57 protein-coding genes and 1 pseudogene (1 of these 58 running past the window's edge) are annotated in these 54,532 nt (G+C 71.3%); 31 read left to right on the top strand and 27 right to left on the bottom strand.

Translation table 11 applies throughout. The features are described from left to right. Nucleotides 1–206: the 5' portion of a hypothetical protein gene (locus AQJ46_RS55645; protein ID WP_159064099.1), read on the bottom strand. 94 nt of this gene lie to the left of the window's left edge; 206 of the gene's 300 nt are visible here — the first part of the coding sequence; it begins with the start codon at nt 204–206; the stop codon falls past the left edge of the window. 222 nt (nt 207–428) lie between these two features. On the opposite strand from AQJ46_RS55645, the gene AQJ46_RS37190 reads away from it, so the two are divergent. Both AQJ46_RS37190 and AQJ46_RS37185 read left to right on the top strand, forming a co-directional pair. Further along, nucleotides 429–1,049, top strand: coding sequence for an L-threonylcarbamoyladenylate synthase (locus AQJ46_RS37190; protein WP_037712834.1), 621 nt, complete (start codon nt 429–431; stop codon nt 1,047–1,049). 122 nt (nt 1,050–1,171) lie between these two features. After that, entirely contained in the window at nt 1,172–1,927 is a 756-nt protein-coding gene (locus AQJ46_RS37185) for a dienelactone hydrolase family protein (protein ID WP_059209762.1), read from the top strand. Here the strand turns inward: AQJ46_RS37185 and AQJ46_RS37180 are convergent. Next, a complete protein-coding gene (locus AQJ46_RS37180; RefSeq protein ID WP_059209761.1) occupies nt 1,924–3,999 on the bottom strand; it encodes a S9 family peptidase in 2,076 nt (691 codons plus the stop codon). The two genes, AQJ46_RS37185 and AQJ46_RS37180, sit on opposite strands and share 4 nt — an antisense overlap. Before the next feature lie 158 nt (nt 4,000–4,157). Here AQJ46_RS37180 and AQJ46_RS37175 point away from each other — a divergent pair, with 158 nt between their 5' ends. After that, complete coding sequence (locus AQJ46_RS37175) at nt 4,158–5,519, top strand: DEAD/DEAH box helicase (RefSeq protein ID WP_059209760.1); 1,362 nt, start codon at nt 4,158–4,160, stop codon at nt 5,517–5,519. Nucleotides 5,520–5,688: 169 nt separating this feature from the next. Here the strand turns inward: AQJ46_RS37175 and AQJ46_RS37170 are convergent, their stop codons facing one another. Next, entirely contained in the window at nt 5,689–6,552 is an 864-nt protein-coding gene (locus AQJ46_RS37170) for a helix-turn-helix transcriptional regulator (RefSeq protein WP_059209759.1), read from the bottom strand. Nucleotides 6,553–6,735: 183 nt separating this feature from the next. On the opposite strand from AQJ46_RS37170, the gene AQJ46_RS37165 reads away from it, so the two are divergent. Further along, complete coding sequence (locus AQJ46_RS37165; RefSeq protein ID WP_057612582.1) at nt 6,736–6,951, top strand: 4-oxalocrotonate tautomerase family protein; 216 nt, start codon at nt 6,736–6,738, stop codon at nt 6,949–6,951. Nucleotides 6,952–6,955: 4 nt separating this feature from the next. Here the strand turns inward: AQJ46_RS37165 and AQJ46_RS37160 are convergent, their stop codons facing one another. Then, the gene (locus AQJ46_RS37160) at nt 6,956–7,651 is read right to left on the bottom strand and encodes a TetR/AcrR family transcriptional regulator (RefSeq protein WP_079072576.1); all 696 of its coding nucleotides are present in this window, start codon (nt 7,649–7,651) and stop codon (nt 6,956–6,958) included. A gap of 45 nt (nt 7,652–7,696) precedes the next feature. Here AQJ46_RS37160 and AQJ46_RS37155 point away from each other — a divergent pair, with 45 nt between their 5' ends. The 4 genes from AQJ46_RS37155 (at nt 7,697) to AQJ46_RS37140 (ending at nt 11,068) form a co-directional block, all read left to right on the top strand. Next, nucleotides 7,697–8,575, top strand: a complete 879-nt coding sequence (locus AQJ46_RS37155) for an ABC transporter ATP-binding protein (protein ID WP_059209758.1) — start codon at nt 7,697–7,699, stop codon at nt 8,573–8,575. After that, nucleotides 8,559–9,323, top strand: coding sequence for an ABC transporter permease (locus tag AQJ46_RS37150; RefSeq protein ID WP_059209757.1), 765 nt, complete (start codon nt 8,559–8,561; stop codon nt 9,321–9,323). The genes AQJ46_RS37155 and AQJ46_RS37150 overlap by 17 nt, the downstream gene beginning before the upstream one ends. A gap of 83 nt (nt 9,324–9,406) precedes the next feature. Next, nucleotides 9,407–10,228, top strand: coding sequence for a DUF899 domain-containing protein (locus tag AQJ46_RS37145; protein WP_318656731.1), 822 nt, complete (start codon nt 9,407–9,409; stop codon nt 10,226–10,228). 69 nt (nt 10,229–10,297) lie between these two features. Then, nucleotides 10,298–11,068, top strand: a complete 771-nt coding sequence (locus AQJ46_RS37140; RefSeq protein WP_059209755.1) for an alpha/beta fold hydrolase — start codon at nt 10,298–10,300, stop codon at nt 11,066–11,068. Nucleotides 11,069–11,131: 63 nt separating this feature from the next. On the opposite strand, the gene AQJ46_RS37135 is transcribed toward AQJ46_RS37140, so the two are convergent. Further along, nucleotides 11,132–11,905: an SDR family oxidoreductase gene (locus tag AQJ46_RS37135; protein WP_059209754.1), complete on the bottom strand. Its 774-nt coding sequence runs from the start codon at nt 11,903–11,905 to the stop codon at nt 11,132–11,134. Nucleotides 11,906–12,180: 275 nt separating this feature from the next. Between AQJ46_RS37135 and AQJ46_RS37130 the strand changes: the two genes are divergently transcribed. The 3 genes from AQJ46_RS37130 (at nt 12,181) to AQJ46_RS37120 (ending at nt 15,737) form a co-directional block, all read left to right on the top strand. Continuing rightward, nucleotides 12,181–13,059, top strand: coding sequence for an MHYT domain-containing protein (locus AQJ46_RS37130; protein WP_059209753.1), 879 nt, complete (start codon nt 12,181–12,183; stop codon nt 13,057–13,059). Nucleotides 13,060–13,108: 49 nt separating this feature from the next. Then, nucleotides 13,109–14,617, top strand: a complete 1,509-nt coding sequence (locus AQJ46_RS37125; protein WP_059209752.1) for a metallophosphoesterase family protein — start codon at nt 13,109–13,111, stop codon at nt 14,615–14,617. A gap of 91 nt (nt 14,618–14,708) precedes the next feature. Beyond that, complete coding sequence (locus AQJ46_RS37120) at nt 14,709–15,737, top strand: LLM class flavin-dependent oxidoreductase (protein WP_059209751.1); 1,029 nt, start codon at nt 14,709–14,711, stop codon at nt 15,735–15,737. Nucleotides 15,738–15,794: 57 nt separating this feature from the next. On the opposite strand, the gene AQJ46_RS37115 is transcribed toward AQJ46_RS37120, so the two are convergent. Continuing rightward, the gene (locus tag AQJ46_RS37115) at nt 15,795–16,760 is read right to left on the bottom strand and encodes a TauD/TfdA dioxygenase family protein (RefSeq protein WP_059209750.1); all 966 of its coding nucleotides are present in this window, start codon (nt 16,758–16,760) and stop codon (nt 15,795–15,797) included. A 77-nt stretch (nt 16,761–16,837) separates the two neighbouring features. Here AQJ46_RS37115 and AQJ46_RS37110 point away from each other — a divergent pair, with 77 nt between their 5' ends. From AQJ46_RS37110 to AQJ46_RS37095, 4 genes are all read left to right on the top strand, one after another. Next, nucleotides 16,838–17,461 (top strand): HIT family protein, encoded by a 624-nt coding sequence (locus tag AQJ46_RS37110; RefSeq protein WP_079072575.1) that lies wholly within the window; start codon nt 16,838–16,840, stop codon nt 17,459–17,461. A gap of 97 nt (nt 17,462–17,558) precedes the next feature. Then, nucleotides 17,559–18,389: an aldo/keto reductase gene (locus AQJ46_RS37105; protein WP_059209749.1), complete on the top strand. Its 831-nt coding sequence runs from the start codon at nt 17,559–17,561 to the stop codon at nt 18,387–18,389. Nucleotides 18,390–18,414: 25 nt separating this feature from the next. Beyond that, the gene (locus tag AQJ46_RS37100) at nt 18,415–18,996 is read left to right on the top strand and encodes a DNA polymerase ligase N-terminal domain-containing protein (protein WP_059209748.1); all 582 of its coding nucleotides are present in this window, start codon (nt 18,415–18,417) and stop codon (nt 18,994–18,996) included. A 111-nt stretch (nt 18,997–19,107) separates the two neighbouring features. After that, nucleotides 19,108–19,542 (top strand): cupin domain-containing protein, encoded by a 435-nt coding sequence (locus AQJ46_RS37095; protein ID WP_059209747.1) that lies wholly within the window; start codon nt 19,108–19,110, stop codon nt 19,540–19,542. A gap of 9 nt (nt 19,543–19,551) precedes the next feature. Here the strand turns inward: AQJ46_RS37095 and AQJ46_RS37090 are convergent, their stop codons facing one another. The 4 genes from AQJ46_RS37090 to AQJ46_RS37075 form a co-directional block, all read right to left on the bottom strand. Then, nucleotides 19,552–21,909 carry a SpoIIE family protein phosphatase gene (locus tag AQJ46_RS37090; RefSeq protein ID WP_059209746.1) on the bottom strand — a complete coding sequence of 786 codons (2,358 nt, stop codon included), beginning with the start codon at nt 21,907–21,909 and terminating at the stop codon, nt 19,552–19,554. A gap of 64 nt (nt 21,910–21,973) precedes the next feature. Then, entirely contained in the window at nt 21,974–22,441 is a 468-nt protein-coding gene (locus AQJ46_RS37085; RefSeq protein WP_057612595.1) for a peroxiredoxin, read from the bottom strand. After that, nucleotides 22,438–22,818, bottom strand: coding sequence for a DoxX family protein (locus AQJ46_RS37080; RefSeq protein ID WP_059209745.1), 381 nt, complete (start codon nt 22,816–22,818; stop codon nt 22,438–22,440). The genes AQJ46_RS37085 and AQJ46_RS37080 overlap by 4 nt, the downstream gene beginning before the upstream one ends. A gap of 71 nt (nt 22,819–22,889) precedes the next feature. Further along, nucleotides 22,890–23,657 (bottom strand): AraC family transcriptional regulator, encoded by a 768-nt coding sequence (locus tag AQJ46_RS37075; protein ID WP_404828501.1) that lies wholly within the window; start codon nt 23,655–23,657, stop codon nt 22,890–22,892. A gap of 78 nt (nt 23,658–23,735) precedes the next feature. Here AQJ46_RS37075 and AQJ46_RS37070 point away from each other — a divergent pair, with 78 nt between their 5' ends. After that, entirely contained in the window at nt 23,736–24,875 is a 1,140-nt protein-coding gene (locus AQJ46_RS37070; protein ID WP_059209744.1) for an MFS transporter, read from the top strand. 3 nt (nt 24,876–24,878) lie between these two features. On the opposite strand, the gene AQJ46_RS37065 is transcribed toward AQJ46_RS37070, so the two are convergent. The 3 genes from AQJ46_RS37065 to AQJ46_RS37055 all read right to left on the bottom strand — a co-directional run bounded on the left by AQJ46_RS37065 (nt 24,879) and on the right by AQJ46_RS37055 (nt 28,613). Continuing rightward, a complete protein-coding gene (locus AQJ46_RS37065; protein ID WP_059209743.1) occupies nt 24,879–25,394 on the bottom strand; it encodes a MarR family winged helix-turn-helix transcriptional regulator in 516 nt (171 codons plus the stop codon). Between the two features lie 345 nt (nt 25,395–25,739). After that, nucleotides 25,740–26,852: an alkene reductase gene (locus tag AQJ46_RS37060; RefSeq protein ID WP_059209742.1), complete on the bottom strand. Its 1,113-nt coding sequence runs from the start codon at nt 26,850–26,852 to the stop codon at nt 25,740–25,742. A 411-nt stretch (nt 26,853–27,263) separates the two neighbouring features. Beyond that, nucleotides 27,264–28,613 (bottom strand): aldehyde dehydrogenase family protein, encoded by a 1,350-nt coding sequence (locus AQJ46_RS37055; protein WP_059209741.1) that lies wholly within the window; start codon nt 28,611–28,613, stop codon nt 27,264–27,266. 173 nt (nt 28,614–28,786) lie between these two features. Between AQJ46_RS37055 and AQJ46_RS37050 the strand changes: the two genes are divergently transcribed. After that, entirely contained in the window at nt 28,787–29,704 is a 918-nt protein-coding gene (locus AQJ46_RS37050; protein ID WP_059209740.1) for a helix-turn-helix domain-containing protein, read from the top strand. Nucleotides 29,705–29,918: 214 nt separating this feature from the next. On the opposite strand, the gene AQJ46_RS37045 is transcribed toward AQJ46_RS37050, so the two are convergent. After that, nucleotides 29,919–30,527 carry a TetR/AcrR family transcriptional regulator gene (locus tag AQJ46_RS37045; protein WP_059209739.1) on the bottom strand — a complete coding sequence of 203 codons (609 nt, stop codon included), beginning with the start codon at nt 30,525–30,527 and terminating at the stop codon, nt 29,919–29,921. Nucleotides 30,528–30,616: 89 nt separating this feature from the next. Here AQJ46_RS37045 and AQJ46_RS37040 point away from each other — a divergent pair, with 89 nt between their 5' ends. Then, on the top strand, nt 30,617–31,336 hold the full coding sequence (locus AQJ46_RS37040) for an SDR family NAD(P)-dependent oxidoreductase (protein ID WP_059209738.1): 720 nt from the start codon (nt 30,617–30,619) through the stop codon (nt 31,334–31,336). Here the strand turns inward: AQJ46_RS37040 and AQJ46_RS59135 are convergent. The 6 genes from AQJ46_RS59135 to AQJ46_RS37010 form a co-directional block, all read right to left on the bottom strand. After that, entirely contained in the window at nt 31,275–31,634 is a 360-nt protein-coding gene (locus tag AQJ46_RS59135; RefSeq protein WP_079072597.1) for a transposase, read from the bottom strand. The two genes, AQJ46_RS37040 and AQJ46_RS59135, sit on opposite strands and share 62 nt — an antisense overlap. An 813-nt stretch (nt 31,635–32,447) precedes the next feature. Further along, nucleotides 32,448–33,635 (bottom strand): NAD(P)/FAD-dependent oxidoreductase, encoded by a 1,188-nt coding sequence (locus tag AQJ46_RS37030; protein ID WP_059209736.1) that lies wholly within the window; start codon nt 33,633–33,635, stop codon nt 32,448–32,450. Further along, nucleotides 33,632–33,826: a ferredoxin gene (locus AQJ46_RS37025; RefSeq protein WP_059209735.1), complete on the bottom strand. Its 195-nt coding sequence runs from the start codon at nt 33,824–33,826 to the stop codon at nt 33,632–33,634. The genes AQJ46_RS37030 and AQJ46_RS37025 overlap by 4 nt, the downstream gene beginning before the upstream one ends. A 48-nt stretch (nt 33,827–33,874) precedes the next feature. After that, nucleotides 33,875–35,107: a cytochrome P450 gene (locus AQJ46_RS37020; RefSeq protein ID WP_059209734.1), complete on the bottom strand. Its 1,233-nt coding sequence runs from the start codon at nt 35,105–35,107 to the stop codon at nt 33,875–33,877. Nucleotides 35,108–35,348: 241 nt separating this feature from the next. Then, nucleotides 35,349–36,071 (bottom strand): response regulator transcription factor, encoded by a 723-nt coding sequence (locus AQJ46_RS37015; RefSeq protein WP_059209733.1) that lies wholly within the window; start codon nt 36,069–36,071, stop codon nt 35,349–35,351. Between the two features lie 89 nt (nt 36,072–36,160). Beyond that, complete coding sequence (locus AQJ46_RS37010) at nt 36,161–36,811, bottom strand: TetR/AcrR family transcriptional regulator (RefSeq protein ID WP_059209732.1); 651 nt, start codon at nt 36,809–36,811, stop codon at nt 36,161–36,163. Nucleotides 36,812–37,055: 244 nt separating this feature from the next. On the opposite strand from AQJ46_RS37010, the gene AQJ46_RS37005 reads away from it, so the two are divergent. Both AQJ46_RS37005 and AQJ46_RS37000 read left to right on the top strand, forming a co-directional pair. Further along, nucleotides 37,056–38,540 carry an MFS transporter gene (locus AQJ46_RS37005; protein WP_059209731.1) on the top strand — a complete coding sequence of 495 codons (1,485 nt, stop codon included), beginning with the start codon at nt 37,056–37,058 and terminating at the stop codon, nt 38,538–38,540. 344 nt (nt 38,541–38,884) lie between these two features. After that, nucleotides 38,885–39,568, top strand: a complete 684-nt coding sequence (locus AQJ46_RS37000) for a response regulator (protein ID WP_057612606.1) — start codon at nt 38,885–38,887, stop codon at nt 39,566–39,568. Between the two features lie 4 nt (nt 39,569–39,572). Here AQJ46_RS37000 and AQJ46_RS36995 read toward each other — a convergent pair whose 3' ends face one another. Continuing rightward, nucleotides 39,573–40,262 carry a TetR/AcrR family transcriptional regulator gene (locus tag AQJ46_RS36995; RefSeq protein WP_059209730.1) on the bottom strand — a complete coding sequence of 230 codons (690 nt, stop codon included), beginning with the start codon at nt 40,260–40,262 and terminating at the stop codon, nt 39,573–39,575. Between the two features lie 118 nt (nt 40,263–40,380). Between AQJ46_RS36995 and AQJ46_RS36990 the strand changes: the two genes are divergently transcribed. The 5 genes from AQJ46_RS36990 (at nt 40,381) to AQJ46_RS36970 (ending at nt 44,683) form a co-directional block, all read left to right on the top strand. Further along, complete coding sequence (locus AQJ46_RS36990; RefSeq protein ID WP_059209729.1) at nt 40,381–41,130, top strand: SDR family oxidoreductase; 750 nt, start codon at nt 40,381–40,383, stop codon at nt 41,128–41,130. Between the two features lie 83 nt (nt 41,131–41,213). Then, a complete protein-coding gene (locus AQJ46_RS36985; protein ID WP_059209728.1) occupies nt 41,214–41,585 on the top strand; it encodes a VOC family protein in 372 nt (123 codons plus the stop codon). Nucleotides 41,586–41,667: 82 nt separating this feature from the next. Then, complete coding sequence (locus AQJ46_RS36980; RefSeq protein ID WP_059209942.1) at nt 41,668–42,648, top strand: ATP-dependent DNA ligase; 981 nt, start codon at nt 41,668–41,670, stop codon at nt 42,646–42,648. Nucleotides 42,649–42,779: 131 nt separating this feature from the next. Further along, complete coding sequence (locus tag AQJ46_RS36975) at nt 42,780–43,556, top strand: NPP1 family protein (protein ID WP_059209727.1); 777 nt, start codon at nt 42,780–42,782, stop codon at nt 43,554–43,556. Between the two features lie 101 nt (nt 43,557–43,657). After that, nucleotides 43,658–44,683: a questin oxidase family protein gene (locus AQJ46_RS36970; protein WP_059209726.1), complete on the top strand. Its 1,026-nt coding sequence runs from the start codon at nt 43,658–43,660 to the stop codon at nt 44,681–44,683. Between the two features lie 448 nt (nt 44,684–45,131). Here the strand turns inward: AQJ46_RS36970 and AQJ46_RS36965 are convergent, their stop codons facing one another. Further along, entirely contained in the window at nt 45,132–46,121 is a 990-nt protein-coding gene (locus AQJ46_RS36965; protein ID WP_059209725.1) for a DUF5937 family protein, read from the bottom strand. A gap of 113 nt (nt 46,122–46,234) precedes the next feature. Here AQJ46_RS36965 and AQJ46_RS36960 point away from each other — a divergent pair. The 4 genes and pseudogenes from AQJ46_RS36960 (at nt 46,235) to hemC (ending at nt 49,402) form a co-directional block, all read left to right on the top strand. Beyond that, nucleotides 46,235–47,435: pseudogene (locus AQJ46_RS36960) on the top strand (MFS transporter). A gap of 7 nt (nt 47,436–47,442) precedes the next feature. Then, nucleotides 47,443–47,961: a hypothetical protein gene (locus AQJ46_RS36955; RefSeq protein WP_059209724.1), complete on the top strand. Its 519-nt coding sequence runs from the start codon at nt 47,443–47,445 to the stop codon at nt 47,959–47,961. After that, complete coding sequence (locus AQJ46_RS36950; protein ID WP_059209723.1) at nt 47,958–48,425, top strand: GNAT family N-acetyltransferase; 468 nt, start codon at nt 47,958–47,960, stop codon at nt 48,423–48,425. The genes AQJ46_RS36955 and AQJ46_RS36950 overlap by 4 nt, the downstream gene beginning before the upstream one ends. Nucleotides 48,426–48,466: 41 nt before the next feature. Further along, nucleotides 48,467–49,402, top strand: a complete 936-nt coding sequence (gene hemC / locus AQJ46_RS36945) for a hydroxymethylbilane synthase (protein ID WP_059209722.1) — start codon at nt 48,467–48,469, stop codon at nt 49,400–49,402. A 13-nt stretch (nt 49,403–49,415) separates the two neighbouring features. On the opposite strand, the gene AQJ46_RS36940 is transcribed toward hemC, so the two are convergent. The 4 genes from AQJ46_RS36940 to AQJ46_RS36925 form a co-directional block, all read right to left on the bottom strand. Next, nucleotides 49,416–49,931 (bottom strand): hypothetical protein, encoded by a 516-nt coding sequence (locus AQJ46_RS36940; protein ID WP_057612613.1) that lies wholly within the window; start codon nt 49,929–49,931, stop codon nt 49,416–49,418. Between the two features lie 192 nt (nt 49,932–50,123). Beyond that, nucleotides 50,124–50,975 (bottom strand): ABC transporter permease, encoded by an 852-nt coding sequence (locus AQJ46_RS36935; RefSeq protein ID WP_057612614.1) that lies wholly within the window; start codon nt 50,973–50,975, stop codon nt 50,124–50,126. Then, complete coding sequence (locus AQJ46_RS36930) at nt 50,935–51,756, bottom strand: ABC transporter ATP-binding protein (RefSeq protein WP_059209721.1); 822 nt, start codon at nt 51,754–51,756, stop codon at nt 50,935–50,937. Before AQJ46_RS36930 ends, AQJ46_RS36935 begins: the two co-directional genes overlap by 41 nt. Further along, the gene (locus AQJ46_RS36925) at nt 51,753–52,208 is read right to left on the bottom strand and encodes a MarR family winged helix-turn-helix transcriptional regulator (protein WP_059209720.1); all 456 of its coding nucleotides are present in this window, start codon (nt 52,206–52,208) and stop codon (nt 51,753–51,755) included. The genes AQJ46_RS36930 and AQJ46_RS36925 overlap by 4 nt, the downstream gene beginning before the upstream one ends. Nucleotides 52,209–52,446: 238 nt before the next feature. Between AQJ46_RS36925 and AQJ46_RS36920 the strand changes: the two genes are divergently transcribed. Then, nucleotides 52,447–53,238 carry a SigB/SigF/SigG family RNA polymerase sigma factor gene (locus AQJ46_RS36920; protein ID WP_059209719.1) on the top strand — a complete coding sequence of 264 codons (792 nt, stop codon included), beginning with the start codon at nt 52,447–52,449 and terminating at the stop codon, nt 53,236–53,238. Nucleotides 53,239–53,253: 15 nt separating this feature from the next. Here AQJ46_RS36920 and AQJ46_RS36915 read toward each other — a convergent pair whose 3' ends face one another. Next, nucleotides 53,254–53,586, bottom strand: coding sequence for an ANTAR domain-containing protein (locus AQJ46_RS36915; protein WP_057612618.1), 333 nt, complete (start codon nt 53,584–53,586; stop codon nt 53,254–53,256). Nucleotides 53,587–53,756: 170 nt separating this feature from the next. Here AQJ46_RS36915 and AQJ46_RS36910 point away from each other — a divergent pair. Continuing rightward, on the top strand, nt 53,757–54,532 hold a 776-nt coding region (locus AQJ46_RS36910), incomplete at its 3' end, for a VOC family protein (RefSeq protein ID WP_059209718.1).

Raw genomic sequence — 54,532 nt, 5'->3', positions numbered from 1 at the left:
CGACGGCGAAGGCGCACCGGTCCCCCTCCCGCCCCCGCTGCTGCGCCCGCCTCGTCGTCCACGACGGACCCGATCCAGCGGCCCAGAGCCTCGTCCCGGTGAAGGACGGCCGGTTCCGGGGCGTCCGCGGACCGCCACGGGCGCAGCGTCAGGGCAGGGGCGGAGGCGCCGGCGGGCGCGTGCCGTCGTACGGCGGTACGGTCCATGGCGGGAGCGCGGGTGGCCGGCACGAGCGGCTTCGCCGGGAGCGGGAGACACGGCCGTGTCGCCGAACGGTCCCGGTGCGCAAGGCGGTCACGACCTCACCGGGTCGTCGGCGCGTGCCGCACGGTCATGGACCTTCGGTCGTCCGGGCGCACATGGGGCGGCCGGCGACGGCACTCATGTGCCTGCGTCGCGGCCGTCCGGCGACGGCATAAGCTCGACGGATGGCGAAGTACTTCGACGTGCACCCCGACAACCCGCAACCCCGCACCATCTCCCAGATCGCCGAGAGCATCCGCTCGGACGCGCTGATCGCGTATCCGACGGACTCCTGCTACGCGCTCGGGTGCCGGCTGGGCAGCCGTGACGGCATCGACCGGATCCGGACCATCCGGCATCTGGACGACCGGCACCACTTCACCCTGGTCTGCCAGGACTTCGCGCAGCTCGGCCAGTTCGTACGGGTCGACAAGGACGTGTTCCGTGCGATCAAGGCGTCCACACCCGGCAGCTACACCTTCATCCTCCCGGCGACGAAGGAGGTGCCGCGTATGCTCCAGCACCCGAAGAAGAAGACGGTCGGCGTGCGCATCCCGGACCACGTCGTCACCCAGGCGCTGCTCACCGAGCTCGGAGAGCCGCTGCTGTCGAGCACCCTGCTCCTGCCCGACGAGGAGGAGCCGATGACGCAGGGCTGGGAGATCAAGGACCGTCTCGACCATGTGCTGGACGCGGTCGTCGACTCCGGGGACTGCGGCACCGAACCGACGACGGTGATCGACTTCTCCGGCGGCGAGGCCGAGATCGTGCGGCATGGTGCGGGGGACACCAGCCGGTTCGAGTAAAGCGGCCCTCAAGGGGGAGGGGGCCGCGACGGCCGGTTGAGTGGTGCGTGCAACCATGTGCCCGGCCCGGTTCCGTCGGGCCGGCGACCTGCTCACCGTCGCATGCACAGAGAGGCTCCCCCATGACCTCCCTCCAGGGAACCGCCGTCGATATCCCCACCGAGGACGGCATCGCCGACGCCTATCTGGCCCACACGGGCGACGGCGTGCCCAGGCCGGCCGTCCTGCTCTTCCAGGACGCCTTCGGGCTGCGCCCTCAACTGAAGTCGATGGCCGACCGGCTCGCCGGGGCCGGCTACACGGTTCTCGTGCCGAACCTGTTCTACCGTCGCGGGCGCGCGCCGGTCTTCGAACTGCCCGAGTTCATCGACCCGGGCGCGCGGCCCGAGCTCTTCAAGAAGATCATGCCGGTGGTGCAGGCGCTCACGCCCGAGCTCGCGATGCGGGACGCCGGGGCGTATCTGCGCTGGCTGGCCGACCGCCCCGAGGTCGCCGACGGCCCGGTCGCCCTCACCGGCTACTGCATGGGCGCACGACTGTCCCTGCTCACCGCCGGTACCTACCCGGACCGGGTGGCCGCGGCGGCCGGCTTCCACGGCGGGCGTCTGGCGACCGAAGCTCCGGACAGCCCGCACCTGGTGGCCGAACGCATCACCGCCGAACTGTACTTCGGCCACGCGGACGAGGACCCCTCGCTGCCTCCCGAGCAGATCGAGCGCCTCGCCGCCGCGCTGACCCGGGCCGGAGTCCGCCACCGGTGCGAGGTCTACGACGGCGCCCCGCACGGTTTCACCCAGGCCGACACCGCCTCGTACCACCGCGAGGGCGACGAGCGGCACTGGGCGGCGCTGCTCGACCTGCTCAAGCGCACGTTCTAGGACGGACGCCGCACGGGGTGGCCGGTCTGCTCGTGCGTCGGTCCGATGCCCAAGTGGCGCCGCAGGAAGCGCACTTGGCGGTCCAGCAGCTGCCCCGTGAGCGCCGAGCCGATCGGCTGGTGGCCGCTGCCCGGCAGGAGCAGGAGTTCGTGCGGGACTCTCGCGGCCCGTAACGCCTCGGAGAGGCGCAGTGTGTTGACCGCCGGGACATTGGTGTCGGTCAGGCCGTGGATCAGCAGCAGCGGACGTGTCAGGCGGGGCGCGTCGAGGAGCAGGTTGCAGGCGTCGTACCGCTGCGGGAACGCGTCGGGGTGGCCGAGGAACCGCTCGCGCCAATGGGCGTTGTAGAGCCGCTGGTCGGCGACGCCCGCACCGGCCACGGCAGCGTGGAAGACGTCGGGGCGGCGCAGCACTGCCAGGGCGGCGAGTGCCCCGCCGAAGGACCAGCCACGGACGGCGACCCGGCCGAGATCGAGGTCGGGATGCCGGCGCGCGGCCTCGTGCAGGGCGGTGACCTGGTCGTCGAGGACGGGCCCGAACAGGTCGCCGTGCACCTCGCGCTCCCAGTCGGGTCCCCGCCCCGGTGTGCCGCGGCCGTCGGTCGTGAGTACCGCGAATCCCTGCTCGGCGAACCACTGCGACAGCAGGACCCGCCAGTCCAGCTCCGCGGTGACGCGCTGGAGGGCCGCCCCGCCGTACGAGTCGACGAGCACCGGCAGCGGGCCACTGCCCCGCCGGTACCAGGAGGGGAAGTGGAGCCGGGCGGCCAACCCTCGTGGCCCGAGGGCGAGACGCTGTGCGTGGAGGTCGAGAACCGGGCGTTCGGCGTACGACAGGACAGCGACCGCCGGTGCGCCCGCGCGGAGCACCTCGGCCCGCCCGCCGGGCCGCTCGGCGTCACGGGTGACCCGGACCAGGGTGCCGCCGCGGGAGGTGCCGGAGTGGACGCCGGGCCCGGAACTCAGCTGTCGGAGACCGAAGTTGGGACCGTAGCTCCACAGGTGGGTCTCCATGGGGTCGCCGGAGGCCGTGAACAGGATCTCGTCGCCGTCGGTGCCGAGCACGGCTCGCAGCTGAAGTCCCGTGGGTGTCACGGGAGTTCCGTCCAGCGTGAGGTGTCTCGTGCCCCGCAGGTCCCGGTGGGCGAGGAGAGCTCCGGAGCCCGTACGCGCGGGCAGCCCGGGCACGAGCTGCACCCAGCACGGGTCGCGCTGCTCGTCCAGGACGGTCGTCCGCCCGTCGTCCGGATCGATAGCGAGGAACCGGACGGCGTGCTGGTCTCGGGACTGTACGACGGCCCAGGGTCCGTGTGCGTCCCAGCCGGCGCCCACGACGTACTCGAAGGCCGTGCGGTTCCACCTCACCGGTACCGGTGGGCCGTCGAGCGCGGCGAGCCACAGGGTGACGTCCGGGTTGGGGGTTCCGGCCAGGGCGGTGCGGGTCACCGGCGGTCCGGCCGGCTCGGCTGTCGGCCAGGGCCGGACAAGCGTGAAGTCGGTTCGGGCGAACAGCAGTTGGCCGCCGTGGGGGGACCACCAGTGCCCGCGGGTGCCGTCGAGGGATGTGGCGCCCGTGTGCACGGCGGTTCCGAACTCCACGCGAGGAGTGTCCGGTTCGGCCACCGGGCGATCACCGGAGCCGTTCGCCTCCACCACGCGCAGGGCGCCGTGCGACACATAGGCGAGGTGACAGCCGGTCGGATCGGGCCGGGGGTCCGCGACCGGGCCGACCACGGGCAGTCGGCGAGGCTCCCCCTTGCCCACGTCCAGCTTCCAGAGCCCGCCGGCCAGGGCGAAGGCGACGACACCGGTCGCCGCGTCGGTGCCGTACGCCTCGATGCCGGCGGTTCGCGGCGAGCGCCCGTTCGCGAGCAGCCGGACGGGGTCGGCCAGCAGCCTCTCCTTCCCCGAGCCGACGTCCAGCGACCAGAGACAGGCCGCCGGATCGTCGCCCGTGCGCCCACGAAGGAACAGGACGGTTCCGCCGTCGGACGAGACGGTGAACCGCTCGGGGACACCTCGGGTGAAGCGGCAAGTGCGGACGAGTTGTCCGGGGAGGGTGGTGGGCGCCATGCGGTGGTTCCTTCCACCGTCCGCAGGATTAAAACGCGTGTTCGATAGAACCACGACACACTACCCCAACCATCACTTTGTGTTACCGTCTAACGTTTGCGCGCTCATGACTTCCTGCCGGGCCTTCCTCGGTACGTCTCCTCTGCGGAAGGCTCTGCATGAACCACCCCGACGACCACGGCACCGCGTCCTTCTCCGAGATGGCACTGCCCCCGCAGGTGCTGCGCACCCTCACCGAACTCGGCGTGCGCGAGCCCTTCCCGATCCAGGCGGCCACCCTGCCCGACGCCCTCACGGGACGTGACGTCCTGGGGCGCGGGCGCACCGGATCGGGCAAGACGCTCGCCTTCGGCCTGCCGCTGCTGGTGCGGACGGCCGGGCAGCGCGCGGAGGCGAAGCAGCCCCTCGCGCTGATCCTGGTGCCCACCCGGGAGCTGGCCCAGCAGGTCACCGAGGCGCTCGCGCCGTACGCCGACGCACTCCGGCTGCGGATGGCCGCGGTCGTCGGCGGCATGTCGATCGGCCGGCAGACCGCCGCGCTGCGGGAGGGGGCCGAAGTCGTCGTCGCCACCCCCGGACGGCTGCACGACCTCATCGGGCGCAAGGCCTGCCGCCTGGATCGGGTGCGGATCACCGTCCTCGACGAGGCCGACCAGATGTGCGACATGGGCTTCCTGCCGCAGGTCACCGAGGTGCTCGACCAGGTGCGTCCCGAGGGCCAGCGGATGCTCTTCTCGGCCACCCTGGACCGTGACGTCGACCAGTTGGTCAGCCGCTATCTCAACGAGCCCGTGGTGCACTCGGTCGACCCGTCCGCAGGCGCCGTCTCGACGAGCGATCACCATGTCCTGGTCGTCCACGGCCCCGACCGGTACGCCGTCACCACGGAGATCGCCGCCCGTGACGGCCGCGTGCTGTTGTTCCTCGACACCAAGCACGCCGTCGACCAGCTCACCCGGCATCTGCGGGCCGGCGGAGTGCACGCCGCGGCCCTGCACAGCGGCAAGTCCCAGCCGCAGCGCACCCGTACCCTCGCGCAGTTCAAGGACGGCCAGGTCACCGTCCTGGTCGCCACCAATGTCGCGGCCCGGGGCCTGCACATCGACGACCTCGACCTCGTCGTCAACGTCGATCCGCCCACCGACCCCAAGGACTATCTGCACCGCGCGGGGCGTACCGCCCGGGCGGGTGAGTCCGGAAAGGTCGTCACCCTGGTGCTGTCGGGCCAGCGCCGCGAGACGAGCCGGGTGATGGCCGAGGCCGGCATCGAGCCGACCGTCACCAAGGTGCGCTCGGGCGAGGCGGAGCTGAGCCGGATCACCGGGGCCAAGGCCCCGTCGGGCACCCCGCTCGACCGGGGATCCGCCGTGCCGCGGCCCAAGAACACCAACGCCCCCTTCCGCGGTCTTGGCACCAGCAAGGACGCCTCCCGCGGCACCGGCGGCAAGTCCCGCAAGGCCGGTGAGGCCCGCAAGCTCGCCGAGGCCCGGAGGGCGGCCCAGGTGCGTCGCGGCGGCTGAGTGCCGTGGCCCGGCGGCGGTACGTCTCTGCTCCAACGGCGGCTCCGAACCGGCATGCGAAGACTCGGTGCCGGAGGAACGGCCGAGCTTGAACCCGGCGCCGCCGAGAAGTCGCTCTTGCGTCTGAGGGCGGCGAGGATACGGCCGCTCTCCTCGTCAGGGCGCCCGCCTACCGCAATGTGGTCTCGTCGTCGGCGGACATGTCCTGAGTGCCGATGACGGAGAGCAGTTCCAGCTGGGCGGCACCCTCGGTGCCGGGCGGGGCGCTGAACCACAGCAGGCGCTGGCGTCCGTCCTCGCTGAACAGGGTGTGGCAGTCGACTTCGACGACTCCCAGCGTGGGGTGGACGATCCGTTTGTGGTCGGCCCGCCGCAGGGCGACGTCATGGATGTCCCACAGGGTGGCGAACTCCTCGCTGCGCCGCCGCAGATCGGACACCATCCCGGCGACTTCCGTGTCGCGGCCGCGCCGGGCGGCGACGGCCCGGAGGTCGGCGACGAAGGCCCGGGAGTGCTGCGGGTGGTCCTCGGTGGGATAGACGGCGCGGGAGCCGGGGTCGGTGAACCAGCGGTGGACGAAGCTTCCGGCCGCTCCCCGGCGCGTGGGAGCGCGGCCGACCAGCGCGGCGGCGAGTTCGTTCTGGACGAGGGTCTCGTGCAGGTCGGTGATGATCTGCGCGGGCGTCGTGGTGAGCCGGTCGAGCAGGCCGAGCAGGGCCGTCTGGGCATGGGTGTTCGAGCCGCGGGCCGCGGTGGGGACGGGCCGGTCGGCGAGGAGGAAGAGGTGGTCGCGTTCGTCGCCGCCGAGTCGCAGCGCCCGTGCGAGCGCGGCCAGCACCTGCGCGGAGGGCTGCACGTCGCCTCCGCGCTCGAGTTCGGTGTAGTAGTCCGCCGACAGGCCGGCCAGCTGCGCGACCTCCTCACGCCGCAGGCCGGGGACCCGGCGCCGGGGTCCGGTGGGCAGTCCTACGTCGGAGGGCCGCACGCGGTCGCGCCGGGACCTCAAAAACGCGGCGAGCTCGGCAAGGTTCATCCGCCCATCATCACGCGGGGAGCGGAGGCGGAGCCAGGGGATGCCGACCCCAGGGTGGACGCAGACCTGGCTGTGCGTGCGGCAGCGGGCGAGGGTGGTGCGCAGCGGCGGGCCGGCCCCGACGGCTTCGGTCCGCATATTCGCCACCGCAGACACACCCCGAAGACACAGATGGAGCAGCGCATGCCGTTCGCGAACTTCAAGGTCCCCGCCGGCACCCTCACCGAGGAGCAGAAGGAACAGATCATCACCCGCACCACCGAGCTCTACGTGGACATCTACGGCGAACGCGCCCGCGCCACCACTCTCGTCCTCGTCGAGGAGGTCACCGACGGCGGCTGGGGCATCGGCGGCCACGTACTGACTCTCGCCGAACTCCGGCGAACAGCAGGAAGTTGACCGCTCAGCGGGGAGGGGCGGAGTGGTCGACGGCCCCGGTGGTGGTCCTGCCACCGGCCGTACCCACCTCACCCCTCCCCCGCGCAGCCCCCACCACCAGTCGCCGGATGTCCGACAGATCGGCCTCGAACTCCGCGGTGAGGTCGACGGGAAGGTCCAGCCACGGCCCGAGCCTGGTGTGGCCGGGGAGTTCGCTGTCCGGGAGTTGGCCGCGGCGGCTTCGTGGGTCGAGGACTCCGGGGGCGAAGCGGCCCGAGGCTTCCGAGGTGGCGAAGCCGATCACGAAGGTGCTGATCAGCCGCTCCAGTCGGGGCACCTCCGGGTCCGGGACCCCGGCCTCGATCAGGGCCAGGTAGATGATGTCCACCGCGCGCACGGCGTCCGGTGTGACGGCGGGGCGTGAGAAGAGCAGGTGCGCGGCCCAGGGATGACGCTGGGTCACCTTCCGGCAGGCGTGCGCGAGGGCGTTCAGCCGTTCGTCCCAGGCCTGTTCCGCCGCCGTGTCCGACGGCAACAGCGCGGACAGCAGGCGTCCGACCATGCCGTCCAGCAGTGCCGCCTTGTCCTTGACGTGCCGGTACAACGCCATCGGCGTGACACCGACGCGGTCGGCCAGGGCACGCATCGACAGCGCCTCCAGACCGCGCTCGTCGGCGAGGTCCAGTGCCGCGTCCAGGATCTCTTCCCGCCTGCCACCCATGGGTCTACAGTGTAGACGTATACGCCGTAGACAAGAGGGGGAAGGATGCTCACAGCGGGCGGGTTGGTGAAGTGTCATGGCCGTCATCGCGCGCTCGACGGCTTCGATCTGACGGTCGAGCCCGGCGAGATCGTCGGCCTGATCGGCCACAACGGAGCAGGCAAGACCACCTTCGTGGAGATCGTCGCCGGTCTCCTGCGGCCCGACGCGGGCCGGATCCGCATCGGGCCGTACGACGCGTTGACCGAAGGGCGGGCCGCGCGACGGCTCATCGGGATGGCTCCCCAGGAGCCGGCCCTGTACGGCGGCGTCACGGTGCGGGAGAACCTGCGACTGTTCGCCGGCCTCGCGGGGCTGCGCGGGCGGCACCGCGAGGCGGGGATCGCGCGGGTCCTGGAGGAGCTTGAGCTGTCGGCGCTCGCGGACCGGCAGGTGGGCGTGCTGTCGGGCGGGCAGCGCCGCAGAGTCCAGGCGGCCACCGCGATGGTCGGCTCTCCGCCCCTTCTGCTGCTGGACGAGCCGACCGCCGGGGCCGATCCGGAGACCCGCTCGGCGCTGCTGGACGCCGTCAGGGCCCGCGCCGAGACGGGTGTCGCCGTGGTCTACACGACCCACTACCTCCCCGAACTCGTCGACCTGGACGCCACATTGGCGCTCGCGCGGGCGGGCCGGATCATCGCACGCGGCACCCAGGAGGAGCTCACCCGCCACCTGCCCGGCGAGCTCAGGGTCACCTTCGCCGACCCGGCGGAACCCGAGCTGCGGATGCCGACCACGGATCCCGGCGCCGACCTGGCCGCCCTGCTCGCCTCCGGCCGTACGCCCGCCTCCGTCGACGTACACCGCGCCGGACTGGACGACCTCTACCACTCCCTGGAAACCGCAGCGCTCGAGGGGACGCAGGCCCATGACGCCGCCGCGTGAGTCCGCCACCCGCCTCGGCGTCCTCGTACGCCACAACGCGCTGCTGATGCTGCGCGAACCCGGGCCGCTGCTGAGCCGGATGGTCCTGCCGCTGGTCTTCATGACCCTGCTGCGTCCGCTCTACCTGTCCGCGCAGGGCAGCACGGCCGGTAGGGAACAAGCTGTCGTCGGCACGCTGGTCACCTTCTCGCTGCTCGCGCTCAGCATCTCCGGCAACGCGATCCTCACCGAGCGGCTCGGCCGCACCTGGGACCGGCTGCGCGGGACGCCGCTGCGTCCGGCGGAGCTGCTCCTCGGCAAGGCCGTCCCGGTCCTCACCGCCCTGCTCGCCCAGCAGCTCCTGATCGTCGGCTTCGGGGTGTGCGTGTTCGGGCTGCGGGTCCCGCATCCGTTCCTGCTGCTGGGAGTCCTGCTCAGCTGGAGCTGCACGCTGCTCGCGCTCGGGGCACTGCTCGGCGTGCTGGTGCGCACCATGGGCGAGCTCTCGGCGGCCTACGACATCGGCGGCATGCTCCTCAGCAGCGTCGGCGGCGCACTCGTCCCGCTCGGCGTCCTGCCGGCGTGGGTGGCAGAGGTGGCTCCGGTCTCCCCCGGTTATTGGGCCGCCCACGGCCTGCGCGCCGCTCTCGCGGGTGACACCCGCACCGCGGCGGTGGCCTGCGGCACGCTCCTCGGCGTGGCCGTGGTCTGCGCCGCCCTGGCCTCGGTCCGGCTCCAGGGCCGCAGCGGGCGGGTCGTGGCGCTCTGAGCAGGAACGTTCGCCACGGGTCTACGTCGGGCGCAAGCTGGAGAGGTGGCCCGTGTCCCCCTGCCCGGCAGGCGGCAGGAGCGGTGGGGAGGATCGAGATGACGGCGATGGCGCATCTGCCCGAGGTGGTCTCGCGCGAGGAGTGGCTCCGCGCCCGCAAGGAGCTGCTGGCCGAGGAGAAGGAGGTCACCCGGGCGCGCGACCGGGTCAACGCCGCCCGGCGGCGGCTGCCGATGGTCCGCGTCGAGAAGACGTACGTCTTCGAAGGTCCGCACGGCGAGGTGAGCCTGCTCGAACTCTTCGAGGGACGGGCCCAGTTGGTCGTCCATCACTTCATGTGGACCTTCGATCTCGACGCCGACGGCACCGAGCACCCCCGCGACACCGGCTGCCCCAGCTGTTCCTCCGCGGCCGACCAGATCGGCAACCCGCGGCAACTCCATGTCCGCAACACCGCGCTGGCCGCGGTGACGAGGGCGCCGTACGCGAAACTCGCCGCGTACCGGGAGCGGATGGGCTGGTCGTTCCCCTGGTACTCCTCGGCGGGCGGCGACTTCAACTACGACTTCCACGCGACGGTCGACGAGCGGGTCGCACCGGTGCAGGTCTTCCACCGCTCCGAGGCCGAGCTCGCCGACGCCGGCACGCCCTGGTCGCCGAGCATGCGCGGCGACTGGCCGGGGATCAGCGCCTTCCTGCGGGTCGGCGACGAGGTCTTCCACACCTACTCCACCTTCGGCCGGGGCATCGAGGAGTTCCACAACGGCTATCCCCACCTCGACCTCACCGCCCTCGGCCGTCAGGAGGCATGGGAGGAGCCGAAGGGCCGCGCGACCCCCCTCGGGCTCCAGGTCGGCGGCCCGGCGATGCGGCTTCCCGACGAGTACGGCTCAGCTGACGGGTGACACCCGCAGCGATGACTTCCGTGTCCGCGCAAGGTCTCTCTCCTGTACGGATCCCGCAGAACGGATGTGATGACCGTGCCGAGCAGTTCCGCCCACGCCAAGGTCAACGGCCTGGAGATGTACTACGAGACCCACGGCGACGCCCCTGAGGGGAGCCGTCCGCTGGTGCTGCTGCACGGCGGCGCCCAGACGGTCGGCCTGGCCTTCTCCGCCGTACTGCCCGCCCTGGCCGCCGACCGGCGAGTCGTGGCTCCCGAGCTGCAGGGGCATGGCCACACCGCCGACACCGACCGTGACCTGACGGTGCCGGATCTGGCGTCGGACGTGGTGGCGCTGCTCGACGAACTCGGTGTCCAGCAGGCCGACTTCCTCGGGTTCAGCCTGGGTGGGCTGACCGCGCTGGAGATCGCCGTCAGGCACCCGGAGCGGATCGGACGGCTCGCGCTCGCCGCCACCATGTACACCCAGGACGGTGTCCACGAGGAGGTCCGCGTCCCGGACTACAGCTCGCCCCGGCTGCCCAGCCAGGCCGACTTCCAGGAGATGGCCGACACATACGCGGCCGTCGCACCCGACCCCGAACACTTCCAGGACTTCCTCGCCAAGGTCTCGGCGGGGGCGCACGCCCCGCTGCCCTGGACCGCCGACGACCTGCGGGGACTGCGGGCGCCCACGCTGCTGCTCGTCGGTGACGGCGACTTCGTACGGGTGGAGCACGCGGCGGAGATGCAACGGCTGATCCCCGACGCGCAGTTGGCCGTCCTGCCGGCCACCACCCACATGTCCCTCATGCGGCGGACCTCTCTGCTGCTGCCGCTGCTGGGCGAGTTCTTCGCGTGACCGGACCGGCACCGGGGCCGGGTGGGACAGGGGCCGGGGGCGGTGGGATGCGGCAGAACAGGCTTACTCGAGGCCCCCGTTGCTCTTCAGCAGCTGCCCGTTGATCCACTGCCCCTCCCGTGAGCACAGGAAGTCCACCAGATGAGCGGTGTCCTGCGGGGTCCCGAGGCGGCCGAGCGGAGTGGCGCCGACGCAGTGCGCGCGGACCTCTTCGGTCATCCAACCGGTGTCGACGGGGCCGGGGTTGACGGCGTTGGCGGTCACGCCGAGATGGGCGAGTTCGTGGGCGGCGGCCAGCGTGATGCGGTCCATGGCGCCCTTGCTCGCCCCGTAGGGCAGATTGCCGACGGTGTGGTCGCTGGTGAGGCTGACGATCCGGCCGGTGCCCTTCTCCGCGGTGAAGCGGCGGCCGAACTCCCGGATGAGCAGCCAGGTCGCGCGCGTGTTGACGGCGAAGTGCCGGTCGAAGCTCTCGACGGTGGTGTCGAGCAGGCCCGAGTCGACCGATTCGCAGTGGCTCATCACCAGCGCGGTGACGGGGCCCATCCGCCGCTGCACCTCGTCGAAGACCCGGACCGGTGTGTCGGGGTCGGCGAGGTCCGCCTCGATGGCGGCGGTGGCCGCGCCCCGTTCGGACAGGCTCGCCTCGATCGCCTCGGTCGCGCCGGGCTCGGTGCCCCAGCTCATGCGGGCGTCGTACGGGTTCCAGTAGGTGAAGGCGATGTCCCAACCCGAGCCCGCCAGCCGCTGCGCGATACCGGCGCCGATACCGGCGGTGCGGCCCACGCCGGTGATCAGGGCGAGGGGGCGGGCGGCAGAGAGAGATCGTGTTGTCACGGGACGGGATCGTTCACGAGTGACCCAGGAGCGGCAACTGCTTTTCCGACCGCAGGCGCGTCCCAGCCCCCGACCGAGGACCTGACATTCGCTCAACTCTGGCACAGGGGCAGCCCCTCGGAGGCCGCTTGGCTGAAACACGCCTCATTGTGACTTAAGTTCAACCACGCTATTCGAGAGCTCTCCGCTTACCAGCGGTAATGCCTTGCTTTACCGGATCGCCTGCCGTAACCCTTCGACGACAACCAGCCAAGAACTCTGGGGGGAGTTGGCTTATGGAAGGCACGGTTGACGGGTTCCGCTATGGTGCGGTGACCCCGGTGGCCGCCTACTTAATGGCGTGCCTGGGAGGGGCTCTGGGGCTGCGCTGCATCGTGCGCACCCTGCTCAGCAATCAGTCGTGGAAGGCCGGCTGGCTGGCGCTCGGTGCCGCCTCGATCGGCTGCGGCATCTGGACGATGCACTTCATCGCGATGATCGGTTTCCAGGTCGTGGAGACCCGGATCCGCTACAACGCCGGCCTCACGGTCCTCAGTCTCGTCGTGGCCATCGTCGTCGTGGGCATCGGCGTGTTCATCGTCGGCTATCGGGGCGCCAGCACCCTGAACCTGTCCTTCGCGGGTGTGATCACCGGACTCGGCGTGGCGGCCATGCACTACCTCGGCATGGCGGCGCTGCACCTCAACGGGACGATCCGGTACGACGCCACCGCCGTCGCGCTCTCCGTGGTCATCGCGATCGTCGCGGCGACCGCGGCACTGTGGGCGGCCGTCACGATCCGGGGTTTCATGACGAGCCTCGGGGCCAGCCTGATCATGGGCGTCGCCGTCACGGGGATGCACTACACGGGCATGTCCGCGGTCAGTGTGCATGTGCACGGCAGGACCGGCGGCTCGTGGGCGGGCGATTCGCCCACCTCGCTGCTGCTGCCCATGCTCCTGGGACCGGTGATCTTTCTGCTGCTGGCCGGAGTGGTGGTCATGTTCGACCCGCTCCTGGTGCTCGGCGACGGCGACTGGAACCGCTCGTCCGCCTCGACGGAAAGCACCGCACCACAGCCCGACTCGCTCTTCGAGAACCAGCAGGACAGGGTGGTCCACGCCCGCGCACCGCAGGATCCGCAGTGGGCCGCACCGCACGGCCCGCACAGGTGAAAGTCGCCCCCCTTCCGGGCCGGTTCCAGATCGTTGTTACGGTGCACCGGTGTCTGACTCCTCACGCGATACCGCCGAAGGCGCCGGCTGGGGCTCTGCCCAACTCGGCGAGTACCGGCAGCTGATGCCGTCCAAGGTCGAGAAGATCTCGTGGCTGAACCCGAGGACGCTGTGGGCCGCCCGCAACGGCGTGGTCGCCTCCTGGTTCGGGGACCCGACCGGCCGTACCCGAAGCCGCTGGGTGGCCCAGCGCGCGGCGGCCGGCGCACCCGCCGACAAGGTGATCCGGCGCGAGGACCCCGAACAGTTCTCGTTCATGGTCATCGGCGACACCGGCGAGGGTGACGATCCTCAATACGCCGTCGTGCCTGGGTTTCTGAAGATCAGTCAGGACACCCGGTTCGCGGTCGTCGCCAGTGACGTGATCTATCCGGTGGGCAGCGCGGACGACTACGGCACCAAGTTCTTCCGTCCGTACCAGGACTATCCGGCGCCCATCTACGCGATACCCGGCAACCACGACTGGTACGAGGACCTCGGCGCCTTCATGCGCGTCTTCTGCGACGACGCCCCGCCCCTCGATCCCGAGCCCGCGCCCCGCCCCCTGACCCGCGCCTGGCTGCGCTCCCTGCTGTGGCACCGACCGCGCGCCGACGACGGCCAACATCTGGACGAGGCACGCCAGTTGCGTGCGGCACCGGCCCAACGGACCGCCCAGCCCGGCCCGTACTGGGCCGTCGACGCCGGCCCGCTGCGCATCATCGGCATAGACACCGGGCTGCTCGGCACCATCGACGCCGAACAGGGCGCTTGGCTGCGCGAGGTCTCGCGGGGCCCGCGCCCGAAGATCCTCATCACGGGCTCACCCCTGTACGTGGACGGCGAGCACCACCCCTGCGCCATCGAGGGCGGCGGCACGGTCGACGACATCGTGCGCGCCCCCGAGCACCACTTCGTCGCGGCGATAGGCGGCGACATCCACAACTACCAGCGCTACCCGGTCGACGTGGACGGCCGCACCATCCAGTACGTCGTCTCGGGCGGCGGCGGCGCGTTCATGCACGCCACCCACACCATCCCGCACATCTCGATCGCGAACGTCGCCGAGAAGGACTTCCGCTGCTATCCACTGCGCGGCGACTCCCTGGCCTTCTACAGCAGGCTCTACGGCCGCCGGCTGCACCTGCGCCGCTTCTTCACCCTCACCGAGGCCGAGGCCACCGCGGTGATCGCCGAGCGACTCGGCATCCCGCCCACGCGCCTCCCGGGCGAGCCGGCGCGCGTCACCTTCCGTACTCGCCTGGTCGCCAGTCTCCTGGGCGCGGGCGGCCGCCCGGACCGCACCTCGCGCTTCCGCCTCCCGGTGCGCAAGATCTACACGCAGTTGTTCTCGCCCAGCTCGGCGACGTACAGCCCGCCGTTCTTCAAGTGCTTCCTGCGCCTGGACGTCGCTCCGGACGCGGTGCGTCTGCGCTGCTTCGCGGCCACCGGCAACCTCGCCCAGGAGATCGACCCGCCGGTCGAGGACGAGGTGACCATTCCCTTGCCCCGATCTTGACTCGAACGGCCCGACGAGCGGGAACATCATGCGGGACGGGCGGGTTGGCACTGCCGTACTACTTGATACATCAAACAACCCGGAGGAGCCCGTGCCGTCGTCCCCCCGCCCTCTGCGCAAACTGGGCTTCCTGACCATCGGCCTGTTCGACGAGGCGGATCCGCGGCGCGGCCACGAGTCCACGCTGGAGATCATCGAGTTGGGCGAGCGGCTCGGCTTCGACACCGCGTGGCTGCGCCACCGGCATCTCCAGTACGGCATCTCGTCCCCCGTGGCCGTCATGGCGGCGGCCTCGCAGCGCACCAGCCGCATCGAGCTCGGCACGGCCGTGATCCCGCTCGGCTGGGAGAACCCGCTGCGGCTGGCCGAGGACCTGGCGACGGTGGACATCCTGTCGGGCGGCCGGATCAACCCGGGTGTGAGCGTGGGCCCGCCGATGCACTTCGACGAGGTCAAGGGGGCGCTGTACCCGGACACGGCCGACGCCGAGGACTTCTCCTACGAGCGGGTGCGGCGGCTGCTGGACTTCGTGCGCGGCAAGCCGGCCAGCGACTTCAGCGGGGTGCAGGGCTTCGAGGTGTTCTCCGACCGGGTGCAGCCGCACTCCCCCGGCCTCGGCCGACGGCTCTGGTACGGCGGCGGCAGCCTGAGTTCCGCACGCTGGGCCGGTGAGCACGGCATGAACTTCCTGACCAGCAGCGTCGTCAAGGCGGAGGGTGGCGAGGGCCCGTACGACTTCGCTCAGATCCAGCTCTCGCACATCCGCGCCTTCCGCGCCGCCCACCCGGACGGCGCGGACGCCCGGGTGTCCCAGGGGCTCGTCGTCATCCCCACCGACTCGGCCTCCCCGGAGCAGCGCGCGAAGTACGAGGGGTACGCGGCGAAGCGCACCCCTCGGACCACGTCACCGCAAGGCCCCGCGCGGTTGATGTTCGCGCCGGACATCGTCGGCACGTCGCAGGAGATCGCCGAACGGCTGCACGCGCACGCCGCGTTCCGTGAGGTCGACGAGGTCGCGTTCGCGCTGCCCTTCACCTTCGAGCACGAGGACTATGTGCAGATCCTCACGGACATGGCGACGAAACTGGGGCCGACGCTGGGGTGGCGGCCGGGCGCGTAGGGCCTGCGGGCCAGTCGCCCGGCGCCGCCCTGTAGCGCCCCTCCGGGCCACCTCACCTCACCAGCGCCCCAACTCGGTCCCGGTGATCGCCTCCGACGGCTTCCCGTCCGGCCCCACCGGCACGTCCCCCGCCAGCATCACCCGGTGCATGGTCCGGGGGAAGCCGAGGTGGGCGTTGTCGCCGGGGGCCAGGTGGATGGTGGCGCGGTTGTCCCAGAAGGCCACGCTGCCGGGCTCCCAGCGGAAACGCACCGTGTACTCGGGCCGGACCGCCTGCTCGAGGAGCATGTCGAGGATCGCCCGGCTCTCGGCACGGGAGAGGTCGGAGATCTGCTCGACGTAGTAGCCGTTGACGTAGAGGATCCGCTCCCCCGACTCGGGGTGCACCCGCACCAGCGGGTGCAGCGAGGCGACCTGATGGTCCAGAAGGTGGCGGACGTAGGCGTCGTCGCCCGGGCGGGGCTGGTAGCCGACCCCGAGCCGGTGCTCCACGCGCAGGCCGTCCACGAACTCCCGCACCGGAGCGGACAGTCCGGCGTAGGCGGCCGCGAGGTTGGACCAGGTGGTGTCGCCGCCGTACGGCGGAACGGTCTCGGCGCGCAGGATGGTCGCCGCGGGCGGGTCGATACGGGCGCCGTGGTCGCAGTGCCAGCCGCGCAGCAGCGTGTGCCGCCGACGCTGCAGCCACTCCTCGTGCTCCATGCCGAACTTCCCGCCCAGCTCCAGGCGGTCGGCGGTCGTCTCGATCTCCGCGAAGTCCGCGGGCGAGGCACCGCCGCGCTTACCCAGGACGACGGGCGCACCGAACCTGCGGGCGAAGGCCACATGCCCGGCGTGGTCGAGCTTCTGTCCGCGGAAGAACACCACCTTCCAGCGCAGCACCGCCGCCCGGATCGCGGCGACCACGCAGTCGTCGAGATCGCCGGCCAGGTCGACCCCGGTGATCTCGGCCCCGATGTGCCCGGCCACCGGGTTCACCTCGATGCCCGCGTCCCACTCCGCCGTGCCCTTGTCCGTCGTCATGCGTGCTCCGTTGATCGCCGGCATGTGTCCGAAGTCCGCGCCCTGCGGGGCGCGTCACCCATGGTTGACTGCCCAGCGTGACCGTTCCCTCAACTCCCCAGGAGCCCAGCCCCTTCGTACGGCGCCTCCGGGCGGGTGAACAGCTGCCCCTGCCCGCCGACTCGGTGGCCGCCTGGGAGACCTTCCCCTTCGAAGGCGACCTCCGGGTCAAGCCCTTGCAGTCCCCCGTCCTCCCCGAGCCCGCCCGCTCCGGCGAGGACGGCCCCGAGGACTGCCCCACCTGCCGCAAGCCCGTGACGGAAGCCCTCTGGTCCGACGACCACTGGCGGCTGGACGCGGTCGGCACCGAGTCCCGCCTCCCGGCGGTGGTGATGCTGCAACCGCGCGGCCACTACGACCTGACCGACCTGCCCGCCGAACGCGCGGCCGAGCTCGGCCCCCTGCTCCAGCGGGTGGAGCGGGCGGTGCGCAGCCTCGACGGCGTCGCCCGCGTCCACGTCAACCGGTGGGGTGACGGGGCCGCCCACCTGCACTTCTGGCTGCTCGCCCGGCCCGCGGGGCTCATGCAGCTGCGGGGAACCTTCCTTCCCGTATGGGAAGAACTCCTGCCGCCCCTCCCGGACGAGGAACGCCGACAGGCCCACCGGCGGATCGCCGCAGCACTCGCCGCTGAAGGCGGCACGGCCCACACCGTCCCCTGACGAGGGTCCGCTGCCCTCGTCCGCGCCCGTCCGGTTGATCATTGCCCGCCCTGTCCGTGAGGCTGGGGGGACGACACAGTCAAGGGAAGGTCCGGACGTGATCAGCATCCCGACACACACGCTCAACGACGGTACGAAGATCCCCGCCCTCGGTCTGGGCACCTGGCCGATGGACGACGCCGAGGCGGAGCGGGCGGTCGCCACCGCCCTGGAGAGCGGCTACCGGCTCCTCGACACGGCGACGAACTACCGGAACGAGACCGGTGTCGGCCGTGGCGTGGCCGCCGGCGGCGTCCCGCGCGGGGAGATCCTCGTGACGACGAAGCTGCCCGGCCGGCATCACGGCCACGAGGAGACCCTGGCCTCCTTCGAGGAGTCCCGCACCCGTCTCGGCCTGGAGTACGTGGACCTGTATCTGATCCACTGGCCGCTCCCCCGCGTCGACAAGTACGTCGACTCCTGGAAGGCCATGATCAAGCTCCGCGAGGACGGCCTCGTGCGGTCGATCGGGGTCTCCAACTTCACGGCCGCGCACATCGAGCGGCTGGAGAAGGAGACCGGGGTCCTGCCGTCCGTCAACCAGATCGAGCTGCACCCCTTGTTCCCGCAGGACGAGCTGCGCGCCTTCCACGCCGACAAGGGCATCGTGACGGAGAGCTGGAGCCCGCTGGGCCGGGGTTCGGACCTCCTGGACGACCCGGCCGTGGCCGGCGTCGCCGAGGCGCACGGTGTCACGCCCGGCCAGGTGATCCTGCGCTGGCACGTCCAGCTCGGCGCCCTGCCGATCCCGAAGTCCGGCGACCCCGAACGGCAGCGCACCAACCTCGCCGTGTCCGGCTTCGAGCTGAGCGAGGCGCAGATGGCGGCGATCGCCGACCGTGCGCACCGGCGCCTGGGCGGGGACCCGGAGGTGCACGAGGAGTTCTGAACCGCGGGAGGGGTACCCGGGGCGTGTGAGTCAGCGACTGCGGGACTACCACGGCAAGCGGGACTTCGCACGTACCGGTGAGCCCGAGGGCCGGGAAGGGCACGCCGGTGCGAAGCCGCGGTTCGTCGTGCAGATCCATGACGCGAGCACCCTGCACTTCGACTTCCGCCTCCAGGTCGACGACGTGCTGAAGTCCTGGTCGGTTCCGAAGGGCCCCTCCGACGTCCCCCAGGACAAGCGGCTCGCCGTGCCCACGGAGGACCATCCGCTGGAGTACGAGGAGTTCGAGGGCGTGATCCCGCACGGCGAGTACGGCGGCGGCACCGTGATCGTCTGGGACCACGGGACGTACGAACCCCTCAGCCATGACAAGAAGGGGCGTCCCGTCGACTTCGGACAGTCGCTGGAGCGCGGGCACGCCACGTTCCGGCTGCGCGGGTCGAAACTGCACGGCACGTACGCGCTCACCCGGTTCCGTGAGGGGTCCTGGCTGCTGGTGAAGGCGGCCGAGGGGCGGGCACCGGGACACGGCACGCCCGATCCACGCCGGGCACGCTCGGTGCGGACCGGCCGGACCCTCGCCCAGGTCGCCGCCGAGGAGAACTGAGCCGGAAGATCCACCGAATTTCGCCCCAACTGGCCTTCTGTGCGCCTATGTTCACAGCGACGTTCACCGCGACACGTCGTCGCGCAGAACACGAGCCAGGAGGCCTTCCGTATGCGCATCGCGCTCCGTACCGCCATATCCGGCGCGGTCGTCACCGCCACCGTCTTCGTCGGCGGCACCGCACAGGCGACCCCGCCCGGCCCCGGAGTGACCGGCACGCTGATCGCCCAGAAGACCGTGGGCGACACCGACTACGTCCTCAGAGAGATCACCGTCCCGCCGGGCCAGGCGACCGGCTGGCACTACCACGACGGTCTCGTCTACGGATACGTCAAGCAGGGCACCCTCAGCCACTACCACGCCGACTGCGCCAGTGACGGCGTCTATCCGCAGGGCACCGTGGTGCGCGAGCCCGGCGGCCCCAGCGATGTCCACCTCGGCCGCAACGAAGGGTCCACCCCGCTCGTCCTGGAGGTGCTGTACGTGCTCCCGCACGGCTCGCCGTACTCGGAGGACGTGCCGAACCCCGGCTGCTCCTTCGAGTGAGCGAAGTGATCAGAACTCGGGCGGTTCCAGCGACTGCTCGGCCCAGATCGTCTTTCCGCTGCCGGTCTGCCGGCTCCCCCAGCGCTGGGTGAGCTGGGCGACCAGCAGCAGCCCGCGGCCGCCCTCGTCGAAGGCGTGGGCGCGCCGCAGGTGCGGTGAGGTGGAACTGCCGTCGGAGACCTCGCAGATGAGGGTGCGGTCACGGATCAGCCGTAGCTGGATGGGCGGTTCGCCGTAGCGGATGGCGTTGGTGACCAGCTCGCTGACGACGAGTTCGGTGACGAAGGAGGCCTCCTCCAGTCCCCAGACGGCGAGTTGCTCGGTGGCGGCCTGTCGGGTGGCGGCCACATGCTCGGGGTCGGGCTCGACGTCCCACGTGGCGACCCGGTCCGCGCCGAGAACCCGGGTGCGGGCCAGCAGCAGGGCCACGTCGTCGCTGGGTTCCTCGGGCAGTACGGCCTTCAGGACGGTGTCACACAGTTCGTCCAGGGTGTCCGTCTTCGCGGTGAGCGCGCGGCACAGTTCGTCGGTGGCGTGGTCGACGTCGCGGTCCCGGTCCTGGGTCAGACCGTCGGTGTAGAGGGCGACCACAGCCCCCTCGGGCAATTCGATCTCCGTGGCCTCGAAGGGCAGGCCGCCGACGCCGAGCGGAGGCCCCGTGCTCAGGGGGACGAGGCGCGCCGTGCCGTCGGGCAGGACGACGGCGGGTGGCGGGTGACCGGCGGCGGCCGCGGTGAGGCGGCGCGAGACGGGGTCGTAGACGGCGTAGAGACAGGTGGCGCCGAGCTCGGCGACCTCGACCCCCTCATCGGGGCGGTCGTCGGAGGCGAGGTGCGTGACGAGGTCGTCCAGGTGGGTGAGGAGTTCGTCGGGCGGCAGGTCGACGTCGGCGAGGGTGCGCACGGCCGTGCACAGACGGCCCATGGTCGCCGAGGAGGGGATGCCGTGGCCGACGACGTCACCGACGACCAGGGCGACGCGGCTGCCGGAGAGCGGAATGACGTCGAACCAGTCGCCGCCGATGCCGGCCAGCGAGCCGGAGGGCAGATAGCGGTGGGCGACCTCGACCGCGGCCTGTCCGGGCAGGCCGCGCGGCAGGAGGCTGTTCTGCAGGGCCAGTGCGGTGGTGCGTTCGCGGGCGAAACGGCGGGCGTTGTCGACACATACGGCGGCCCGGCTGGCGAGTTCCTCGCCGAGGACGGCGTCGTCGTCCCCGAAGTCGTCGGGGTGGGCGATGCGGACGGCGACCGCGACGCCCAGGGTGGTGCCGCGGGCCTTGAGCGGCACGGCGAGCACGGAGTGGACGCCCTTGCGGTACGTGCGGCCGGCTGGGGCGCGGGCGTTGCGCTCGGCGACCCAGCGCATGAAGTCGGGCTCGCCGGCCTGGCTGAGGGCCGCCCGCCCCTCCCGCAGGGCCCGCGCGGGCGGCGAGGAGGCACGGTAGACGTCCGTCTCGCCGAGGCGGACGGCGGCCTCGGGGGTGCCCTCGTGTCCGGAGCCGTGGGCGACGCGGCGCAGGACGATGTCGCCCTCCAGCGCGGTCGGCGGCTCGTCCGCGCCGAGCACCCAGTCGAGCAGGTCCACGCTGGCGAAGTCGGCGTACCGGGGCACGAGGAGTTCGACGAGTTCCTCGGCGGTGCGCACCACGTCCAGGGTGGTGCCGATGGCTGCCGCCGCCTCGTTGAGCAGGGCCAGCCGTTGGCGGGCCCAGTACTGGTCGCTGTTGTCGAACGCGGCCAGGGCGACCCCGGTGAGTTCCTCGGAGCCTTCCTCTCGCACGGGCCACATCTCGATGGTCCAGGCGTGATCCCGGTTGAGGGCGGGCGCACCGGTGAAGCTCTCGTAGCGGAACGGTCTGCCGGTCTCGGCGACTTGGCGCAGGCCGGCCAGGAACCCGCGGCTGTGTTCGGCGTCCTCGACGGTGTCCGGGAAGAACCGGCCGAGCAGGGCTTCCTCCGGGACCCCCATGACCCGGCAGGCCACGTCGTTGAGGCGCAGGTAGTGCTGACGCGCGTCGAAGACCGACATGGACATGACCGCCTGCTGGAAGGCCTGTCCGGCCAGGGTCGGCTCGGCGGAGCCGGGCGGCCGGGCGGTGATCACGTATCCGGCGGGGGTGCCGTTCCCGCTCAGGACGGGGCACGCCTCCACGAAGCGCGTGAGAGAGGAGCCGTCGCGGTGCCGCAGGACGACGGTCCCCTTCAGCGCCGCCACGGCCGGTCCCGGCGGGTCCTCGGCGAGCAGCTCCCGTGCCGCCCGCCCCACGACCTCCTCGGCCGTGCGTCCCGTCAGCCGCCGGGCACCCTCGCTCCACCCCGTCACCATGCCTGAGGCATCGGTGGTCGCCGTAGCGGAGACGTGCTCCATATCGTCCAGGATGGTCCCTTTGCCAGGCCGCATCAACCGAAACGGTGCAACCGGGCCCCGCCCGTCACTGCCGGTGTGCGCGCAGGGCTTCGAGGGCGCGGTCGGCGTGGGTGTTCATGCGCAGTTCGCTGCGGACGACCTCCAGCACCGTACGGTCCTGGGCGATGACGAAGGTGACACGTTTGGTGGGCGCCATGGAGAAGCCTCGCTTGACGCCGAAGAGCTCGCGTATCTTGCCGTCGACGTCGGACAGCAGGGGCATGCCGAGGGTGTGCCGTCCGGCGAACTCCTGCTGGCGTTCGACGGTGTCGCCGCTGATGCCCACCGGCCGGGCGCCGGCCGCGGCGAACTCGGCGGCGAGGTCGCGGAAGTGGCAGGCCTCCGCGGTGCAGCCGGCGGTCAGCGCCGCGGGGTAGAAGAAGAGGACGACCGGGCCGTCGGCGAGCAGCTCGGACAGCTTGCGGCTGGTGCCGGTCTCGTCCGGGAGCTCGAAGTCCTCGACGGTGTCGCCGGTTTCCATCGCCTTGCTCATGCCTGGCCCTCCCCGTTCTTCGCGATGCTGCGTGCCCACAGCACGAGCGGCAGTTGCAGCGGCAGCCGTCCGAGGGCCGCCGCCTTCAGCGGTGCGGGACGGTCACGCCAGTCGGCGGCCATCTTGACGTTGGCGGGGAACACCCCGACGAAGAAGGCGGCCGTGGCGAGCGCGGCGGTCCGCCGGGTCTTCGGCAGCACCAGACCGGCGGCGAGCGCGAGCTCCACGGCACCGCTCGTGTAGGTCCAGGTCCGGGGCCTGCCGGGCAGGGCCCGCGGGATGGTGGCGTCGTACGGACGTGGTGCGGCGAAGTGGGTGACGCCCGCGGTGGCCAGCAGGCCGGCGAGCAGCAGGGGCGAGCGTGGGGACCGTGGCACGGTTCCTCCTCCTGGGGGCTGCCGCGCACACTACTGGACGGTACAAGCACCTCGTGCAGCGGCCTGCGCCCTCACCGGGAACGACGGTTGTGGGTGCCGGGGGTGTAGCCGAAGGAGCGGTGGAAGACGTCGATGAAAGCGCTCGCGGAGGACCAGCCGCAGCGGTGGGCGACAGTCGTGACGGGGACGTCGTCGGCCAGCAGGCGCAGGGCGTGGTAGAGCCGCGACTGAGTGCGCCACTGCGGGAAGGTCATGCCGAACTCGCCGCGGAACAGTCGGCTGAGGGTGCGTTCCGAGGCCCCGGTCGCGGCGCCGAGAGCGGCCAGGGTGCGCGGGTCGGCGGGGTCGGCGTGGACGAGCGCGCAGACCTCGGCCAGGCGGGGATCGGTGGGGGTGGGCAGCAGCAGGGGCTGCTGGGGCGAGGCGCGCAGCTGGTCGCGCAGGACTGCGAGCAGGCGGTGGCGTTCGGGGCTGTCGTCGGCGGGGTCGCGGGTGTAGGCGAGGATCAGCTCGCGCAGCAGCGGGCCGACGGCGAGAACGGTCGGGGCGTCCAGGCCGAGCGGGTTGTCGTCGGCGGGGAGGCCGACCAGGTGCAGGTCGAGCCGGCCGTGGGCGCGGTGGGCGTGGGCGGTGCCCGCGGGGACCCAGATGGCGCGGGTACCGGGCGCGAACCAGGTGCCGACGTCGGTGGTGACCGCGAGGACACCGGAGCCCGCGTAGACGATCTGGTGGTCGTCGTGCCGGTGGGCGTCGATGCGTTCGCCTGCGGCGAGGTGCTGGGCACGCGTGGGCGCCGACGGCGTGTGGCGCAGGGCCGGCTGGCGGATGTTCGACATCATTGGGCAGATTATCGGAAGCGGGCCAGGCACCACTTTGGCGAAGCTCGTCCGGTGTCCAGGAAACGTTCCCTCACGCTGATGTCGCTCGGTCACGCCTGTGTGGACGTGTACCAGGGGGCCGTCGCCGCCCTGGTGCCCTTCTTCGTCGCCGAGCGCGCCTATTCGTATGCGGCCGCCTCGGGCATCGTCCTGGCCGCGTCCCTGCTGTCGTCGGTGGTGCAGCCGCTGTTCGGCGCGCTCACCGACCGCTGGGAGATGCCGTGGCTGCTGCCGCTGAGCGCGCTGACCGCAGGGTCGGGGGTCGCGCTGAGCGGGGTCTTCGGCTCCTATCCGCTCACGCTGGCGGCGGTCGCCGTGTCCGGGATCGGGGTCGCGGCCTACCATCCGGAGGCCGCCAGGGCGGCGAGAGCCGTCGCGTCCGGCGGCAACACGGGAATGGGGTGGTTCTCGCTCGGCGGCAATGTCGGCTTCGCCCTTGCCCCGCTGCTGGTCGCCGCCGTGATCGCCATGGGCGGGCTGCACGCCTCTCCCCTGCTGGTCGTGCCGGCCGTGGCGGGCGCGGCCCTGTGCGCGGCGGCGGTACGCGCCTCCCGGGTCCGCGCGCCGGCCGGTCGGCCGACCGAGAGCTCCGGACGCGACGACTGGCCGTCGTTCCTGCGGCTCTCGGGCGCGGTGGTGTGCCGGTCGGTCGTGTTCGTCGGGCTGAGCGCCTTTGTCTCGCTGTACGTCCGTGAGCGCGTCGGCGGCGGGGACGTGGCCGGTACGGCGGCGCTGTGCGTGCTCTACGCGGGCGGCGCGGTGGGCACGGTCCTCGGGGGCCGGCTCGCCGACCGGTACGGGCGCGTCGCGGTGGTGCGCCGTGCGTATGCGCTGACCGTGCTCGCCGTGGCCGGGGTGGTGCTCGTCCCTGGCCCCGCGGTGTATCTGTTCGTCGCCCTCACCTCGGCCGGCCTCTACGTGCCGTTCTCCCTGCACGTCACCCTCGGTCAGGACTTTCTGCCGGGGCGGGTGGGTACCGCGAGCGGGGTCACGCTGGGCCTGACGGTGAGCGTCGGCGGGCTGGCCGCGCCGGCGCTCGGGGCGCTGGCCGACACGACGTCTTTGCGGACCGCGCTGGTGCCCCTGGTCGTCCTGCCGGCGCTGGGTGGCCTGCTGCTGCGGGGGCTGCGCGAGCCCGCACCGGTGCGCCAGTCCGCTCCGCGCCTTCCGGTGCGATGAGGGTCAGGCGGTCCCGGCCGGTGTCGGCTCCTCGCTGTCGTCGTCGATCGCGTGGGAGAGGAAGTCGTCCACCATGCGGTGGAAGAGCCCGGCCAGCTGCCGGAGCTCCTCGGGCGACCACTCCGCCAGGGCCAGCTGCATACCGCGGGCGCCCGCGTCGCGGATGCGGTCGATCGCCTGCTGACCGGCCTCGGTGAGCTGGATGCGCTGGGCGCGCCGGTCGTCGGGGTCGGGGACGCGCGTGACATAGCCCGACTTCTGCAGCTGCTGGACGGTGCGGGTGACGTGGGAGGCCTCCACACCCAGTCGGTTGGCCAGCTCCCCCGGGCGCATCGGTTCGGTGTCGGCGACCTGCCGCAGCAGCGCCACGGCGGCACGGTCCAACGGCACCTCGGCCAGGGACATCAGCCGGTCGTGCTGCCGGGCCCGGGTGCTCAGGTAGGTGATGCGGGTGAGCGCCCGCTCGATCTCGATGACTTCCGGGGACGCGGGGACGTCGGGGAGCGGCTGTGAGGACATACTCGCCAGTTTACCATCTTGTTGCGTAACTCAAGTAATCTCCGGCGGTCCGCGGGTGCGGGAGGGAGCGCCGGCAGCCGATCCGGTGCCGGCGCTCCCCCGGAACACCCAGAGGGCGGTACGTGACTTGATGTCTGTATTGCCCTGTCGGTTGATGTTGTTGGGCGCGATCTCCATGTCCACCGCCTCGCAGACCTGCCGTGCCCGCACTGACGGACCCGACGGCCCTAGGGCCGGTGATCGCCGGTGTGACCGCGGGCTCACAAGGGCGGGCACAGTGTCACCGGTCGGGCGCCTGTCCATGGGTGAGTGGGGCTGCCGCATGGACAGGCGTGACCGTGGGCCTCAAGCCGCTTCGAGGAAGGGGTAGTCGGTGTAGCCCTCGGCGCCCGGCCCGTAGAACAGTTCCGGCCGCGGCTCGTTCTCCGGGTGGCCACCCTGCCAGCGCTCGACCAGGTCGGGGTTGGCGATGAGGGCCCGGCCCACGACCACGGCGTCGGCGTGGCCGGCCTCGATCTGCTGGAGCGCCTGCTCGCGGGTGGTCTGCCCGCCGAAGGGGCCGGTGTTGACGATCAGCTTGCCGTCGAAGCGCCGCCGCAGCTCCTGTACCAGGTCGCCGCCCGGCTCGGTGTGCAGTACGGAGAGGTAGGCCAGGCCCAGCGGGCGCAGTTGGTCGAGCAGGGTGCCGTAGGTGGCCAGGACGTCGTCCCGATCGGTTTCGAAGACGTCCCCGAAGTCGACCTCCGGCGAGATCCGCAGCCCGACCCGCTCGGCGCCCACAGCGTGCGCAACCGCCGTGACGACCTCGGCGACGAAGCGGGCGCGGTTGTGCGGCGAGCCGCCGTATTCATCGGTGCGCTGGTTGGCCGCCGGGGAGAGGAACTGGTGGAGCAGGTAGCCGTTGGCGCCGTGGATCTCCACGCCGTCCGCTCCCGCCTCGATGGCCCGGCGGGCCGCGGTGACGAAGTCCTCCAGGGCTGCACGGACCTCTGCGGTGGTCATCGCTTCCGGTACGGGGTAGGGCTGCTCGCCCTTCTCGGTGAACGTCTCGCCGGTCCTGGCGATCGCGCTGGGGGCGAGGACGCGGCGGCCGCCGTTGATGTCGGGGTGGGCCTGGCGGCCGGCGTGCATGATCTGCAGGACGATGCGGCCGCCCTCGGCGTGCACCGCCTCGAACACCCGCTGCCAGCCGGCCGCCTGCTCGTCGGTGGCGATGCCCGGCTCACCGACATACCCCTGCGACGCGTGGTCGGGGTAGGTGCCCTCGGCGATGATCAGCCCGACGTTCGCCCGCTGCCGGTAGTACTCGACCATCAGGTCCCCGGGGATGCCGGAGGAACCGGCCCGGACCCGGGTCATCGGTGCCATGACGACGCGGTTGGCGAGCTCGATCTTCCCGAGAGAGACGGGGGAGAAAAGCGATGGAACGGGCGAAACTTCTGAAGTGTTGGCAGACATGGGTTTCTTTCTTTCTGCAATACGGAGGGAAACGGGATGAAGGTCTGCTCCGCAGGGGGTCCACGCTGTCCCGGCGGAGGCGCGGATGCGGTCCTCGGGCAGGCGCCGGCCCGCTGACGTTGACGCGGTTCCAGGACCGCGATCGGGGTGGGGGTGGTGTTGGCGGTGAACGCGGTGAGAGCCGCATGCCGTCGGCGTCGGTGTCGACGCCGGTCAAGCTCAACTGCCCGCCGGATTACGGGCGTTCGCTCCTTGCGCACGATCAGCAGCAGGCCAGGCGACGAAGTCATGGGTGCCGCCGCCGGAGTCGGTACGGATCGGTGTCTGCACCCCGCGCCGCGACCGACTCCCTCGACGCGCCTCCGCGAAGAGGCTCGCCCATCGGGCAGCCTGCTTGACGAAAGCGCGAGGCTAGCTGAGCGGGACGTCCGCGACACCCTTGAGGTGGCTGAACGTCTCGAGGGAGTACCGGCCGTGGTACCGGCCCATGCCGCTTTCGCCGACGCCACCGAAAGGCAGGCCGGTCATGAGCAGTTGCATCACCGGCTGGCCCCAGGCGACGCCGCCGGAGGACGTCTCGTTCACCAGGCGCGACTTGATGGCCTCGGACTCGGTGAAGGCGTAGAGCGCGAGGGGCTTGTCGCGTTCGTTGATGAAGGTGATGGCGGCATCGAGGTCTTCGACTTCCACGACGGCGATGATCGGACCGAAGATCTCCTCCTGCATGGCCGGCGATGCGGGGTCGACATCGGTGAGCACGGTCGGTGCGATGAACAGGTCGTCACGGTCGTGCTGGCCTCCCACCGCCGCCCGGCCGGAATCCAGCAGACGAGTGAGCCGGTCGAAATGCCGCTCGTTGATGATCCGGCCGAAGTCGGCCGCGGTCTGCGGAGCGGTGCCGAACTGAGCTTCGACCGCCACGCGGAGGGCGGGAACCAGTGCGGCAGCGGTGGCAGGATCGGCCAGAACGTAGTCGGGGGCTATGCACTGCTGACCGGCGTTGCCGAACTTGGCGCCGACCAGCCGCTTGGCGGTCTCGTCCACGTCGGCGTCGGGCGCCACGAAGACCGGCGACTTGCCCCCGAGTTCGAGCGTGACCGGGGTGAGGTTCTTGGCTGCTGCGGCCATGACGACCCGACCGACCGTGCCATTGCCCGTGTAGAAGATGTGGTCGAAGCGCTGCGCCAGGAGGGCCGTGGTCTCCTCGGCGCCCCCCTCGACCACGGTGAGCACGTCGGCGTCGAAGTACTCTCGCAGGAGGCGTGAAGCCACTGCCGATGTGTGCACCGAGATCTCGCTCGGCTTGGCCACCACGGTGTTCCCTGCGGCCAGGGCGCCGATGATGGGGTCGATGAGAAGGTGCAGCGGGAAATTCCACGGTGCGATCACCAGGACGACCCCGAGCGGGTCGTACGTGGTGTACGCCGTGGTCGCGGGACCACCGAAGTGGGCGGGAACCTCCACCGGGCGGGGCTGAAGCCAGCTCTCCAGATTCGCCAGCGCCTCGTCGATGTCGGCGACAGTGAAGTCGATCTCCTGCGTCTTCGCCTCGGTGGCGTTCTTCCGCAGGTCCGCCCAGAGCGCTTCGATCAGTTCCTGCTCGTTTTCGACCAGCAGTGCCCGCAGCCGCTGCAGCTGGTCGACGCGCCAGTCCAGTGTGCGGGTGACGCCGGTGTTGAACGTCGCACGAAGGCGGCCGACCGCCTCCGCGGCCGTTTCGCTCTGGCGCGTCCTCGACTCGGTCGCCTGTGTTGTGGTCATGGGGTGTGCTCCGTTCCTGATGCAAGCCACGTCCCGGCTGCCTTCCAGCCGGGCACGGTCACCAGCGTGCTGGGCGATCCGGTATTCACCCAGGTCACGGCTTTGCCTATGCCCGCGATGCCTACTACTGGCTGGGTCAGGAAGGTGTGCGTCCGACCGTGGATACTCGAGGCATGGACGAATACGCCGAACCGGTGCGCGAGCCCGCCGACGCGCTGGACCCGCGTGCCGAGCTGAGCGAGTTCCTGCGCACCCGGCGGGCCCGGCTGAAGCCGGAGGACGTGGGGCTGCGGAGCTTTGGACGGTACCGGCGGGTGCCGGGGCTGCGCCGCGAGGAGCTGGCGCAGCTGGCCGGAGTGTCGGTGGCCTATTACACGCGGCTGGAGCAGGGCAACGGGCGGCACGTGTCGGCGGAGGTCCTCGACGCCATCGCCCGCGCGCTGCGGCTGAGCGACGCCGAGCACGCCCACCTCACGCACCTGGCGAAGCCGAAACAGAAGAAGAAGCCGCCCGGTCGCACCCAGCAGGTTCGGGGCCCCCTGAGGACGCTGCTGGACACCATGGACGGCGTCCCGGCGATCCTCGTGGGACGGCGGGGGGACATCCTCGCCTGGAACCGGATGGCCGCGGCGGTCTTCGGCGACTGGGCGGAGCTGCCGGCGCAGGAGCGGAACTGGGCACGGCTGGTGTTCCTGAAGCCCGAGTACAGCGACCTGTTCGTGGACTGGGAGGACAAAGCGAACGACGTTGTCGCTCAGCTACGCCTGGACGCCGGCTCCCATCCGGACGACCCCCGGCTGTCCGCGCTGGTGGGCGAACTCTCCGTGAAAAGCGAGGAGTTCCGGCGGCTGTGGGCCACCCACGACGTCAAGGAGCAGTGCCACGGCGTCCAGCGCCTGCACCACCCGCTCGTCGGCGAACTCGACCTCCGCGTCGAGTCGTTCCGCCAGGCCGACGCCCACGAACGGATGCTGGTGACGTACCACGCCGAACCCGGTTCCCCGTCGGCGGAGGCACTACGACTGCTGGCCAGCTGGGGCACCGACGCGACAAGGGCGGGAGCCGGGATGCCGTCGCCACGCACGGCTTGATGAACAGTTGATCATCTGCACTTGGCTGCGCGCCACGCCGGATTCAGGACGGCGCGGGCGTGCTGCGGGTAGGCAGGGGAAGAACGGTGCCGTCGCTGCGCAGGGCGTCGTTTGAGGGCCGGCCGGCGGATGGCCTCCTCGTACAGGTTCCGGCGGGCCGACTTCTCCCCGCACGTCTGCCGCGTCGGCATCAGGTCCCGGGCTGACCAGCTGACTACAACTTTGGCCAGCTGCCCAACGCGAGGTTGGCGACTTGCAGCAGCTCAGGGCGGGAACTACCACTCGCGGCCTGGACGGCGATCCCATTGGCGACTGTTCTCAGGTAGAGCGCAAGAAGATGAGGATCTGCGGAAGGCGGCAGGTCACCGGCGTCCACCCCCTGTTGGAACCGGCGCGTCAGGTGGGCTATCCCCTCCTCACGCCATGCGATGAGTGCGTCTCGGACCGGGCGGCTCTCCTCCCCGGTGGCCAACGCACCCTGCACGCCAAGACAGCCCGTGGGGAACCCCGGCATGGTGGCCGCCTCGACCGTCCCGTGCAGCACAGCAGTAGCCACTGCTCCACTTGTGGGCGCTGCCAGAGCTCGAGCGAAGTAGGAGGTCAAGCCCTCGGTGTACCGCTCCAGCGCCTTGTAGAAGAGGTCTTCTTTGCTGCCGAACGCCCTGTACAGGCTGGGGCGGCTGATGCCCATCGCTTCGGTGAGGTCGTCAAGGCTGGCGCCCTCGAAGCCCTTTGACCAGAACACCAGGACTGCACGATCGAGTGCCTCGTCGATGTCGAACGCGCGAGGCCTGCCAGGAGGGGCCGGTGTTGTCGAGGTCATTTCTTCATCCTACTCCTTCGGTACCGATCGGTACGGATGTGCTAGAGTATTTTCGTACCAATCGGTACGGTGCACGGAGAGGCGACATCATGTCACAGACCGTACTCATCACTGGCGGAACCTCAGGCATCGGCTTGAGCCTCGCGCAATCCTTCGTGGAGCTCGGGGCGTCTGTCGTCGTCTGCGGGCGTTCGCAGGCTGCGCTTGACCGATTCGCGCAGGCACACCCGCAGGCACTGGCCGTGCGGGCTGATGTGACGAACGCAGCTGATCGGGCGGCGCTGTTGCAAGCAGTCGCTGATCGCTTCGGGCGTTTGGACGTGTTGGTCAACAACGCCGGTACGTTCGAGGAACGAGACTATGCCGCCGGCAAGAACCCCAATGCGACTCTCGATGCCGAGGTGGCGTTGAACCTCACCGCCCCCATGCACTTGACGGGTGAAGTGCTCGAGCGATGGCCATCGCCGGACGCGATCGTATTCATCACCTCGGGGTTCGCTCTGGTCTCGCCCACTCGCGCGCCTACCCACGGCGCGGTGAAGGCCGGCCTGCACGGCTTTGCGGACGGCTTGCGCCGTCAACTCGCCCCGCAGGGCACCCATGTCCTCGAGGTCCTCCCACCGTCCACGGACACGCCCATGAACGCCGAAGCCACGGGGAAGAAACTGACTCCCGCACAGGTGGCGGCGGTCACGATGAAAGCTCTTCGGCGGGGGCGGAACATGGCATTCCCCGGTCAGACGAAGGTCATGCCCGCCATGCTGCGCATCGCGCCGGGCACACTGCGACGCGTCGTCGCCGCGCTCTGAACCCCACAGAAATCCTTTCCCGGCAACACCTCACCGAGTGGGCCGAGTGGGCTCCCGTCCCCCGCGAAGCCGATCTTGCCGGGGTCTGCTGTGGGCGGTGCAGAGGACACGGAAGTGGCTTGGTGCCCGCCGGGGGGCGGGTCGGTTCGGCGATCCAGTCGGCGATGCGGGTGACGTTGCAGGCCAGTGCGGTCAGGACGTGCCCGATGTGCGTTTTCGGCAGGACTCGGTAGCGGTTTCGGCGCAGGCCGCAGGCGCGGACGTTCTGGGAGAGGGCGGCTTCGATGCCGGCGCGAATCGCGTACCGGCGTCATAGAACACTGTGGGCCTGGTCGTCGAGGCCGTCGTGCTGCTGGCGTCCGCGCACGACAACGCCGCGGGCACCGCCCTGCTGGACGGCGTGGCCGCCAGACCGACAGGGTCGAAAAAGCCCTGGTCGACCAAGGGTTCAAGAAGACCGTGGTCGATCACGGCAAGCAGTACGGCATCGACGTGGAGATCGTCGAGCGCAACCCGGCCGACACCGGCTTCGTCCCGCAGGCCAAGCGGTGGATCATCGAGCAGCAACGGGGATCCTGATGTTCTACCGGCGTCTCGTGCGCGACTAATCACACGGCCCGCCAGCTCCCGCTCCCGGGTGTTCTGGGTACGTCGAGGCCCGTGAGGCCGAACTCGGCGGGCAGGCTGGAGAGATCCGCTCCCGCCTTGAGGACCTCACCGCCCGGCTGAGGGAACTCGACGCGGAAAGCGAGAACTTGCGCATCACCCGCAAGACCCTCCTCGACATCCCCGCACCGGCCCCCACCGACGAACCGGCCCGACCCGACGTCCCGGACCACCCGGCCTACCAGCAGATCTCACCACCTTCGCCGACACCGGAAAGCCGCTGCGTGCCCGCGACCTCTGCCGGGCCCTCGACCTGCCCATCGTCCCGAAGAACACCGAAGGCATCCGCTCCAAGGTGAAACGCCTGGTCACACGGGGCATCCTCACCGAACCCGAGCCCGGCCTGTTCGCTCAGCCCTGCCCCTGACCGTCCACTCGCCCCGCCGACCAGGGCTCCTAACCCAGGCCCAACCCCGAAACGGACATCGGCTCACGTCCTGCACTCTCAGACCTCGGCCGCCGGGGCCCCGGTCCGCACGGTCTCGTGCCAGGCCGCTCCGGTCGCGATGGCCTGCCGCCACCGCCGGATCGCCTTGGGCGGCATGCCCACCGCGAGGGCACCGCTGACGCGGTCGCCGGTGCGGTATCCGACGACGAACCGGCGCTGCGCCAAATCACCCTCCAGGACGGCGACTTCGTCGTGCCCGCGCAGGAAGCCGTACGCCTGGATCTTCATGTCGTACTGGTCGGACCAGAAGTACGGCACGGGCGCGAAGGGCTTGCGCGCCCCCTCGGCGGCGAGCAGGTTGCGGGCTGCCGCCATGCCCTGTTCGGCCGCGTTGGTGCGGTGCTCGATCCGCATCGAGGCGCCGAACAGCGGGTTGTACCAGCGGGCGACGTCGCCGGCCGCGTACACGTTCTTCGCCGCCTCGCAGTACTGGTCGCACACCAGCCCGTCGCCCACCGTGAGCCCGCTGCCCTCCAGCCACTCGGTGTTGGGCAGCGAGCCGATGGCCACGAGCACCTCGTGCGCCTCGATCTCCTCGCCACCGGCGAGCCGGACGCCGTCCTCGGTCACCTCGGTCACGGTGACTCCGCACCGCAGGTCGATGCCGCGGTCCACATGGACCTGGGCCAGCATCCGCCCGACCTCCGCACCGACCGCGTGCGCCAGCGGCACCGCGGCGGGTTCGAGGACGGTCACCTCGGCACCGAGCCGCCAGGCGACCGCGGCGGCCTCCGCACCGAGGAAACCGGCGCCCACCACGACCAGCCGCTGCCCCGGCCTCAGCCGCTCCCGCAGCGTGAGCGCGTCGTCCAGGGTGCGCAGCACGTGCGCGCCCTCACCGGGCAGGCGGCGCGGCCGTACCCCGGTGGCGACGATCAGTCCGTCGTACGGCACCTCGGAGCCGTCGCCCAACTCCACGGTGCGGGAGACGAGTTCGAGGCCCGTCGCCGCGACACCGAGCCGCAGGTCGAGGTCGAGCGCGGCGAGGTCGGCGGAGGTGCGCAGCGCGAGCCGGTCCCGCTCCCACTCCGCTGCCAGGACCTGCTTGGACAACGGCGGCCGGTCGTAGGGAGGTTCGGGCTCCTCACCGACGAGGGTGATCGTGCCGTCGTACCCCTCGCGGCGCAGCGTCTCGGCCGCCGAGAGCCCGGCGGCCGAGGCGCCGACGACGGCGATCCGCCTCACGCCTGGACCAGCCGGATCGCCGCGGCCGGGCAGACCGCTACGGCCTCCTTGACGTCGTCGAGCTGGTCGTCGCCGATCTGCTCCGTCAGGAGGATCGCGATGCCGTCGTCGTCCTGGTCGAACACGTCCATGGCGGCGACCACACACTGTCCCGAGGCGACGCACTTGTCGGCTTCCAGTTCCACCTTCATGGGATTCCCCTTGTCTTTCTCGCGGTTGTCGTCGGTGGGCGGAAGCCGTTACCAGGCCACCGGCAGTTCGTGGATGCCGTAGATGAACGCGTCGTGCTTGAACTTCACGTCCTCCAGGGCGCAGGCGAGCCTGAGGGTGGGGATGCGCCGGTAAAGCGTGCCGTAGACGACCTGGAGCTCCATGCGGGCCAGCGGCTGGCCGAGGCACTGGTGGACGCCGAAGCCGAACGCGACGTGGCGGCGGGCGTCGCGGGTGATGTCGAGGCGGTCGGGGTCCTCGAACACCTCGGGGTCGCGGTTGCCGATCTCGTTGACCATGATCACGCCCTCGCCGGCCCTGATGACCTGCCCGGCGATCTCGATGTCCTCGGTGACCGCGCGCCGGCGCCCCAGGTGCGTGATGTGGAGGTAGCGCAGCAGTTCCTCGACCGCCGAGGCGACGAGCTTGGGGTCGTCCGTGTCGCGCAACAGGGCGAGCTGGTCGGGGTGTTCGAGGAGGGCGGCGGTACCCAGCGTGATCATGTTCGCGGTGGTCTCGTGACCCGCGATCAGCAGGAGCAGGGCCATCTCCGTGGCCTGCCCGTGCGTCAGCTCCCCCGCGGCGACGCGCCCGGCGATGCCCGACAGGAGGTCGTCCTTCGGGTCGGTGAGGCGCCGGGCGATCTGACCGGCCAGATATCCGGCGATCTCCCGGGTCGCGGCGCCGCGTTCCTCGGGAGTCGCGGTCGTGCGGACCATCGTCCTGGTGTTGTCCTGGAACATCGCGTGGTCGTCGTAGGGCACGCCGAGCAGTTCGCAGATGACCAGCGACGGGATCGGCAGGGCGAACGCCTCGACGAGGTCGACGGGACCGGGACCTGCCAGCATGTCGTCGATCAGGCCGTCCACGATCCGCTGCACGGCGGGCCTGAGGGCCTCGACCTTCCTGATGGCGAACGGTGCCGTCACCATCCGGCGCAGCCGGGCGTGTTCGGGGTCGTCCATCATGATGAAGCTGAGCTTGCCCTCGCCGGCCTCGGCACTGGCCTTGGTCGGATAGCCGGGCTGATCGGTGTCGGCGCTGGCCCGGGGGTCGCCCAGGACGGCCCGCTGCTCGGCGTAGCGGGTCACGAGCCAGGGCTCGCTGCCGTCCCACAGGCGCACCTTCGCGAGCGGCCCCTGCTCCTGGAGCTCCTTGAGGCCGGGCGGCGGGTCGAAGGGACAGCGCGAAGCACGCGGCATGGGGAACTCGGGGACGGTGTCCGCGCCGTCGTGCGCGGGACCGGCCACGGTTTCGGCCATGGTTCTCCTCGGTGGTGGGGGGCTCCGCCCGAGGGGCGGAGCGCCGGGGCGAAGTGGTCGAGGCCTCGATGAACACAGGCAAACAGACCGGGCTGACGTCATCCCGCCAGTGACCTGACGGGAAGCTGACGTGACCCGGATCACACAGCCATCGGGCCGTCAACTTGTCTTGTCCGTCAGCCAGTTGTGCACAGAGCGGTCGCCCCGGAGACACCGGTACCCACCGTTTGCAGCCGAGCCCTCACGTCTCCGCGTCGGCGCGCCCCAGCCAGTAGCCGAAGCCACGCCGGGTGTGGATGAGCTCGGGAGCGTCCTGGTCCACCTTTCGCCGCAGCCGGGAGACGAGCTGTTCGATCGCGTTGTCCCCGCGGTGTTCGCCCCAGACGTACCGGCCGATCTGCTCCTTGGACAGCACCCGGTGGGCGTTGACCAGGAGGTGACGCAGCAGCCGGTACTCGGCGGGGGTGAGATGGAGGCCGCGCGGTCCGCGCCGGGCCTCGCACAGGGTGTCGTCCAGCACGAGGTCGCGGTAGCAGAGGGCGCCACTCCGGGCGGGCCCCGCCCCCGTGCCGCGCAGCAGGACCTGCACCCTGGCCAGGAGGTCGGCCACGCGGAGCGGCTTGGTGACGTAGTCCCGCTCACCCAGGCCCAGTTCGGGCACGATCCGGTCCAGGGACTCGTAGTCGATCAGCAGGAGCACCGGCGGGCGGCGGGCCAACGTCGGCCGGTTGCGGCCCAGTTCGGTGACGTCCGGCAGGTTGGCGTCGACGACCACGAGATCGAACCGCTCCCGGCCAAGCCGCGCCAGACCGTCGGCGGCAGCGGCGACGGCGACGATCCGGTAGCCCGCCAACTCCAGTGTGGTGGATAGCAGTTCGGCGGCATCCGAGTCGCCCGCGACGATCAGGAGGCGCTGACCGGCACCACGGGCGAGTGCCGGTCGCTCGCTGGAACTGCCGTGCATGGACGAGACCGTTCGTCGGAGGGGGGCGCCCGTCCACCCTAGCGCCTTCCTTGCCTAACTCAAGTAACGCCTCCCCCGGTCCGGATCTTCTACCGGGTCGGAGTGACCGGAGCCGTCCACATGGCGACCACGACGTCACCCAGACCGGTGGCGGCGTCGTGCCAGTTGGCGCGGGGCGTCGGGGTGTTCTCGGCGAGGGCCCGTTCCCGGTCGGCGGCCATGTGCACGATCAGATGGCGGGCCATCTCGGCGCGCTCGGCGCGGACGTCGGCGGGCAGTTCGGGCAGACAGCGGTTCAGGCCCTCGACGATCTGCTGGAGCGACGGCGAGGACAGGGACTCCTCGACCATGATCTGCTGGAGCACCGGGTCGGTCATGACCTGGGCGCAGAACCGGGCGAACCAGGTGGGGCTGCCCAGCGCGGCGAGATGTTCGGGCACGGGCCGGACCAGGCAGTCCACCCAGTCGCGTACGTCCATGGAGCCGCGGGCCCCGGCCAGCAGCCTGGCGCGGATCTCCTCGATACAGGTGTGGTGCTTGCGGGCGATCGCCCGGACCAGGTCGGCCTTGGTGCCGAAGTGGTATCCGACGGCGGCGTTGTTGCCCTGCCCCGCGGCCTCGCTGACCTGCCGGTTGGACACCGCGAGGACACCGCGCTCGGCGAACAGCCGCTCGGCCGCGGTCAGGATCAGCTCCCGGGTCACGCTGACCTGTTCCTCGCGTACCGTCCTGCCCGCCATGCTCACCACCGCACCGGGACTGCGCCGAGCCCTCCGACGGCCAGTCCCTCGAGCCGCCCGAGGCCCGCCGGCGGTGCGGCGGGTTCCAGTGCCGGAAGCCTACGCAACAGCATGTCGAGAACGGTGCGCGGGACCGCACGGTCCCCCTCGGCGGCCTCCATCACCGGCACCAGTAAGCTAAGTCAAGCACCTGACTTAATATTGGCCAAGCTCTCGACCCCGCTCCTGCCCTGGAGGCACTTTCATGTCCGACGCTCCCGCCGGATCCGCCGACACGGACGCCGTGGCCGCGCCGCGGCCGAACGCCGTGGTGGCGGTCCTGGCCTTCGCCGGAATCGTCGTCTCACTGATGCAGACCCTGGTCATCCCGATCGTGCCGGAGCTGCCCAGACTGCTGGACGCCCCGGCCTCGGACACCGCGTGGGCGGTCACCGCGACTCTGCTCGCGGCGGCCGTGGCAACCCCGGTCGTCGGGCGGCTCGGCGACATGTTCGGCAAGCGCCGGATGCTGCTGGTCAGCGTGGTGATGCTGGTGGTCGGATCGGTGGTCTGCGGACTCAGCGACGCCCTGGTCCCGATGATCGTCGGCCGTGCCCTTCAGGGCCTGTCCTCCGGTGTCATCCCGCTCGGCATCAGCATCATGCGCGACGAACTGCCCGCCGAGCGCCTGGCCGGGGCCACCGCGCTGATGAGTGCCTCCCTCGGCGTCGGCGGCGCCCTGGGCCTGCCGACCGCCGCGCTGATCGCGGACAACTTCGACTGGCACGTCCTGTTCTGGGCCTCGGCCGCGATGGGGGCTGCGGCCCTCGTCCTCGTCCTGGCGTTCGTGCCGGAGTCCCGGGTGCGCACCGGCGGCCGCTTCGACGCGGTCGGCGCGGTGGGCATGGCGGTCGGCCTGGTCTCCCTCCTGCTGGCCATCTCCAAGGGTGCCGACTGGGGCTGGGCCAGCGGCACCACGCTCGGCCTGTTCGCCGCGGCCGTGATCGTCCTGCTGGCCTGGGGCGTGTTCGAACTGCGCACCGCCCAGCCTCTGGTCGACCTGCGCACCACCGCCCGCCGTCAGGTGCTGTTCACCAACCTCGCGTCGATCGCGATCGGATTCTCGATGTTCGCGATGTCGCTCGTACTCCCGCAGCTGCTCCAGCTGCCCACTCAGACGGGCTACGGCCTGGGCAGGTCCCTGCTGACCGCCGGTCTGGTCATGGCCCCGTCCGGCCTGGTGATGATGGCCCTGGCCCCGGTCTCGGCGTCTGTCTCCAAGGCCAAGGGCCCGAAAGTGACGCTGATGATCGGCGCGCTGATCGTGGCGTGCGGGTACGGCCTGAACATCGTGCTGATGTCCGAGGTCTGGCACCTGGTGCTGGTCTCCTCCGTGATCGGCGCCGGCATCGGGTTCACGTACGGCTCCATGCCCGCGCTCATCATGGGCGCCGTGCCCGCGTCCGAGACGGCGGCCGCGAACAGCCTGAACACCCTGATGCGGTCCATCGGCACGTCCTGCGCGAGCGCCATCGCCGGTGTCGTGCTGGCCCAGATGACCATCGACCTGGGTGGTTACGCACTGCCGTCCGAGAACGGCTTCAAGACCGTCATGGCGATCGGCGCGGGTGCCGCGCTCCTCGCCTTCGCCATCGCCTCCTTCATCCCGCGCCCGCGCGCCGCGGTTCCGGCGGCGCCCCCGGCACCGGCCGCCACGGAGACCTCGGCCGGAACGCCCTCGGGACGCTGAACGCCCCCGTCCGGTGGCCGGACCGCCAGGTCCTGCCCGAGGAGGACACGCCCATCGCGCGTACTGCGTTCTCAGTACGCGCGATGGTCGGCGGTGGTACGACGACAAGCGGGCCGGGTCACGGAAGACTGGCGATCCGGACGGTGGAGGCGGGGACGCGTGGCACTCGGCCGGGACGGGTCGCGGGGGCATGTCCGTACGGTTGTCGCCATGACGGCCGCGCTGCGACTGTCCGCGTCCCCGTCCGGCGGCGAGGGCCGTCCCGGCATCGAGCGTCCGGACGCGGTGGGTCGCTCTCCGCTGTCCCGGTCCCCCATCGCCTCGGCACGTCAAGATCGGACCCCATGACCATCCGCGTACTGCTCGCCGACGACCAGGCCCTGTTGCGGGCCACCTTCCGGATCCTCATCGACTCGTGCGACGACATGGAGGTGGTCGCGGAGGCCACCGACGGCGCCGCGGCGGTCGACCTCGCGCGTGTCCATCGCCCCGACGTGATCCTGATGGACATCCGCATGCCGGGGACCGACGGCCTGGCCGCCACGTCCGTGATCTGCGCGGACTCCGAGCTGTCCGACACACGGGTGCTGATCCTGACCACGTTCGAGATCGACGAGTACGTCGCGCAGGCGCTGCGGTCCGGCGCCAGTGGCTTCCTCGGCAAGGACGTCACCGCCGAGGCCCTGCTCGCCGGCATCCGCACCGTGGCGGCCGGCGACTCCCTGCTCTCCCCCGGCGCCACCCGCACCCTGATCACCCGCTTCCTGTCCGCTCCGGGCCTGGGCACCCGGCTCGCGGCCGCCGACGACCTGAGCGGCCTCACCACCCGGGAACGGGAGGTGATGGCGTGGGTCGCCGAGGGGCACTCCAACGACGTGATCGCGCAGAAGCTCTTCGTCAGCCCCCTGACGGTGCGCACCCATGTCCACCGTGCGATGACGAAGCTGGGCGCCCGGGACCGCGCCCAGCTCGTCGTCATGGCCTACCAGTCCGGTCTGGTGCAGGCGCTGCCGCCCGAGGAGCGCTGACCCCTCACCGCTCGGAGAGCTTCTCCAGCCACTGCTGGAGCAGGGCCGACTCCGCCGCGGTGAGCGTCGGCGGCAGGTCGGCGCGCAGGCGGGCCGCCAGTGTGGCGGCCGCGACGGGCACCGGGCTCCCTTCCCGAGGCGTGTCGGCGCCGACGGGCCGCGTCACCGAATCCAGCACCGCGTCGCGCAGCCGCTGGGAGAACTTCGTGTCCGCGTACTGCTCGGGTCTGGTCAGCATCGACAGGGCCGCCCCGACATTGGCGGACATGATCATCTGCGTGGCCAGCGGGGGCGGCACCGTCAGCCGCCCCTGGGCCGCACAGCGCTCGAGGATGCCGTGCAGCAGGTCGTGCGCCTCCTGGGCCGCGGCCGGGGGCACGGTCAGCTCGGGCGAGTACATCAGGCGGTAGTGGCTGGGGTGCTCCAGCGCGAAGCGCATGTGGTTGTCCCAGCCGCTCTTCAGGTCCTCGACCGGATCCTCGCTCGGCCGCGCCTCCCGCTTGGACGCGAGATACCGCTCGAATCCCCGGTCGACCACGGCGGCCAGCAGACCGGCCTTGTCGCCGAAGAGCCGGTAGAGCATCGGCGCGCCCACCCCCGCCTTCTCGCACACGGCACGCGTGGAGACATCGGCGGCCGACGCACCGGCCAGCAGCTCGGTGGCCGCTTCCAGGATCTTTTCCCTCGCATCCATGCCCCCAACGGTACGGCATTCGTAGCACCGATACGAGAGGAGGGTTACCATCGCTACGATGCCATGTTATCGTCGATACGAGCCAGCCGTAGCAGTGCTATCGAAGGAGGATGCAGTTATGACCACTCAGCCCCGGACGGAACAGCGCGTCGCGATCGTGACCGGCGGGTCGCGCGGCATCGGACGGCAGATCGCCCAGCAGCTCGCCGCCGACGGGTTCGCGGTCGTCGCCGGGTACGCGGGCAACAAGGACGCCGCCGACGAGGCCGTGCGGGTCATCGAGGAGGCGGGCGGCACCGCGTACGCCGCCCGCGCGGACGTCGCCGACGAGACCGAGGTCGCCGCCTTGTTCGACCAGGCGGAGGCCACATACGGCGGTGTCGACGTGGTGGTCCACGCCGCGGGCCGGATGCCCCTCTCCCCGATCGCGGACCTCGACCTCGCCGAGCTCGACGCCCTGTACCGCACCAACATCCGCGGCACCTTCGTCGTCGACCAGCAGGCCGCGCGCCGGCTGCGCCCTGGCGGCGCGCTCGTCAACCTCTCCAGCTCGGTCGTGGGCCTGGCCTTCCCCGGCTACGGCGCCTACGCGGCCAGCAAGGGCGCGGTCGAGGCCGTGACCCTGATCCTCGCCCGTGAGCTCCGCGGCCGTGACGTCACCGTCAACGCGGTGGCCCCCGGACCGACGGCGACCGACCTCTTCCTCGACGGCAAGGACGAGGAGACCGTCGCCCGCCTCGCGGCACAGCCCCCGCTGGAGCGGCTGGGGACCCCCCAGGACATCGCTTCCGTCGTGTCGTTCCTGGTCAGCCCGGCCGGTCACTGGGTCAACGGACAGGTGCTGCGGGCCAACGGAGGCATCATCTGACCTGCGTCATCCGGCATCCGACCCCGCCGACGCCAAGTCCGCTCCCACGTCTGGTTGTCCGACCCTCCGCCTACGATCTGCGGATGCGTCCCCACTTCACCGGCACCTCCCTGATCACCGACGACGTCCCGGCGCTCGCCGCCTTCTACGCGCGCGTCCTCGACGCGGAGGTGGAGGGCGAAGCGCCCTTCGCCCGGGTGACGGTCCCCGGAGCCGTCCTGTCCTTCTTCTCCACCTCGGGCATGGAGTCGATGCTGCCCGGTTCGACGGCCACCGCCGCGAGCGGGAGCTTCACCGTGGAGTTCCGGGTCACCGACGTGGACGCACGCCACGAACGACTGGCGGCCCAGGGTGTCGAGATCCTCAAGCCGCCGACCACCCAGCCGTGGGGCCGCCGGTCGGTGTGGCTGCGGGACCCGGACGGCAACATCGTGAACCTGTACCAGGAGGTCTGAGCAGCCGCCGGGGCGGCGCCCGTTCAGGGGAAACCGGTGCGCGGAGCGCGTGACCGCCGGTGCCCGCGTCGACAACTCACCCGTGACCCTCCCGTTGATCCCACCCATGCTCGCCACCCCCGGCGCCCTGCCGCCCGCCTCACAGGACGCGCGCTGGGCCTACGAGACCAAGCAGGACGGCCAGCGAGTGGTGGTCTACCTCGCCGGGAACGGCGACGTGGTGCTGCGCGCCCGGTCCGGAGAGGAGATCACCGGTGCCTATCCCGAACTGCGGCCACTGGGCGATGCGCTCGGCGCCACACCCGCCGTGCTCGACGGGGAGATCCTGGCGCTGGACGAACAGGGCCGTGCGGACTTCCAGTTGCTGCAACCGCGCATGCAGTTGGCCCACTCCCCCGGGAGAGCCGCGCGCCGGGCGGCCGAAGCGCCCGTGCATCTCGTGCTGTTCGACCTGATGCACCTGGGGCGGCGCTCGCTCCTCGCCCTTCCCTACGCACAGCGGCGCGCTCGACTGGACGAACTGGAGCTCACCGGCCCGCAGTGGTCGACACCGGCCGCCCTCGTCGGTCATGGCGAACAGGCCCTGCGCGCCACCCGTGAGCACGGTCTGGAAGGCCTGGTCTGCAAGCGGCTCGACTCGGTGTACGAACCCGGGGTGCGCTCCCGCGCCTGGATCAAGATCCGCAACATGCTCAGCGAGGACGTCGTCGTGGGCGGCTGGCTGCCCGGCAAGGGCAGGCTCACGGGTCTGCCGGGCGCGGTGCTGGTCGGACAGCGGGGTGGCGGTCGGCTGCGTTACGTCGGCAACGTGGGCACGGGCTGGAGCGAGGCGGAACGGACAGAGCTCGCCTCCCTGTTGGCCACCGCCGCGACGGACGTGTGCCCCTTCGATCCCGTGCCGCGGGTCCCGGGCGCCCGCTGGGTGCTGCCCCGGCTGGTCGGCGAGGTCCGCTACAGCACCCGTACCCGGGCGGGGTTGCTGCGTCAGCCGTCCTGGCTGCGGCTGCGGCCGGATCTCGCGCCGGAGGAGTCCTCGGCCGACCTCCCCGACGCACCTGCGTGATCCGAACTATTGGGCCGGCCGTAACCGGAGTGACGCCTTCGACCTCTTGGCGCGGACATGAAAAGCGGGGAAGCTGAACTCCCCAGTAACCCAGAGCCGTTGGGCTGCGCCCGGACCACGAGGAGGACGCAGTGGCGTCACCGTCGTTCAAGAAGCACCGCACGAGATGGTTCACCGGCCTGGCCGGCGCCGCCGCGCTCGTCGTCGCCTTCCCCTCCGCCGCGTTCGCCGCCCCGCCCAAGGCGCTGCCCGCCAACGCCGAAAGCGCCGAGTACACCTACCAGCCGGCCTTCGACTACGACACCGACGGCTGCTATTCGACGCCTGCCATCGGCCCCGACGGCACGATCAACGGCGGTCTGAACCCGACGGGTTCGCTCAGCGGCGAGTGCCATGACGCCTCGGACCTCGACAACACCAACACGTACTCGCGCTACAAGTGCAACAACGGCTGGTGCGCCTACATGTACGGCCTGTACTTCGAGAAGGACCAGGCGATAGCGAACAGCAGCATCGGCGGGCACCGGAACGACTGGGAGCACGTCGTGATCTGGGTGCAGAACGGCACGATCCAGTACGTGTCGACGTCCAACCACGGTTCGTTCACGGTGAGCGCGGCCTCCGGCGTCCGCTTCGACGGCACGCACGCGAAGATCGTCTACCACAAGGACGGCGTCAGCACGCACTGCTTCCGGCTGGCCAACTCGGGTGACGAGCCGCCGGAGAACGCCAAGGGCACCTGGCAGTACCCGCCGCTGGTCGGCTGGAACGGCTACCCGTCGGGGCTGCGCGACAAGCTGAGCGCGTACGACTTCGGCAGCGCCAACTTCGGTCTCAAGGACGCGAACTTCGCGGCCCACCTGACGTCGGCGAAGCCATCGGGGATCTCCTTCGACCCCAACGCCTGACCCGGTGACACGATCGGGCGCGGGACCTAGGTCCCTCGCACCCGCGGGTTCCGTCCCGCGCCCGATCCCCGCCGGCCCGCACCCGGCATAGCGTCCCGTTCATGGACACGAGCGATACGAGCGACACGAGCGGACACCTCGAGGAGGCCCTGGACCGCGTCCACGCGTCCGGCCCGGAACGAGACGGCTGGCTGAGCAACCACGCCCCCATGGTCGTCGAGGCGCTCGCCGCGCACGGGCAGGCCGGCTCGGTGCACCGGTGGCTGGACCTCTACCGGGACAAGCTGGAGGACTTCCCCGACCGCACCGCGCCCGTCACGGACGACAACTGGCCCTCAGCGCTGGGTGATCCGCGCCGGATCGCGGACTGGACCGATCATTTCTCCCGCACGCTCGCCGAGCGCCCCTGGAAGGACGTGCTGGCCGAGTGGTGGCCGCGCCTGCTGCCGGGCCTGTACGGGGGTGCCACGCACACGGTCATCCGGGTCGGCCATGCCGTCCGGGCGGTGGCGGCCGAGGAGAACGGGCCCCGGCGCACCGAACTCGCGCACGCGCTGGGCTACTGGGCGGCACGCCACCAGCCGGTGACGGGTCTCGTGGCACTGCCGGGTGCGTCGACCGCCCCGGACGCCCTGGACGCCGTACCCGCGATCGAGCCGGGACACGTGGGGTTCCGGAACCGGCTGGCCGCCGTACGCCGACTGCCCGTGTGGGCGCAGGAGGTGACCGACCCGGACACCGCGAAGGAGCGGCTCACCGAACTCGTCCGCGCCGCGACCCACCGCTACGCCACCCACGGTCACGGCGAGCCGACGATGCTCGTCCACGCGGCCACGGCCCCCAACGCCGTGCTGCGGACCCTGGATTCCCTTCCCCGCGACCAGTGGATACCCAGCCTGCGCGCGGCCTGGACGGCGTCGGCGGCGGTGACGGCGATGTACGCGCCCGTGGCACCGGTCGCCTACGCTCCTCCCGCGCACCTGGCGCCCGAAGAGGTCGTGGAACGAGCCCTCGCGCACGGCGACGAGCACGTCATCAAGCTCACCGACACCGCCCTGGACATCGGCGACGACCAGGCCCTCGCGGCCGCCCTGCGCTCGGTGGAACTCAGCGAGCCGCTCGTCTGAGCCCCGCCCGGCGGATCGTCCGACGTCACACGAGGGGGGCTCCGGCCCGCGGTGCCCCGTGCGGCCGGCGGGCGTCGGCGTCACCGCGGACAGCGTTCCCGTACAGGCAGCCCCCGTCCGCGTCCCTGGGCCCGCACCACCGCCCGACCAGCCCCGGCCCACCGACCTCAGCCCCGACACACACAAGCCAGGCGCCGACCACCATGCCCTGCCGCGGCTCACCACCCGACCAGACCAAACCCCGCCGCCCTCAGCAACCCACCCCAACCGCCCCACAGACCAGGCGCCGGTCACCGTGCCGATCAGACCAAACCCGCCGCCCCCAGCAACCCACCCGCACCGCCCCACAGGCCAGGCACCGAACGCCACCACATCCCTCGCCCCCGCTCACCACCCGACCAGACCCGGCCCCGCCACCCCCAGCAGCCCACCCGCACCGCCCCACGGGTCAGCCGCCGGAGGCCACCGCGTCGCCGAGCGGCGTTCGTCCGTACAGCACGTGGTGGCTCTGTCGTCGTGAGTCGAGCAGACCCGCTTCGCGCAGGACCGACAGATGGGCGGAGACGGTCGAGGGGGCGAGACCGTGGCGGTGGGCCAGGTCGGTCGTCGAGGCCGGGTCCTCGAGCCCGGCCAGGATCGCCGCGCGCTGCCGTCCCAGCAGGCGTGCGAGCGCCTCCGAGGGGCGCGGCATCCCGTCGGTGTGCAGTCCGCCCATGCCGCGCGCGGGATAGATGACCGTGGGCTGCCAGGGCCGGGCGAAGCCGCTCACCACGTCCGGCCAGACGAACACACTCGGCATGAGCAGCACGCCCCGCCCGTCGGCGAGTTGGGCTTCCGTCATGTCACCGCGCACGGGAAGGGTGAGGCTCCCGTCGGCCCAGTCGACGTCCGGGTGCAGACCGGCGAACAGCGCGTCCAGGCCCGCGTCCGCCACCTGCCGGGACCGGTGAGCGATGTCGGCCTCCAGCACGGCACGATGGCGTGCCCAGTCGGGGGCGACCAGCACCCGCCAGGCCTGTTCGGTGAGGTCGGCGAGGCGCCGCACGGCAGCGGCGGGGTCGTCCAGGGCGGCCCGCCCCTCCGGCGATTCGGTGAGACCCGGTGTGCAGGCGAGCGAACGGGCCATCTCGGTGTGGGCCAGGGCGGGGTCGGTGGCGCGCACGCGGGCCAGCTCGTCCTCGAAGCAGGGGTACGGCTCCTCCGGCGGCGGCCCCAGGAAGTCGGGGGTGTAGCCGCCGGCCGGCGGGATGAACAGCCACAGCGGGGCCAGGTCGAGCCCGGCCACGGTGGGTGCGGCGCGGCGCAGCCAGGCCCGGTGGTAGCCGTGCCGCGCTGTCCGGCGCAGCATGCGCAGCGCCTCGTGGGTCTGGCACAGCGGGGAGACCGCGAACCGGCACCGCCGCAGGTCGTCGGTCCCCAGACGCAGCGTGAGCGGCACAGCGGTTCCCCCGGCACCTGTGAGTGATTCGTCCTGGACCGAAAGAGTAGAACGCCCGCCCTCGGCACCGCACGCTTGCCGTCCCCGACTCCCCTCCCCCGGAAGGCATGTGCATGGGCAGCGTACGTCCGGCCCCCTGGCGCAGGGCCGCCGTCGTCGCGGCGCTGATGCTGGCGGCGTTCACCTTCAACACCACCGAGAACCTCCCGGTGGGTCTGCTGTCCCTGATGGCGGACGATCTGCGGGTCTCGCTCACGGCGGTGGGCGCCCTGGTCACCGGCTACGGCCTGGCGGTGGCCGTCGGCTCCCTGCCGCTCGCCCACGTCACCCGGTCCGTACCGCGCCGGCATCTGATGTCCGGTCTGCTCGCGGTGCTCGCGGTGGCCAGCTGGATCTCCGCGCTCGCCGCCGTGTCGTACGGTCTGCTGCTGGTGGCCCGGGTGGCGACCGCGCTGGCGCAGGCACTGTTCTGGGCGGTGATGGGGCCGGTCGCGGTCGGGCTGTTCGCGCCCGAGCGCCGGGGCCGGATCATCGGGCTGCTGTCGGTCGGCGGTTCGCTGGCCACGGTCGCCGGAGTACCGGCGGGGACCTGGCTGGGCGGGCACAGCGACTGGCGGGTGCCGTTCGCCGTCCTCGGCGCGCTCGCCGTCGTATCGCTGGCCGTGGTGGCCGCACTGCTGCCGACCTCACGGCCGCAGGAGAGTCATTCGGCTTACGGGGCCACCCCCGACCGGCGCCGGTTCGCGGTCGTGCTCACCACCACCGCGCTCTCGGTGACGGGGGCGTTCACCGGGTTCACGTACCTCGTGGCCTTCCTGGACGAGGTGAGCGGGTTCGGCCAGGACGCGGTGAGCGCGGTACTCATGGCGTTCGGGGCGGCGGCGCTGGCCGGGGTCACGGTGGCCGGGCCTCTGCTGGACCGGTTTCCACGGGCCACGCTGACCGTGCCGGTGGCGGGACAGACCCGTCGCTCTGATCGGCCTGTACGCGGGCGGCAGCGGTCAGGTCGCGACCGTCGTCCTGCTGATGCTGCTGGGCGCCTCGGTGGCACCGCTGTTCATGGCGACACAGAGCCAGGTGCTGCATGTCGCGCCGGGACGCACCGAGACGGCCCTCGCCGCCAACTCGGCCGCGTTCAACGTGGGCGTGGCCGTCGGCGCCCTGCTCGGCGGTGCGCTGCTGCCCTTGACCGGGATCCGCGGCACGTTCCTGGTGGGCGGGCTGCTGACGGCGGTGGCGCTGGTGGTGCTGTCCTGGCCGGAATCGGTCGTCTCGCGGGCGACGGTGGACGCACCCGAACCGGGCATCCGATGATGGCCGAATGGATCTTCACGAGGAACTGCCCGCCGCCGTCGACACCGAGGCCCTGCTGGCCCTCGCCGATTCCCACCACGCCCGTCCCGCGCGGCCGTTGGGCACCAGGGAGGCCGCCGGTCACCTGGTGAAGGTGTACGCGCTGGAGGCGCCCGGCCGTACCGTCTCCGATCAGGACGCCGAGGCCGGGCTGCGGATCGCCGAGCGGCACCTCGGACTCGGGCCGCTGCGGGGTTCCCTGGGGCTCGCCGTCCTGATCGTGCACGCCGGCGGCGACGGCGACTACGTCCTGGTCCACAGCTGGATCGAGGGCGACATGGCGGATCTGGCGATCTTCACCGGCCCGGTGGGCAAGCCCGACGCGCTGCGGCCCGGCCGGGCGGGTCTCGCGCCCTGCGTGTGGGAGGCCGCCGTACTCGCGCACGAGCGGGACGCGTACTCCCGGCACGTCCTGGACGGCACCGGGTCGCTCGCCGAACGTCTCACCGCCTGGGGCGCTGACACGATCGCGGGCGACATCCGATGAGCGAGGCCCCCCACGTCCGGCACGCCGAGCGCGCCGATCTCCCCGCGGTCGCCGAACTGGCCGCCCGGCACGCGGAGTACGAGAAGGCGGCACCACCCCCGGACGACCTGCCAGACCGGCTCGCCACGCTCCTCTTCGACACTGCCACGCCCCGTCTGCGCTGCCTGGTGGCCGAGCTCCCGGACGGCTCGCTCGTCGGTTACGCCACCTGCTCTCCCGAACTCTCCACCTGGGAGGGCCGCGAGTACCTGCACATGGACTGCCTGTTCCTGCTGCCCGGGCACCGCGGTCTCGGACTCGGCGTCCTGCTCATGCACGCAGTGGCCGCCGAGGCCCGCGCGCTGGGGCTCGACGAGGTGCAGTGGCAGACGCCGGTCTGGAACGACGGGGCGATCCGGTTCTACGACCGGATGGGCGCCCGCGCCAGGCAAAAGGTGCGCTACTCCCTACCCGTTGCTCCCTGAGCGTCAAACACCGAACCTCCGCAGGGTCTATCGTGTCCCGCATGTCCCTCCCGGAACTGATCCGCATCGTCTCCCGTGACTCGCCGATGGCGCTGGCTCAAGTGGAGCGTGTCAGAAGCGAGTTGACGGCCCTGTACCCCGGTGTGCGCACCGAGGTCGTACCGGTGAAGACGACCGGTGACAAGTGGATGGGTGACCTGTCCAAGGTCGAGGGCAAGGGCGCGTTCACCAAGGAGGTCGACGCGGCGCTGCTGGCAGGTGAGGCCGATCTCGCGGTGCACTGCGTGAAGGACGTGCCCGCCGATCGGCCGCTCCCGGCGGGCACCACGTTCGCGGCGTTCCTGAAGCGGGACGACATCCGCGACGCCCTGATCCACCCGGGCGGCCTCACTCTGGACGAGCTTCCGGAGGGGACCCGGATCGGCACCTCCTCGGTGCGCCGCGTGGCCCAGCTGGCCGCCACCCACCCGCACCTGGAGTGTGTGCCGTTCCGCGGCAACGCCAACCGTCGGCTGGCCAAGCTGGCGGCCGGCGAGGCGGACGCGCTGCTGCTCGCGGTCTCCGGCCTGGAGCGCATCGGCCGCGAGGACGTGATCAGCGAGATCCTCTCCCCCGAGACGATGATGCCGCCGATCGGCGCGGGCATCCTCGCACTCCAGTGCCGGGAGGGCGACACCGAGCTGATCGACACGGTGAGCGCGCTGGGTGATCCGGACACGTTCCGGGAGGCGACCGCCGAGCGGATGTTCCTGCACGTCCTGCAGGGCCACTGCAACAGCCCGATCGCGGGGTACGCACGCGTGGACCACAGCGACGAACTTTCCCTGCGCGCCTGTGTGTTCACCCCGGACGGCAAGACGCGGCTGAACGCCCACGAGTGGGCGGGCCGGCTGGATCCGGCCACGCTGGGCACCTCGGTCGCCGTGGCGCTGCTGCGTCAGGGCGCCCGCGAGATCATCGACGGCATTCCCCACTGAGCCCGGGGGCGGTTCAGGCCGTGCCCTCTTCGGCCTGGTCCCGCAGGAAGTTGCTCACCTGGCAGGCCAGGCCCTCGCGGCCCACGCCCGCGTGCGTGGCTCCCTCGTCGAGTCCGATGCCGCCCGCCCACAGCCTGCGGTCGGCCCACTCGTCGTCGACCCGCAGCTGGATCTGCACGTCGATCTGGCCGAGGCTCGTCTCCGGTCCCGCCGCGAACAGCACCGCGGTGGCGCGGCGCAGCGGATAGACGTCGAAGCCCTCGATGAACTGCGAGTTGCGCCAGTCGATGAAGGCGCTCTCGCCGTCGGGGCCGATCCGCACGTCGATCTGACCGTCCTCGAGATGGACGGTCGGATGCAGGTCGCCGCGGTTCTCGACGGTCACCCGGACGCTGAAGTACGTGAGCCCTTCGGCGGCGTCGTCGCGTCCACGCGGCGGCTCGGCCGCCTCCAGACGGTGGACGCGGACACGCAGACCGGCATGCTCGTCGTACTCCTGCCAGTCCCCGACCACGTTCGGCTCGTACACAGTGCACCTCTTCGACCTCAGAGAGCTGCTTCCTATCTGTGTGCTCAATGCACTGTCAAATGAGCAGAATGCGCTGTGGCCAGGGAATTCACCCCCTTTGATCGCTGATCAAGCCGTGCGCAGGAAGAATCCGCCGAGCGGCCGGAAAAACCCTTGCACCGGCGTGCCGCACATCACGTTCCGCGCGCATGATCAACGGGCCAGCCGGCCGAGGAGCGAGGAGGCCGCGGTGATGCCGAGCGCGGCGGCCACGGCCAGCACCCCGAAGTCGAGCGCCAGATGGGCGTGGGTGCCCAGGAGGAGGCCGCGCAGGGCGTCGACTTCGTAGCTGAGCGGGTTCACCTTGCTCACGGCCTGCAGCCAGCCCGGCATGACGGACAGCGGGTACAGGGCGTTGGAGCCGAAGAACAGCGGCATGGTGATGGCCTGACCGATGCCCATCAGGCGGTCCCTGCTGAGCACGATGCCGGCGATGGTCATCGACAGGCAGGAGAAGAACGCCGAGCCGAGGATCACGATCGCCCCGACGCCGAGGAGCTTGAGCGGGTTCCAGGTCAGGGACACCCCGAGGAGGGCGGCGATGACGATGACTACGACGGCCTGGATCAGCGACTTCACGCCGGCCGCGAAGGCCTTCCCGGTGGTGAGTGCCGAGCGCGGGGTGGGCGTGACCAGGAGCTTGTTGAGGACGCCCGCGTCCCGCTCCCAGATGATCTGGATGCCGTAGAAGATCGCGATGAACATCGCCGACTGGGCGATGATGCCGGGCGCGAGATAGTCGATGTAGGGGATGCCCTGGGTGGGGATCGCCTTGATGCGGGTGAAGGTCTGGCCGAAGATCAGCAGCCACAGGGCGGGCTGGACCGCGCGGGTGTAGAGCTCGGTGCGGTCGTGGCTGAGTTTCTGCAGTTCCACGGCGCACATCGCCACGACCCGGGCGGGCAGCACTCGCCAGCCCGCGCGCGGCTCCGGCGGGCGGAGCAGCAGGCTGATGGAGCCCGGGTCAGCCGACACGGTTCGCGGTGCGGCGGGTGCTTCGGACATCGCGGAAATCCCCTCCCTCGTCTTCGAGCCCGCTGCCGGCGACGTCACGGAAGACGTCCTCCAGGGTCGGCAGGGTGTCGGTGCCCCGGCTCTCGGCAAGGCCCCGCCGGAGTTCGTCGGGGGTGCCGAGGGCGCGGATGCGGCCGCGGTGCATGAGACCGACCCGGTCGCAGTACTGGTCGGCCTCGTCCATGTAGTGGGTGGTCACGAGGACCGTCATGCCGGTCGCCTCACGCACGGCGTTGATGTGCTCCCACACGCCGGTACGGGCGATCGGGTCGAGGCCGATGGTCGGCTCGTCGAGGATCAGCAGCCTTGGCGCGCTGACCAGGGCCTGGGCGAGCTCCAGCCGGCGGACCATGCCGCCGGAGTAGGTGCCGGCGAGCCGGTCGGCGGCTTCGGTGAGGTCGACCGCGGCCAGTGCCTGGGCGACGCGTTCGGCGCGCTCCCTGCGGGCGACGTCGAAGACCCGGGCGAACAGGGTGACGTTCTCCCGGCCGGTCAGGTTCGCGTCGGCGGACAACTGCTGCGGGACGTAGCCGAGCAGCCTGCGTACGGCCATCGCGTCGGTGGCGGTGTCGCGGCCGAAGACGTGGATCATGCCGGCCGGGACGGGGAGCAGCGTGGTGATGCAGCGGATGGCGGTCGTCTTGCCGGCGCCGTTGGGGCCGAGCAGTCCGAAGACCTCACCCTCGGCGACGGTCAGGTCCAGCCCGTCCACGGCGTTGGTGTCACCGAAGGCGTAGGCGAGCCCCGTGCAGGAAACAGCTTCGGGCGTCATGTCTCCTCGGCCTCCTCGTGCAGAGTGACGGCGAGCGCGCGCAGCGCGGGGAGCGCGGCGCGCAGGGCCTCCTGATCGGCCGCGTCCAACCGGGTGATGTGCCGGCTCACGAGCGCGACCCGCCGCTGCTTCCAGTCCCCGAGGCGTGCCTCGGCCTTCTCGGTGAGCAGCAGACGGGCGGCGCGCCGGTCGGCGGGGTCGGTCTCACGGACCAGGTGCCCCTCCCTGACCAGCTGGTTGACCAGGGTCGAGACGGAGTTCCCGGCCAGGTACAGCTCCTTGGCGGCGTCGGAGACGCCGATGCCGGGCCGCGATTCGACCAGGCGCAGCAGTTCGACCTCGGCGCCGCGCAGCCTCGGCACCGTCAGTCCGGCGCGCAGCCTGCGCCTCAGCAGCCGCTGGACGCCGACGAGCGCGTCGGCCAGCTCTTCCGGGAAGGTCTCCTCGTCCACATCGCCGAGATTACCTCTGCAACAGAGGTAACTCACCCAAGAGCTGGTCAAACACATATCCGATGATTGGTTCCCTTTGTTTCATTTCATCCGAGAACGGGAATCAGCAATTAAGTGCTTCGGACAGGAGGCACGTCTCCGTGGGAGCCCGCCCAGAGGGCCCCGGATGTCTTCCTCACGTCCGCTTGCGCGCCTCCCACGGTGTCTGTCCATCCAGCACCACAGGGAGGTGCGCGGCATGTCGTCCGTCGCCACCAGAAGACAACCTCATCCGCACGACGACGCCCCCGACACCGACAAGGCGTTCGTGCGCCTGGCGGGACTGCCCGACAGTCCGGAACGCAAGGCTCTGCGGGACGAGCTGGTCGAGCTCTGGCTGCCCATGGCCGAGCGGATCGCCGTCCGGTTCCGGGGCCGCGGGGAGTCCCTCGAAGACCTCTACCAGGTGGCCGCCCTCGGGCTCGTCAAGGCGGTCGACCATTACGACCCGGCACGCGGGAGCGCCTTCGAGGCGTACGCGGTGCCGACCGTGACCGGTGAGATCAAGCGGCACTTCCGCGACCACATGTGGACGCTGCACGTGCCGCGCCGGGTGCAGGACCTGCGCAACCGGGTCCGCCAGGCCTCGAAGGAGCTCGCACAGACGCCCGGCCGGGCGCCCACCGTCGCCGAGATCGCCGAGCGGGCGCAGTTGACCGAGGACGAGGTACGCACCGGTGCGGAGGCGCTGGAGTGCTTCTCGGCGCTGTCGCTGGAGGCGGAGATGCCCGGCACCGACGGCTACGCCCTGGGCGATGCCCTCGGCGGCCCCGACCCCGGCTTCGACGTGGTGGTCGACCGGGTGGCCGTCAGGCCCTGTCTGGAGGCCCTGCCGGAGCGCGAGCGGACCATCCTGTACCTGCGCTTCTTCCAGGGCATGACACAGAGCGGGATCGCCGAGGAACTCGGCATCTCGCAGATGCATGTCTCCCGGCTGCTCAGCACGTGCTTCGCGCACCTGCGCGAGGAGGTCCTGGCCGACGCCGACTGAACCCGGAGGACCCCCTCACTCGGGCGGCGCCCCCGGAATCTGCGTCGGGCCGTAACGGTCGATGGCGTCTTCCAGCTCGGCCCGGATCTCCGGCGGGATCTCTCCGGACCGTCCCCAGATGAGGATCAGGTCCGCGACGTTGCGCAGCTTGATGTTCGTGTGCTGGGAGACGTCCTTCAGCACTTCCCAGCCCTGGTCCGGAGTGACCCTGCCGAGCGCGACGACCATGCCGATGGCCTGGTCCACGACCGCGTGGGAGACCATCGCTTCCTTGAGCTGGCCGATCTCCTCCTGCAGGGCGAAGATCCGGTCCGACTCGTCGGCGGGTTCGTTCGGTACGACTGGCACCCCTCCATCGTGTCACCCGGACAGGCCCGCGCCACCGGGCGGCAGGCGTACGGGCCACCGTTTCGGCGCCGCCTCCGGGGTACTCGGCAGGCGCCCGAAGCGGTTCCGGACGGACACTGGTCGAACACCGCCCGGTGGCCGCCGGCCGACGAGAGCAGGACGCGACTGCCATGAACCACGATCCGAGGCATCCCACCGCGACCGCGGATGTCGTCTCCACCCACCATGTGTTCGGCGCCCCCTGCTGGGTCAGCCTGACCAGCCGTGACCAGCAGACCACGGAGGAGTTCTACGGCGCCGTGCTCGGGTGGGAGTGGAAGCCCCTGAAGCTCGGCGAGCGCTTCCGGGTCGCGCTGGTGGACGGCACGCCGGTCGCCGGGATCGCGGCGGTGGCGTCGATGTGGCAGATGGCGGTGGCCTGGACCGCGTACTTCGCGGTGCCCAGCGCGGACGAGGCAGTGGCCCGCGTACAGGAACGCGGCGGCACCCTGGCCGTCGGTCCGCTGTCCTTCCCGCCCGGCCGTGCGGCCCTGCTCTCGGACCGCGACGGCGCGGCCTTCGGCGTCTGGGAGGGCGAGCTCATCGCCAACTGGGAGGTGTGGCGCCGCGCCCAGCCGGCGTTCGTCCGGCTGCACACCCGCGACGCGTTCGACGCCGCGATCTTCTACGGCGAGGTCCTCGACTGGGCGACGGAGCGTCCCGGCGGCTGCGAGGTCCGCTACGAGGGCGGCGAGGTGGTGCTGCGCAGCAGGGGCGACGTGGTGGCGCGCATCGAGTCGGGGGCGCTGGGCTCGGCCCCCGATCCCGCCATCCGGCCGCACTGGCAGGTCCACTTCGCGGTCGCGGACGTGGCGGCCTGCGCCAAGGCGGCGGAGGTCCACGGCGGCAGCGTGCTCTCGCACACCGGCGACGAGGCCGTCCTGCGCGACCCCGACGGCGCCCAATT

This window comes from Streptomyces canus (assembly GCF_001514145.1).
GTDB lineage: Bacteria > Actinomycetota > Actinomycetes > Streptomycetales > Streptomycetaceae > Streptomyces > Streptomyces canus.
This window is presented reverse-complemented; position numbering and strand designations above follow the sequence as displayed.

What these genes read in the sequence shown, in the direction of transcription:
- AQJ46_RS37190 (WP_037712834.1), top strand. Translation starts at nt 429, where the DNA reads ATGGCGAAGTACTTCGACGTGCACCCCGACAACCCGCAACCCCGCACC.
- AQJ46_RS37185 (WP_059209762.1), top strand. Translation starts at nt 1,172, where the DNA reads ATGACCTCCCTCCAGGGAACCGCCGTCGATATCCCCACCGAGGACGGC.
- AQJ46_RS37180 (WP_059209761.1), bottom strand. Translation starts at nt 3,999, where the DNA reads ATGGCGCCCACCACCCTCCCCGGACAACTCGTCCGCACTTGCCGCTTC.
- AQJ46_RS37175 (WP_059209760.1), top strand. Translation starts at nt 4,158, where the DNA reads ATGAACCACCCCGACGACCACGGCACCGCGTCCTTCTCCGAGATGGCA.
- AQJ46_RS37170 (WP_059209759.1), bottom strand. Translation starts at nt 6,552, where the DNA reads ATGAACCTTGCCGAGCTCGCCGCGTTTTTGAGGTCCCGGCGCGACCGC.
- AQJ46_RS37165 (WP_057612582.1), top strand. Translation starts at nt 6,736, where the DNA reads ATGCCGTTCGCGAACTTCAAGGTCCCCGCCGGCACCCTCACCGAGGAG.
- AQJ46_RS37160 (WP_079072576.1), bottom strand. Translation starts at nt 7,651, where the DNA reads ATGGGTGGCAGGCGGGAAGAGATCCTGGACGCGGCACTGGACCTCGCC.
- AQJ46_RS37155 (WP_059209758.1), top strand. Translation starts at nt 7,697, where the DNA reads ATGCTCACAGCGGGCGGGTTGGTGAAGTGTCATGGCCGTCATCGCGCG.
- AQJ46_RS37150 (WP_059209757.1), top strand. Translation starts at nt 8,559, where the DNA reads ATGACGCCGCCGCGTGAGTCCGCCACCCGCCTCGGCGTCCTCGTACGC.
- AQJ46_RS37140 (WP_059209755.1), top strand. Translation starts at nt 10,298, where the DNA reads ATGACCGTGCCGAGCAGTTCCGCCCACGCCAAGGTCAACGGCCTGGAG.
- AQJ46_RS37130 (WP_059209753.1), top strand. Translation starts at nt 12,181, where the DNA reads ATGGAAGGCACGGTTGACGGGTTCCGCTATGGTGCGGTGACCCCGGTG.
- AQJ46_RS37115 (WP_059209750.1), bottom strand. Translation starts at nt 16,760, where the DNA reads ATGACGACGGACAAGGGCACGGCGGAGTGGGACGCGGGCATCGAGGTG.
- AQJ46_RS37095 (WP_059209747.1), top strand. Translation starts at nt 19,108, where the DNA reads ATGCGCATCGCGCTCCGTACCGCCATATCCGGCGCGGTCGTCACCGCC.
- AQJ46_RS37090 (WP_059209746.1), bottom strand. Translation starts at nt 21,909, where the DNA reads ATGGAGCACGTCTCCGCTACGGCGACCACCGATGCCTCAGGCATGGTG.
- AQJ46_RS37085 (WP_057612595.1), bottom strand. Translation starts at nt 22,441, where the DNA reads ATGAGCAAGGCGATGGAAACCGGCGACACCGTCGAGGACTTCGAGCTC.
- AQJ46_RS37075 (WP_404828501.1), bottom strand. Translation starts at nt 23,657, where the DNA reads ATGATGTCGAACATCCGCCAGCCGGCCCTGCGCCACACGCCGTCGGCG.
- AQJ46_RS37070 (WP_059209744.1), top strand. Translation starts at nt 23,736, where the DNA reads ATGTCGCTCGGTCACGCCTGTGTGGACGTGTACCAGGGGGCCGTCGCC.
- AQJ46_RS37065 (WP_059209743.1), bottom strand. Translation starts at nt 25,394, where the DNA reads ATGTCCTCACAGCCGCTCCCCGACGTCCCCGCGTCCCCGGAAGTCATC.
- AQJ46_RS37060 (WP_059209742.1), bottom strand. Translation starts at nt 26,852, where the DNA reads ATGTCTGCCAACACTTCAGAAGTTTCGCCCGTTCCATCGCTTTTCTCC.
- AQJ46_RS37055 (WP_059209741.1), bottom strand. Translation starts at nt 28,613, where the DNA reads ATGACCACAACACAGGCGACCGAGTCGAGGACGCGCCAGAGCGAAACG.
- AQJ46_RS37050 (WP_059209740.1), top strand. Translation starts at nt 28,787, where the DNA reads ATGGACGAATACGCCGAACCGGTGCGCGAGCCCGCCGACGCGCTGGAC.
- AQJ46_RS37045 (WP_059209739.1), bottom strand. Translation starts at nt 30,527, where the DNA reads ATGACCTCGACAACACCGGCCCCTCCTGGCAGGCCTCGCGCGTTCGAC.
- AQJ46_RS37040 (WP_059209738.1), top strand. Translation starts at nt 30,617, where the DNA reads ATGTCACAGACCGTACTCATCACTGGCGGAACCTCAGGCATCGGCTTG.
- AQJ46_RS37025 (WP_059209735.1), bottom strand. Translation starts at nt 33,826, where the DNA reads ATGAAGGTGGAACTGGAAGCCGACAAGTGCGTCGCCTCGGGACAGTGT.
- AQJ46_RS37020 (WP_059209734.1), bottom strand. Translation starts at nt 35,107, where the DNA reads ATGGCCGAAACCGTGGCCGGTCCCGCGCACGACGGCGCGGACACCGTC.
- AQJ46_RS37015 (WP_059209733.1), bottom strand. Translation starts at nt 36,071, where the DNA reads ATGCACGGCAGTTCCAGCGAGCGACCGGCACTCGCCCGTGGTGCCGGT.
- AQJ46_RS37010 (WP_059209732.1), bottom strand. Translation starts at nt 36,811, where the DNA reads ATGGCGGGCAGGACGGTACGCGAGGAACAGGTCAGCGTGACCCGGGAG.
- AQJ46_RS37005 (WP_059209731.1), top strand. Translation starts at nt 37,056, where the DNA reads ATGTCCGACGCTCCCGCCGGATCCGCCGACACGGACGCCGTGGCCGCG.
- AQJ46_RS37000 (WP_057612606.1), top strand. Translation starts at nt 38,885, where the DNA reads ATGACCATCCGCGTACTGCTCGCCGACGACCAGGCCCTGTTGCGGGCC.
- AQJ46_RS36995 (WP_059209730.1), bottom strand. Translation starts at nt 40,262, where the DNA reads ATGGATGCGAGGGAAAAGATCCTGGAAGCGGCCACCGAGCTGCTGGCC.
- AQJ46_RS36990 (WP_059209729.1), top strand. Translation starts at nt 40,381, where the DNA reads ATGACCACTCAGCCCCGGACGGAACAGCGCGTCGCGATCGTGACCGGC.
- AQJ46_RS36985 (WP_059209728.1), top strand. Translation starts at nt 41,214, where the DNA reads ATGCGTCCCCACTTCACCGGCACCTCCCTGATCACCGACGACGTCCCG.
- AQJ46_RS36970 (WP_059209726.1), top strand. Translation starts at nt 43,658, where the DNA reads ATGGACACGAGCGATACGAGCGACACGAGCGGACACCTCGAGGAGGCC.
- AQJ46_RS36955 (WP_059209724.1), top strand. Translation starts at nt 47,443, where the DNA reads ATGGATCTTCACGAGGAACTGCCCGCCGCCGTCGACACCGAGGCCCTG.
- AQJ46_RS36950 (WP_059209723.1), top strand. Translation starts at nt 47,958, where the DNA reads ATGAGCGAGGCCCCCCACGTCCGGCACGCCGAGCGCGCCGATCTCCCC.
- hemC (WP_059209722.1), top strand. Translation starts at nt 48,467, where the DNA reads ATGTCCCTCCCGGAACTGATCCGCATCGTCTCCCGTGACTCGCCGATG.
- AQJ46_RS36935 (WP_057612614.1), bottom strand. Translation starts at nt 50,975, where the DNA reads ATGTCCGAAGCACCCGCCGCACCGCGAACCGTGTCGGCTGACCCGGGC.
- AQJ46_RS36930 (WP_059209721.1), bottom strand. Translation starts at nt 51,756, where the DNA reads ATGACGCCCGAAGCTGTTTCCTGCACGGGGCTCGCCTACGCCTTCGGT.
- AQJ46_RS36920 (WP_059209719.1), top strand. Translation starts at nt 52,447, where the DNA reads ATGTCGTCCGTCGCCACCAGAAGACAACCTCATCCGCACGACGACGCC.